Origin of the sequence: Sedimenticola selenatireducens DSM 17993, from assembly GCF_000428045.1 — a bacterium.
GTDB lineage: Bacteria > Pseudomonadota > Gammaproteobacteria > Chromatiales > Chromatiaceae > Sedimenticola > Sedimenticola selenatireducens.
Genome location: NZ_ATZE01000014.1, coordinates 1 through 57671, shown reverse-complemented (window position 1 = coordinate 57671; position 57671 = coordinate 1). Strand labels below are relative to the sequence as shown.

Annotated in this window: 57 protein-coding genes, 3 tRNA genes and 1 pseudogene; 12 read left to right on the top strand and 49 right to left on the bottom strand. The window is 57.5% G+C overall.

Features of this window, described 5'->3' with window-relative positions; all coding sequences use genetic code 11:
* Positions 1–329: 329 nt before the first annotated feature.
* The 6 genes from A3GO_RS0112890 to A3GO_RS0112865 all read right to left on the bottom strand — a co-directional run bounded on the left by A3GO_RS0112890 (position 330) and on the right by A3GO_RS0112865 (position 7595).
* Entirely contained in the window at positions 330–800 is a 471-nt protein-coding gene (locus tag A3GO_RS0112890; protein ID WP_084610060.1) for a phospholipase D-like domain-containing protein, read from the bottom strand.
* Between the two features lie 290 nt (positions 801–1090).
* Entirely contained in the window at positions 1091–3211 is a 2121-nt protein-coding gene (glgX, locus tag A3GO_RS0112885; protein WP_029133739.1) for a glycogen debranching protein GlgX, read from the bottom strand.
* A gap of 57 nt (positions 3212–3268) precedes the next feature.
* Positions 3269–4372, bottom strand: coding sequence for a hypothetical protein (locus A3GO_RS0112880; RefSeq protein WP_029133738.1), 1104 nt, complete (start codon positions 4370–4372; stop codon positions 3269–3271).
* A 129-nt stretch (positions 4373–4501) separates the two neighbouring features.
* A complete protein-coding gene (locus A3GO_RS23800) occupies positions 4502–5011 on the bottom strand; it encodes a YHS domain-containing protein (RefSeq protein ID WP_084610058.1) in 510 nt (169 codons plus the stop codon).
* Positions 4987–5961: a monovalent cation:proton antiporter-2 (CPA2) family protein gene (locus tag A3GO_RS23795; RefSeq protein WP_084610056.1), complete on the bottom strand. Its 975-nt coding sequence runs from the start codon at positions 5959–5961 to the stop codon at positions 4987–4989. Before A3GO_RS23795 ends, A3GO_RS23800 begins: the two co-directional genes overlap by 25 nt.
* A 293-nt stretch (positions 5962–6254) precedes the next feature.
* On the bottom strand, positions 6255–7595 hold the full coding sequence (locus A3GO_RS0112865; RefSeq protein WP_029133737.1) for an APC family permease: 1341 nt from the start codon (positions 7593–7595) through the stop codon (positions 6255–6257).
* 151 nt (positions 7596–7746) lie between these two features.
* Here A3GO_RS0112865 and A3GO_RS0112860 point away from each other — a divergent pair, with 151 nt between their 5' ends.
* A complete protein-coding gene (locus A3GO_RS0112860) occupies positions 7747–8124 on the top strand; it encodes a transposase (RefSeq protein WP_051302252.1) in 378 nt (125 codons plus the stop codon).
* 18 nt (positions 8125–8142) lie between these two features.
* Here the strand turns inward: A3GO_RS0112860 and A3GO_RS26580 are convergent, their stop codons facing one another.
* The 4 genes and pseudogenes from A3GO_RS26580 to A3GO_RS0112845 form a co-directional block, all read right to left on the bottom strand.
* A complete protein-coding gene (locus tag A3GO_RS26580; protein WP_245621734.1) occupies positions 8143–8439 on the bottom strand; it encodes a hypothetical protein in 297 nt (98 codons plus the stop codon).
* A gap of 88 nt (positions 8440–8527) precedes the next feature.
* A pseudogene (locus A3GO_RS26855) lies at positions 8528–8632 on the bottom strand (cation-transporting P-type ATPase); the annotation flags it as partial.
* A gap of 116 nt (positions 8633–8748) precedes the next feature.
* Positions 8749–8937 carry a Na+/H+ antiporter NhaA gene (locus A3GO_RS26165; RefSeq protein WP_281179386.1) on the bottom strand — a complete coding sequence of 63 codons (189 nt, stop codon included), beginning with the start codon at positions 8935–8937 and terminating at the stop codon, positions 8749–8751.
* Between the two features lie 231 nt (positions 8938–9168).
* Positions 9169–11583: a phosphoketolase family protein gene (locus tag A3GO_RS0112845; protein ID WP_029133734.1), complete on the bottom strand. Its 2415-nt coding sequence runs from the start codon at positions 11581–11583 to the stop codon at positions 9169–9171.
* A 32-nt stretch (positions 11584–11615) separates the two neighbouring features.
* Between A3GO_RS0112845 and A3GO_RS26375 the strand changes: the two genes are divergently transcribed.
* The gene (locus A3GO_RS26375) at positions 11616–11825 is read left to right on the top strand and encodes a hypothetical protein (protein WP_037375328.1); all 210 of its coding nucleotides are present in this window, start codon (positions 11616–11618) and stop codon (positions 11823–11825) included.
* 30 nt (positions 11826–11855) lie between these two features.
* On the opposite strand, the gene A3GO_RS0112835 is transcribed toward A3GO_RS26375, so the two are convergent.
* From A3GO_RS0112835 to A3GO_RS0112780, 12 genes are all read right to left on the bottom strand, one after another.
* The gene (locus tag A3GO_RS0112835) at positions 11856–13211 is read right to left on the bottom strand and encodes an MBL fold metallo-hydrolase (RefSeq protein ID WP_029133733.1); all 1356 of its coding nucleotides are present in this window, start codon (positions 13209–13211) and stop codon (positions 11856–11858) included.
* Positions 13208–13441, bottom strand: coding sequence for a hypothetical protein (locus A3GO_RS0112830; protein ID WP_029133732.1), 234 nt, complete (start codon positions 13439–13441; stop codon positions 13208–13210). The genes A3GO_RS0112835 and A3GO_RS0112830 overlap by 4 nt, the downstream gene beginning before the upstream one ends.
* Positions 13442–13495: 54 nt before the next feature.
* A complete protein-coding gene (locus A3GO_RS26575; RefSeq protein WP_245621737.1) occupies positions 13496–14014 on the bottom strand; it encodes a YHS domain-containing protein in 519 nt (172 codons plus the stop codon).
* Positions 14015–14045: 31 nt separating this feature from the next.
* The gene (locus A3GO_RS0112820) at positions 14046–15416 is read right to left on the bottom strand and encodes a class I SAM-dependent methyltransferase (protein WP_245621733.1); all 1371 of its coding nucleotides are present in this window, start codon (positions 15414–15416) and stop codon (positions 14046–14048) included.
* On the bottom strand, positions 15368–15574 hold the full coding sequence (locus A3GO_RS0112815) for a hypothetical protein (protein ID WP_029133729.1): 207 nt from the start codon (positions 15572–15574) through the stop codon (positions 15368–15370). The genes A3GO_RS0112820 and A3GO_RS0112815 overlap by 49 nt, the downstream gene beginning before the upstream one ends.
* A gap of 232 nt (positions 15575–15806) precedes the next feature.
* A complete protein-coding gene (gene glgP / locus A3GO_RS0112810) occupies positions 15807–17495 on the bottom strand; it encodes an alpha-glucan family phosphorylase (RefSeq protein WP_029133728.1) in 1689 nt (562 codons plus the stop codon).
* Positions 17496–17575: 80 nt separating this feature from the next.
* A complete protein-coding gene (locus A3GO_RS0112805) occupies positions 17576–18706 on the bottom strand; it encodes an NAD(P)/FAD-dependent oxidoreductase (RefSeq protein ID WP_029133727.1) in 1131 nt (376 codons plus the stop codon).
* A 2-nt stretch (positions 18707–18708) separates the two neighbouring features.
* The gene (locus A3GO_RS0112800) at positions 18709–18999 is read right to left on the bottom strand and encodes a DUF5676 family membrane protein (protein WP_029133726.1); all 291 of its coding nucleotides are present in this window, start codon (positions 18997–18999) and stop codon (positions 18709–18711) included.
* On the bottom strand, positions 18996–19295 hold the full coding sequence (locus tag A3GO_RS0112795; protein WP_037375323.1) for a YHS domain-containing protein: 300 nt from the start codon (positions 19293–19295) through the stop codon (positions 18996–18998). Before A3GO_RS0112795 ends, A3GO_RS0112800 begins: the two co-directional genes overlap by 4 nt.
* A gap of 11 nt (positions 19296–19306) precedes the next feature.
* Positions 19307–19954 (bottom strand): methyltransferase family protein, encoded by a 648-nt coding sequence (locus A3GO_RS23785; protein WP_037375320.1) that lies wholly within the window; start codon positions 19952–19954, stop codon positions 19307–19309.
* Positions 19951–20211, bottom strand: a complete 261-nt coding sequence (locus A3GO_RS0112785; protein WP_029133724.1) for a DUF2933 domain-containing protein — start codon at positions 20209–20211, stop codon at positions 19951–19953. Before A3GO_RS0112785 ends, A3GO_RS23785 begins: the two co-directional genes overlap by 4 nt.
* A gap of 69 nt (positions 20212–20280) precedes the next feature.
* On the bottom strand, positions 20281–20697 hold the full coding sequence (locus tag A3GO_RS0112780; protein ID WP_029133723.1) for a hypothetical protein: 417 nt from the start codon (positions 20695–20697) through the stop codon (positions 20281–20283).
* Positions 20698–21169: 472 nt separating this feature from the next.
* Between A3GO_RS0112780 and A3GO_RS0112775 the strand changes: the two genes are divergently transcribed.
* The 3 genes from A3GO_RS0112775 (at position 21170) to A3GO_RS0112765 (ending at position 24479) form a co-directional block, all read left to right on the top strand.
* Positions 21170–21853, top strand: a complete 684-nt coding sequence (locus A3GO_RS0112775) for a heavy metal response regulator transcription factor (RefSeq protein ID WP_029133722.1) — start codon at positions 21170–21172, stop codon at positions 21851–21853.
* 17 nt (positions 21854–21870) lie between these two features.
* Entirely contained in the window at positions 21871–23307 is a 1437-nt protein-coding gene (locus tag A3GO_RS23780) for a heavy metal sensor histidine kinase (RefSeq protein WP_051302250.1), read from the top strand.
* 620 nt (positions 23308–23927) lie between these two features.
* Positions 23928–24479, top strand: coding sequence for a DsbE family thiol:disulfide interchange protein (locus A3GO_RS0112765; protein ID WP_029133721.1), 552 nt, complete (start codon positions 23928–23930; stop codon positions 24477–24479).
* Between the two features lie 104 nt (positions 24480–24583).
* Here the strand turns inward: A3GO_RS0112765 and A3GO_RS25375 are convergent, their stop codons facing one another.
* The 13 genes from A3GO_RS25375 to A3GO_RS0112700 all read right to left on the bottom strand — a co-directional run bounded on the left by A3GO_RS25375 (position 24584) and on the right by A3GO_RS0112700 (position 37406).
* Complete coding sequence (locus tag A3GO_RS25375; RefSeq protein ID WP_051302248.1) at positions 24584–25000, bottom strand: hypothetical protein; 417 nt, start codon at positions 24998–25000, stop codon at positions 24584–24586.
* Positions 24997–25887 (bottom strand): c-type cytochrome biogenesis protein CcmI, encoded by an 891-nt coding sequence (gene ccmI / locus A3GO_RS0112755; RefSeq protein ID WP_037375317.1) that lies wholly within the window; start codon positions 25885–25887, stop codon positions 24997–24999. Before ccmI ends, A3GO_RS25375 begins: the two co-directional genes overlap by 4 nt.
* Positions 25884–26393: a cytochrome c-type biogenesis protein gene (locus A3GO_RS0112750; RefSeq protein ID WP_245621732.1), complete on the bottom strand. Its 510-nt coding sequence runs from the start codon at positions 26391–26393 to the stop codon at positions 25884–25886. The genes ccmI and A3GO_RS0112750 overlap by 4 nt, the downstream gene beginning before the upstream one ends.
* The gene (locus tag A3GO_RS0112745) at positions 26390–28384 is read right to left on the bottom strand and encodes a heme lyase CcmF/NrfE family subunit (protein ID WP_029133718.1); all 1995 of its coding nucleotides are present in this window, start codon (positions 28382–28384) and stop codon (positions 26390–26392) included. The genes A3GO_RS0112750 and A3GO_RS0112745 overlap by 4 nt, the downstream gene beginning before the upstream one ends.
* Complete coding sequence (locus A3GO_RS23770; RefSeq protein WP_051302246.1) at positions 28381–29505, bottom strand: YncE family protein; 1125 nt, start codon at positions 29503–29505, stop codon at positions 28381–28383. The genes A3GO_RS0112745 and A3GO_RS23770 overlap by 4 nt, the downstream gene beginning before the upstream one ends.
* 181 nt (positions 29506–29686) lie before the next feature.
* Complete coding sequence (locus A3GO_RS0112735) at positions 29687–30115, bottom strand: hypothetical protein (protein WP_157606807.1); 429 nt, start codon at positions 30113–30115, stop codon at positions 29687–29689.
* Between the two features lie 267 nt (positions 30116–30382).
* Complete coding sequence (locus A3GO_RS0112730; protein ID WP_029133716.1) at positions 30383–31213, bottom strand: hypothetical protein; 831 nt, start codon at positions 31211–31213, stop codon at positions 30383–30385.
* A 105-nt stretch (positions 31214–31318) separates the two neighbouring features.
* The gene (locus A3GO_RS0112725; RefSeq protein ID WP_029133715.1) at positions 31319–33040 is read right to left on the bottom strand and encodes a nickel-dependent hydrogenase large subunit; all 1722 of its coding nucleotides are present in this window, start codon (positions 33038–33040) and stop codon (positions 31319–31321) included.
* Between the two features lie 111 nt (positions 33041–33151).
* On the bottom strand, positions 33152–34438 hold the full coding sequence (locus tag A3GO_RS0112720; RefSeq protein ID WP_029133714.1) for a (Fe-S)-binding protein: 1287 nt from the start codon (positions 34436–34438) through the stop codon (positions 33152–33154).
* Positions 34435–35097 carry a hypothetical protein gene (locus A3GO_RS0112715; protein WP_029133713.1) on the bottom strand — a complete coding sequence of 221 codons (663 nt, stop codon included), beginning with the start codon at positions 35095–35097 and terminating at the stop codon, positions 34435–34437. The genes A3GO_RS0112720 and A3GO_RS0112715 overlap by 4 nt, the downstream gene beginning before the upstream one ends.
* A complete protein-coding gene (locus A3GO_RS0112710; RefSeq protein ID WP_029133712.1) occupies positions 35094–36185 on the bottom strand; it encodes a hydrogenase small subunit in 1092 nt (363 codons plus the stop codon). Before A3GO_RS0112710 ends, A3GO_RS0112715 begins: the two co-directional genes overlap by 4 nt.
* A 109-nt stretch (positions 36186–36294) precedes the next feature.
* Positions 36295–36678 (bottom strand): hydrogenase expression/formation protein, encoded by a 384-nt coding sequence (locus A3GO_RS23765; protein ID WP_245621731.1) that lies wholly within the window; start codon positions 36676–36678, stop codon positions 36295–36297.
* Positions 36679–36920: 242 nt separating this feature from the next.
* Positions 36921–37406, bottom strand: a complete 486-nt coding sequence (locus A3GO_RS0112700) for a HyaD/HybD family hydrogenase maturation endopeptidase (protein ID WP_029133711.1) — start codon at positions 37404–37406, stop codon at positions 36921–36923.
* A 987-nt stretch (positions 37407–38393) separates the two neighbouring features.
* Here A3GO_RS0112700 and A3GO_RS0112695 point away from each other — a divergent pair.
* From A3GO_RS0112695 to A3GO_RS0112665, 6 genes are all read left to right on the top strand, one after another.
* The gene (locus A3GO_RS0112695; protein WP_029133710.1) at positions 38394–40550 is read left to right on the top strand and encodes an adenosylcobalamin-dependent ribonucleoside-diphosphate reductase; all 2157 of its coding nucleotides are present in this window, start codon (positions 38394–38396) and stop codon (positions 40548–40550) included.
* A 90-nt stretch (positions 40551–40640) separates the two neighbouring features.
* Positions 40641–41330 (top strand): TSCPD domain-containing protein, encoded by a 690-nt coding sequence (locus tag A3GO_RS0112690; RefSeq protein WP_029133709.1) that lies wholly within the window; start codon positions 40641–40643, stop codon positions 41328–41330.
* Between the two features lie 1053 nt (positions 41331–42383).
* Complete coding sequence (locus A3GO_RS26850) at positions 42384–42587, top strand: PEP-CTERM sorting domain-containing protein (protein WP_418064558.1); 204 nt, start codon at positions 42384–42386, stop codon at positions 42585–42587.
* A 327-nt stretch (positions 42588–42914) separates the two neighbouring features.
* Entirely contained in the window at positions 42915–43787 is an 873-nt protein-coding gene (locus A3GO_RS23760; protein ID WP_037375314.1) for a 2-hydroxy-3-oxopropionate reductase, read from the top strand.
* A gap of 197 nt (positions 43788–43984) precedes the next feature.
* Positions 43985–44149, top strand: a complete 165-nt coding sequence (locus tag A3GO_RS26155; RefSeq protein ID WP_157606805.1) for an OsmC family protein — start codon at positions 43985–43987, stop codon at positions 44147–44149.
* Entirely contained in the window at positions 44146–44382 is a 237-nt protein-coding gene (locus A3GO_RS0112665; protein WP_029133706.1) for an OsmC family protein, read from the top strand. The genes A3GO_RS26155 and A3GO_RS0112665 overlap by 4 nt, the downstream gene beginning before the upstream one ends.
* A gap of 346 nt (positions 44383–44728) precedes the next feature.
* Here A3GO_RS0112665 and A3GO_RS26150 read toward each other — a convergent pair whose 3' ends face one another.
* The 6 genes from A3GO_RS26150 to A3GO_RS0112635 form a co-directional block, all read right to left on the bottom strand.
* On the bottom strand, positions 44729–44905 hold the full coding sequence (locus A3GO_RS26150) for a hypothetical protein (RefSeq protein ID WP_157606804.1): 177 nt from the start codon (positions 44903–44905) through the stop codon (positions 44729–44731).
* A 30-nt stretch (positions 44906–44935) separates the two neighbouring features.
* Positions 44936–46297 carry an amidase gene (locus A3GO_RS0112655; RefSeq protein ID WP_029133705.1) on the bottom strand — a complete coding sequence of 454 codons (1362 nt, stop codon included), beginning with the start codon at positions 46295–46297 and terminating at the stop codon, positions 44936–44938.
* Positions 46287–47711: a TRAP transporter large permease gene (locus tag A3GO_RS0112650; RefSeq protein WP_029133704.1), complete on the bottom strand. Its 1425-nt coding sequence runs from the start codon at positions 47709–47711 to the stop codon at positions 46287–46289. The genes A3GO_RS0112655 and A3GO_RS0112650 overlap by 11 nt, the downstream gene beginning before the upstream one ends.
* Before the next feature lie 3 nt (positions 47712–47714).
* Positions 47715–48401 (bottom strand): TRAP transporter small permease subunit, encoded by a 687-nt coding sequence (locus A3GO_RS23755; protein ID WP_084610046.1) that lies wholly within the window; start codon positions 48399–48401, stop codon positions 47715–47717.
* A 106-nt stretch (positions 48402–48507) separates the two neighbouring features.
* Positions 48508–49671, bottom strand: coding sequence for a TRAP transporter substrate-binding protein (locus A3GO_RS0112640; RefSeq protein ID WP_084610044.1), 1164 nt, complete (start codon positions 49669–49671; stop codon positions 48508–48510).
* Positions 49672–49805: 134 nt separating this feature from the next.
* Entirely contained in the window at positions 49806–50771 is a 966-nt protein-coding gene (locus tag A3GO_RS0112635) for a 2-hydroxyacid dehydrogenase (RefSeq protein WP_029133702.1), read from the bottom strand.
* 318 nt (positions 50772–51089) lie between these two features.
* Between A3GO_RS0112635 and A3GO_RS0112630 the strand changes: the two genes are divergently transcribed.
* On the top strand, positions 51090–51977 hold the full coding sequence (locus A3GO_RS0112630; RefSeq protein WP_029133701.1) for an NAD(P)-dependent oxidoreductase: 888 nt from the start codon (positions 51090–51092) through the stop codon (positions 51975–51977).
* 62 nt (positions 51978–52039) lie between these two features.
* On the opposite strand, the gene A3GO_RS0112625 is transcribed toward A3GO_RS0112630, so the two are convergent.
* From A3GO_RS0112625 to A3GO_RS0112590, 8 genes are all read right to left on the bottom strand, one after another.
* Positions 52040–52127, bottom strand: a tRNA-Leu gene (locus A3GO_RS0112625).
* A gap of 23 nt (positions 52128–52150) precedes the next feature.
* Positions 52151–52224: transfer RNA gene (locus A3GO_RS0112620), tRNA-Cys, on the bottom strand.
* Positions 52225–52323: 99 nt separating this feature from the next.
* A tRNA-Gly gene (locus A3GO_RS0112615) sits at positions 52324–52399 on the bottom strand.
* A gap of 64 nt (positions 52400–52463) precedes the next feature.
* Positions 52464–53048, bottom strand: a complete 585-nt coding sequence (gene pgsA, locus A3GO_RS0112610; protein ID WP_037375313.1) for a CDP-diacylglycerol--glycerol-3-phosphate 3-phosphatidyltransferase — start codon at positions 53046–53048, stop codon at positions 52464–52466.
* Between the two features lie 6 nt (positions 53049–53054).
* Positions 53055–54884: an excinuclease ABC subunit UvrC gene (gene uvrC / locus A3GO_RS0112605; protein WP_029133699.1), complete on the bottom strand. Its 1830-nt coding sequence runs from the start codon at positions 54882–54884 to the stop codon at positions 53055–53057.
* A 7-nt stretch (positions 54885–54891) separates the two neighbouring features.
* On the bottom strand, positions 54892–55521 hold the full coding sequence (locus tag A3GO_RS0112600; RefSeq protein WP_029133698.1) for a uracil-DNA glycosylase: 630 nt from the start codon (positions 55519–55521) through the stop codon (positions 54892–54894).
* Between the two features lie 3 nt (positions 55522–55524).
* Positions 55525–56169 carry a UvrY/SirA/GacA family response regulator transcription factor gene (gene uvrY, locus A3GO_RS0112595; RefSeq protein ID WP_029133697.1) on the bottom strand — a complete coding sequence of 215 codons (645 nt, stop codon included), beginning with the start codon at positions 56167–56169 and terminating at the stop codon, positions 55525–55527.
* Between the two features lie 219 nt (positions 56170–56388).
* On the bottom strand, positions 56389–57348 hold the full coding sequence (locus A3GO_RS0112590; protein ID WP_029133696.1) for a hypothetical protein: 960 nt from the start codon (positions 57346–57348) through the stop codon (positions 56389–56391).
* Positions 57349–57671: the final 323 nt, after the last annotated feature.

Genomic DNA, 57671 nt, shown 5'->3' with positions numbered 1-57671 from the left:
AGTGAAGGCTGCCATATAGGAACCAGGACCAGGGAAGGGTACGGTATAAACGTACTGCGCGTCCATCGGAAGCGATACAATCTACGCTTAGTAGCGACACCTTCATTGATACTGATCAACATAACTGTTGGAATGAAAACCCTGTCAAATATCGGATAGTTTTCGGCAGGTTCTTGATGTCCAACTGTACACCGCGCACCTTGCCTGACCATCAAGCCGACCAGACCGCCTGTCAACAACAACCCCGTCGTCATCCAGAGCGGCACCCGATCACAATACCAAGATCCTTCGCCGACCGGTTGCCTTCATCTGAACACTCCAGTCACCACCTACCCTATAGCCAGCGCCGCGCCATCCAAGCCACTGCCTCGGACAAACGCGCCAGCCAATCGCGTCTTTCCCCAGCGCGCAGGCTGAATGCGCACTGAATCATCCATATCTCCCAAAAACTGTTGCTCCAGCTTCGCTGACAATTCAGGGTCCCGCGTCACCAGGTTGAGCTCATAGTTAACAAACAGGCTGAGAGAATCCAGATTGGCGGTGCCGAGCATCGCCCATTCGCCATCCACTGCGAACGTCTTGGCGTGCAACACCTGTGGCAGATACGCATAGATGCGGACGCCGGCGGCGAAGGCATCCGCATAGATACAGCGCAGCCGATGGCGGCATGTCCGGGTATGGTTGTGTACCAGGATACTGTCGCTCGAAGCGCTATCCGGTAACCAACGCCGCTGCCCGCGCCAGAAGGCATCGAACAATTGCCCGCGCGCGCCCGATCGGCGAGCGCCTCGGCGAACCACCGACCGACTTCGTCGTCCGCGAAGATATAACTATCCAGCTCGACCGACCACCTTGTGCTGGCAATAGCAGTCAGCATTACCCGATACAGGTCATCGCCTTCCGTGAACAGCTCAAAGCCGTGGTGAGACGGCGCCAACGCAGGTACACAATCACCCCACTCGCCGGGCTGGCAACCAAGTGCGCCCGGGTTTCGATCACTGTCTTTGTCTTTTTCAAACATCACCACATACCCGCCCTCTTTATCCGGGACAAAACAACCCACATCCAAGTCGCTCATCACCGAACACATCTACCCACTGACCAGGATCACCAGGGAACGGCTTTCCATACGATACCATCCTGGCTCCTGCAGCAACGGCTCTCCACCCGGGGGGCTGATATCCTGCGGGGACGCCCGCGCGGTATCCACGGCAACCCGCCATGGACAGTCGCTGAGGGGCGGCGGCAACACGAACTCGGCCCGATCCGGTCCCGCATTGAACAGCAGACACAGTAACGACGCTGCGCGGTCCGATGCATCGATAACACAACCGAGTCTGCGGTCGCCCCTATTCCACTGAGGCGTGTCGCCATCTGGGCTGAACCAGCGAATGTCAGCGCTTGTAAAAAAGGTCTCCCGACGCAGCGCTTCATGGCGCTTGCGCAAGGCAATCATTTCGCGGGTGAAGCGAAAGATCTCCTGATGTCGCTGCAACAGGTCCCAGTCATACCAGGACGTTTCATTGTCCTGGCAATAGGCATTGTTGTTGCCGTCCTGGCTACGACGAAACTCGTCCCCGCCGAGCAACATGGGCACGCCACGGGAAACCAATAAGGTGGCGATGAAATTTTTGATCTGGCGCTGGCGCACTGCTTCGATGGCCGGATCGTCGGTGGTGCCCTCAATCCCATAGTTGTCGCTGTGGTTATGGTTATCGCCGTCGGCATTGTTGTCACCATTGCTCTCGTTGTGCTTGCCCCGGTAGCTGACCAGATCATTCAGGGTGAAACCGTCGTGACAGGTCACAAAATTGATACTGCTGACCGGCTGTTTGCCGCCGTACTGATAGATATCCGCGCTGTCGCACAGGCGGCTGGCCAGGGCGCCGGTCATGCCGGCGTCGCCGCGCCAGAAGCGGCGCACGTCATCGCGGAACCGCCCGTTCCACTCGGACCAGCGCTGTCCCGGGAAACTGCCCACCTGGTAAGCGCCACCGGCATCCCAGGCCTCGGCAATGAGCTTGACGTCACGCAGCACCGGGTCCTCGGCGATGCGTTCCAGCAAGGGCGGATTGGCCAGGAGATTGCCGTGCACGTCGCGGCCCAGCACCGAAGCCAGATCGAATCGAAAACCGCCCACCTGCATATCGATGACCCAATGGCGCAGGCAATCGAGAATGAAGTCGCGTACAACCGGATGATTGCAGTTGAGCGTGTTGCCAGTGCCGGAGTAGTTCTTGTAAAAATGCCGGTCCTCTTCGAGCAAGTAATAAATACGATTGTCCAGGCCGCGAAAGTTTAATGTGGGACCGATTTCGTTGCCCTCCGCCGTATGATTGAACACGATATCGAGGATGACCTCGATCCCGGCGCGATGCAGCGCCCTGACCATGGTCTTGAACTCGGTCAATTGACAGCCCGGCTCACGGCGACTGGAATAACTTTCCTTGGGGGCAAAGAAGGCCACCGTGCTGTAGCCCCAGTAGTTGCGCAGGCGTTCGCCGCTCCGCGGGTTGTCGCGCACCAGTTCGCCCTCAAAGAACTCCTGCACCGGTAGCAGCTCGACGGCGGTGATGCCCAGTTCCTGCAAATACGGGATCTGTTCGATGAGCCCCAGATAGGTCCCGGGATGCGCCACGCCGGCGGACGGGTGTACGGTGAAGCCGCGCACATGGGTTTCGTAGATGACGGTATCCGTCCACGCGTGACGGGGCCGCTGACCGCCCCGCCGGTCGAAGGCACCGTCGCAAACCAGGCATTTGGCCTGCCGGCGGGTGTTGTCTTCTTTGGAAAAAGACCGGTCGTCCACCTCCGACGCCGACTCATATCCGCAGGCGCAGGCGAAATCCCAACAATCCGTCCCCACCAGCGCAGCGGCGTAAGGATCGATTAGCACCTTGTGGTAATTGAAGCGATGCCCCTGCTCCGGCTGGTACGGGCCATCCACGCGCCACGCATAGATCGTGCCCTGGCCGAGGCCCTCGATCCAGGCATGCCAGATGTCGCCGGTGCGATGTAGCATCGGCTGCAGGTCCAACGTTCGGCAGGGCGCCTCGTCTGTCGGTGCATCGAACAACAGCAGCGTCACCTGCTCCGCATGGCGGCTGAACAGCGCGAAGTTCACCCCGCCGCAGCGTTCACAGGCGCCCAGCGGCAATGGCGCGCCGGGCTGTATCACGAAAGCATTCCCGGGGTTGGCAGTGTCAGTCATATGGTTGTGTCATGTAACATGTTCATCAGACTCCATTGTGCTGCGAGTCGCCGCCGATCAACCGACCGGCACGGCAAACAACAGGACAAAAGCCAACGCCGACGCCACCAGGAAGAAGCGCGCCCGTTCGCGGTGGTTGTTGCACACTGATAAGGCCACCAGGCACTGCAACAGGTAGTACAGGGCGAAGGCGCGCGACGCCAGTGCGATCACCGTAAAGGTCGAACCCGTCCAGGCCAGCACCATGGCGGCGGCGCCGACCAACAGATAGCCCCAGCGCTGAGTCATACGCCGGCGTGTGACCTCCTCCAGATTCGCCGCGGCTGCCAGGGTATCCGCCACCGCGGCGGAGAACTGCGACAGGCCGGCGGCCAGGATCAGCGGCATCGATAGCAGCACCGATACTGCCGCGGCCAGCCGGATCAGGCTGTTGTCGGCATAGTGCCCGCTCAGCACCGGCACGATAGGAAGTGCCAGAGCCACGAAGGCGACGTAGATCGCGAGAGACACATACTGCGACCAGCGCGAGGCCCGGATCCGGGTCCAGGTGTCGAAACGGCTGCCGAGATAACGCGGGGTTTCGAAACCCTGTACGACAATCAGGGTGCCGGCCACCATGGTCACCATTTCCCAGCCGGAACGTTGTGGCAGATTCGGCAGCGCGAACCGCCCCGTGTCCAGAAAGCTGTTGACGTCATGAACGGCGAACCCGCCCAGCAGCAGTGCCAGAATCAGGATGGTCAGGTACAGGGCCCAGCGTTCCAGGCGCTCCAACAGTTGCAAACCACCCGTCATCCCGACAACGGTTATCACTCCAATCACTAACGTGGTGAGCAGACTCTTGTTGAAACCCGAATCCAGCTCGAAAGCCCCGAGCACGAAGGCGCTCAGGATATGAATATAGAGGCATACGGACACCACGTAAGCCGCAACCAACGCCACGTCCGACAACCGTTCGAGCATGAGTGTCACAGGTTGATTGCCCGCTGCCAGCACCGGCTCGGCACAGAGAATATTGTGGCGCACAATAGCGCCAATATGGAACGCGACAAAGGCGACCGCCATCATCGCCCACACCGAGTACGGCCCCACACTGCTGGCCAGCACGGGAACAATCACCAGAAACCCGCTGCCAAAAATGGATGCCAGCGGGGTGCTCATCGCAGGCATTATTTGCGATGTCGAAACGGGGGCGTGTTCGACGGCGCAGCCTTGTGCAAGATTCTCTTGCTTTAGCGTCATGATCCTGGGACCCAAGCCCCATAGGACACGCCAGTCACAGCACATGTTTCAGTCACGGTGATGCCCGCCGTGCCCGTGAGGACCGGGTTGTACCTCCCGGTTCGCCACCTCGTTCTCTTCCAGGTAGTGGACGAAGGCGCGGCGCAGCCTCTCACTCCAGCCCTCGCCCAGACACGCGCCCGCCTGCTGCAGGGTCGCCTCGATCTGCTCGGCGGTCGCCTGCAGGAGATCGTAGGTGATGGTCAGTTCGCCCGCATCAATGTCTACCGAGTACACCCCCATCATCGCGAGGAGTTGCTCGGTGACCTGCTGCGCGTGGACGTCCGACAAGGGTGTTTCCAGGCGCAGCCGGCGGCGCTTGAACACCTCCTGCCCTTCCTGCTTCGGCGCCGGTGCGCCTGGCACACCGATATACAGGTGTGGATTGGCCAGGAAGCGGTCCTTGCACTGCTGCGAGCAGAACGCGAAGTCCATGCCCTGATAGCTAATCGCGAACTGCTCCGGCGCCACCCACATGTGGCACACCGGGTCTTTTACTTTTTCACTGCTAGGTCCCATGGTTGTGTCCTCCATTGGTTATTTGCCATGTGGTGCCGTTCAATCGCCAACGCCAGCAACACCCACGGCAACAGCGCTCCCACCGCGGCCAGGTCCAGCATCATGCCTATCACTACAAAAAAGAATCCCAGCAACACATCACGAAACGGTCGGATCTCTTCACTGAGACGATGCCTGTACTCGGTCTCGCTGAGCATCACGCCGGCGAGAAAAGCTCCCAGGGCCAATGACAATCCCGCGAACTCAGTCAACCATGACGCTGCGAGTGCAAACAACAGCGCCGTCAACGTGAACAGCTCTTCTGAACCGCGTTCGGCAATCCACCGAAATATCGGCCGTAACATCCACCGGCCCGCCGCCATCATCAGCGCGATGACAATGGCACCGGTCAACAGGGCCCATCCGATCGCGCCCCAAACACCATTCCCCGAGTCGTCGGCCAGTACCGGGATCAGGATCAGGAAAGGGACAACGGCCAGGTCTTGAAAGATCAACACCGCCACCGAAAGACGACCGTGCGGCTGTCCGAGTTCATCCCTGCGACTGAGCTCGCGTGACACCACCGCCGTCGAGGATAGCGCCAGCGCCCCACCCACCACGAAGGCCGCGCCCGGAGCGAGCCCCACTCCCCAGGCCAACAGAGCACCGAGCGCAGCAGTGACCACCACTTGGGCGCCACCGAGTCCGAACACATGTCTGCGCAAGGTCCAGAGCTTGCCCACAGAGAACTCCAGGCCGATGGTGAAAAGCAGCAGCACCACCCCGAACTCGGCGAGGAAATGCAGATCCTCGGTATGAGGTATCCAGGAAAGGCCAGCGGGGCCCAGAACTATCCCGACCAGCAAATAAGCCAGTAAAATCGGCAGCCCCATGCGCTCGAACAGGGCCAGCAACGCCACGGAGGCAGCTAGAAGACCGATGACACTGGTGAGTACTGGATGCTCCATCATGTAACCCTTTTTTGCATTTAACCCATTAACAGGTGATAGATAGTTGACTCTCAATCAGCAGTGAAACTGTCGTGCCGGCGCACCACCAAGCTGACCAGCTCGGTCGCGCTGCGATTTACAATGCGCTCTTTATCGACCCAAGCAAACTCGCCCCCATTTTCGCGCCGCCGGAAGCCGTGGGAACGTGCTGCCGGATAAGCCGCCAGAAAAAGAAAAACGCGGGAGTGAGCGTTTTATTACAGCCGATGCAAAACATTGATGAGGGCGATGGTGCGCGGAGAGAAGCGCTAACATCAATGGGTATGCTCATCGGAGGAGGAGCTCGATGAGCGCCTGCGGGAGAGAAAGACCCGTTCTAGCATAAAAACGACACTGATACCGATCACTGCGTAAGTGACAACGGCAGGATCGCTCTGCAATTTCGCCGCGGTGAATGCGGCGAGCACGACGGCGTCCGCGGCGAGAGCGGCGAGGAGCACCGAGGCCCGCGCACCAATTTCCTCACGCAGACCGTGGAAGACGCCCCAATGCACCAGCATGTCCATCACCAGATAGAAGAAGGCGCCGAGCGATGCGATACGCGAAAGATCGAACAGGACTGCCAGCGTGCCGGCAATAACTACCGTATAGAGCAGCATATGGCTGCGGATGCCGCCTTTCATGCCGAAATGGCTGTGCGGGATCATCTTCATTTCGGTCAGCATCGTGAGCATTCGAGAAACGGCGAAGACGCTCGCGATAACACCCGAGGTCGTTGCCGAAATCGCGATCGCAATGGTGAAATAAAAGCCAATGTCGCCAAGGGCAGGGCGCGCTGCTGCCGCCAGCGATGTGTCGCGCGCCTCGACGATTTCGGAGATATTGAGACTGGAGCCGACGGCGATCGCGACGAGCAAGTAGATCACGATGCAAATGGCGATAGAATAGAGGATAGTCCTCCCGACATTGCGATGCGGGTCGACAATTTCGCCGCCGCTATTGGTGATGGTCGTGAAGCCCTTGAAGGCAAGAATGGAGAACGCCACCGAAGCAAGCAGCGCGTCGGCCGTCGACAAAGAGATAGGTTCTGCGAACGCTCCCGAGGACAACCCGCTCGCCCAAATCGCGGCGATGGCGAAAATCGCGATGCCGCCGATCTTGATTGCGGACATGAAAAGCGAGAAGCCGCTGACCGATCGGTTGCCGGCCGCGTTCACGAAAAAGGCAAAGACGATGAGAGCGAGCGCGAGCGCTGAAATCAGGAGACCATTTTTCTCAAGATCGAAGGGCCGCAGGACATAGGTCGCGAATGTACGCGCGACCAGGCTTTCGTTGATCACCATCGAGAGCGCCATAAGCAGCGAAGCCGAGGCCGCTACGACACCAGGACCGTAAGCCTTTTGCAGGATCATGGCGATCCCGCCTGAGGACGGCCAAGCGTTGGACATTTTGATATAGCTGTAGGCGGCGAGCGCCGTCACCAGAGCGCCGGCGACGAAGGAAAGCGGAAAGAGCGGTCCTGCGAGCTCCGCTATCTGACCGGTGAGCGCAAAGATGCCCGCGCCGATCATGACGCCGGTGCCCATTGCAATCCCTCCGAGAAGGGAGATGCTGCCTTTCTTGATGTCGGCTTCGTGTGCTGAATGCTCATCCATGTGGACTCACTCCTGGAGGAAAATATACTGGTTTTAGGGAAATGCGTGAACGATCGGAGCCGGACAGCCAGGCTTCACTCGCTGAGAGACTGTAAATTAAATTGTGTAACTGCTCAAAGTCCCATGCCCTTGATAATAAAGAAAAAGACGCATGCGCAGAAGAACCAAAAAACAAGACTCTCTCTCGTCCCAGCTGGAAGAACTGGTCAAGGCGGTCAAGACGCCAGAACAGCTTGCCGAACTGACCCTGCAGCTCCAGCAAAATGCCTTTGAGCCCATGCTCGAAGGTGAGATGACCGACCATCTTGGCTATCCCCGGCACGCCACGGCAGGCCACAACACCGGCAACAGCTGTTATGGCTATAGCGCCAAAACTCTCAAAGGAGAACAGGGCGCGTTGACCCTGGATGTGCCCCGGGACCGTAACGGCAAGTTTGAGCCCCAAATGATTCCCAAGCGGCAGACGCGTCTGCCGATGTTCAACGATGGTGAGTACTGGATGCTCCATTGCAAATACCCTGTATCTTAATAAAGCTGCTATGAGCGATTAGTCGCCTGCACTTAGTTGATTGTTAGGGGGACGCGCAAGGCCAACCAACGCCCCAATCAACAACAACGCCGCCGCCGTCAACCAGAACGGCGCCTCGATGGCGATACCGTACAGCCAACCGGCCGCGCCCGAACCGAACCCCTGGCCCAGGCTGGCGGCGGTCTGCTTGCCCAGCACCGCTCCCTGGGGTGCGCCGGCGTTCAACGAAGCCCGGTACGCCAGCATCGGGACCAGGATCCCAGAGCCGGCAGCGAACAATCCGACCAGCAGCATAATCCAGTTCGGATCGGTCACGGCGGGCAACACCCCCCCCGCCATGGACAGAAAGGACGGCGCGATGATGTAGCGGAAGCCGGCGCGCCGGGCGAGTGGCGAGAAACTTGTGCCAGGGATTGACTCGTTTCGCTATGGTGTTTTCACCGTACTCGACCAGCCGTGCCCGGGTCTCGGCCGTCGTGAGCCCCGTTGCCTCTGTTCGCGTGTTCATGGCATGTTCCTCCTTGGCCCCGAGGTGCCCGGCCGCCGATCGGGAAAAGCTCGCGTGCATACGCTGCGGATCGTCATCTGCCCCTCCTCTTTACCTGGGAGCCGTAGGCCATGCGATTATCGTGGAAACGGCTCCACTTGCTTCGGCGCCGCCTTGAGCCACTGATGATGTGCCGACCACCGTACCGCGCCGCCACCGATGGCCGAGAAAATCGAACCGTCCATGTCGCTCAGCCGCGCGCGGTGGAAGGTTTCCGGATTGGAGTACGCCAGGCCGACGATAAACAGGCTCATGGTGAAACCGATCCCGTCACCACGGCCACCCCATATAGCTGACGCCAGTTAATGGCCGTCGGCACTGGTTAGCCCGCTGCATCGATCATCTCCTCGCAAAAGCATGAAGGATGCTTGTCGTGCGGCGAAGTGCAGGCATCCATGAGCCGGGGCATCAGGCGACGCGGATCCGCCAATTCGGGGTTGTAAATACCTGTTATTGCGCTCGCTCCTCATTATCAACCAACCTGAATAGTGCATGGTTCAGCCTTGGGTCTTGCCCCACTGCCATTGCGCCACCTCCGGCATATCCACGCCGTGCTCGGTGATGTATTGCCGGTGCTCGATATGTTTGTCGCGCAGCCACTGATTGAGATAGGCCGCGGTGGAACCCAATTGGGGCACGCGATCTATGACGTCCGCCACCAGGTGAAAACGATCCATGTCATTACGCACCACCATGTCGAATGGGGTGGTGGTGGTACCCTCCTCCTTGTAGCCGCGCACATGCAGGTTCTTGTGGTTGGTGCGCCGGTAGGTCAGGCGATGGATCAGCCAGGGATAGCCGTGATAGGCGAAGATGATTGGCCGGGCAGTGGTAAACAGGGTATCGAAATCCTTGTGTGAGAGCCCGTGAGGATGCTCTTCTTTGTCCTGCAACGTCATGAGATCCACCACGTTGATCACCCGCACCTTGAGTTCCGGCAGCTGGTGGCGCAGGATCTCTACCGCCGCAAGCGTCTCCAGAGTCGGCACATCGCCGGCACAGGCCATCACCACATCCGGTTCACTGCCCTGGTCATTACTGGCCCACTCCCAGATGCCGATACCGGCCGTGCAATGTCTGATCGCCGCATCCATGTCCAGCCACTGGGGTTGCAGCTGTTTACCGGCCACAATCACGTTAACGAAATTGCGCGAGCGCAGGCAGCAGTCGGTGACACACAGCAGCGTATTGGCGTCGGGCGGCAGATAGACGCGGATCACGTCAGCCTTCTTGTTCACCACGTGATCGATAAAGCCGGGATCCTGATGCGAGAAGCCATTGTGGTCCTGACGCCAGACGTGCGAGGTCAGCAAATAGTTGAGTGAGGCAATGGGACGGCGCCAGGGGATTTCGTCGTTGGTCACCTTGAGCCACTTGGCGTGCTGATTAAACATGGAGTCGATAATGTGGATAAAGGCCTCGTAACAGGAGAACAGGCCGTGGCGACCGGTGAGCAGATAGCCCTCCAGCCAGCCCTGGCAGGTGTGCTCGGAGAGGATCTCCATCACCCGCCCGTCAGGCGCGAGATGATCGTCCTCCGGTAGCCTCTCGGCCATCCAGGCACGATTGGTCACCTCGAACATGGCCCCGAGGCGGTTGGAGTTGGTCTCATCCGGTCCCATCACGCGAAAATTCCGCGCATCCAGGTTCAGCTTCATTACGTCGCGCAGCCAGCCGCCCATGACCCGGGTCGATTCCGCCTGTATCGCGCCGGGACTGGTCACCGCGACCGCATAGTCACGGAACTCCGGTAGCTGCAGATCCTTAAGCAACAGTCCGCCGTTGGCATGGGGATTGGCGCCCATGCGCCGCTCACCCTGCGGCGCCAACTCGGCCAGTTCCGGCCGCAATCCACCGTTCTCATCAAACAGTTCTTGGGGACGATAGCTCTTCATCCATTCATCGAGCAGGCGGAGGTGATCCGGTTTGTCGGCAAGTTCCGCAAAGGGTACCTGATGCGAGCGCCAGCTACCCTCGGTCTGCTTGCCATCGACTTCTTTCGGACCGGTCCAACCCTTGGGGGTACGCAGAATAATCATCGGCCAGCGCGGTCGTTCGGTTGTACCTTGATTGCGCGCGGCGTGCTGGATCGTTTGGATCTCGGCGATCACCGAATCCAGAGTCGCCGCCATGATCTGGTGCATATGCTCGGGTTCGGCGCCCTCGACCACATAGGGTTGGTAACCGTAACCGATAAACAGGCTCTCCAACTCCTCGCGACTGATGCGCGCCAACACGGTGGGGTTGGCGATCTTGTAACCGTTCAGGTGCAGGATGGGCAGCACCGCGCCATCCTGCGCGGGGTTGAGAAACTTGTTGGAGTGCCAAGCGGCAGCGAGTGGCCCGGTCTCGGCCTCGCCGTCGCCCACCACGCAGGCGGCAATCAGGTCCGGATTGTCGAACACCGCGCCATAGGCATGGGACAGTGCATAACCGAGCTCGCCGCCTTCATGAATGGACCCAGGGGTCTCCGGTGAAACGTGACTCGGCACGCCGCCCGGGAACGAGAACTGCCTGAACAGCCGCTGCATGCCCACCGCGTCCTGTGAAACATTGGGGTACAACTCGCTGTAACTGCCTTCCAGCCAGGTGTTGGCGACCAGCCCCGGACCGCCATGACCGGGCCCCGCCACATAGATGACGCTGAGATCGTGCGCCTTGATCACCCGGTTCAGGTGCGTGTAGATGAAATTCAACCCGGGTGTCGTCCCCCAGTGCCCCAGTAGCCGCGGCTTGACATGTGCAAGGGTGAGCGGCTTGGTAAGCAATGGATTATCCAGCAGGTAGATCTGTCCCACCGACAGGTAATTAGCCGCCCGCCAGTAGGCGTCCATACCGTGTAATTCGTCTGCGGCCAGCGGGCCCGCCATCACATCTGCATCGGCTTTCTCGGCTTGCTGTCTTTGCTCCATGATCATCTCCTCCCTTTGACGTGGGAAAGTGAATGTCCTGCACCAGCGCCGTGCTCAGACAGCGTCGGGTGCCCCCTGCAATGAGCGCCACCTCGTCGACCGGAATCACATGGGCCGCCAGGCTGGAATCGGCTGTGGATATTCGTTCCTCGATGCCCGGGACCCGCCACAAGCAGTTGAAACTTCCGGGTGGAACCGCCGCTGTTGAACAGCAGGATGTTACCGTCAACTTTCACATGTAAGCCGCCTCCATCAATTCAGAGCATTAACCATTACAGGCTCAAGATACTTTGGTAACTTGCCACTTCGACACCATAACGTGTCGTTCGTCGCAAATGATCGCGCATGGCCTCCAACGATTCCGGCTCACCGTGCACCAGCTTGATGGCCGTGTTCTCTGTCAGTTGTGAGCGCGCGAGCCAATGCTGGATCTCCACATAATCGGCATGTCCCGATAACCCGTGAATCACCTCAATACGGGCCTTGACGGGGACCCATTCACCGTGAATCTTTACGCTTTCCGCACCGGACAACATTTTCGCGCCGCGCGTACCGCCGGCCTGATAACCGGTAAACAGCACCAGGGTGCGATGGTCCCGCAACAACCGTTTGAGGTGATGCAGAATACGACCACCGGTGGCCATGCCGCTGCCGGCGATGATGATATGAGGAAAGCGCTGCCCGGCCAGTGCCTTGGATTCCTCCACGCCGCGCGTGTAGGTGGCCAGCTCGCACATGTGGTGGCACTGGTCATGACTCAGACGGTGTTGGGCGGAATACCGGCAATAAATGTCCGCCACGCTGACGGCCATGGGGCTGTCCAGATACACTGGCAAATCGGCAATACGGCCTGTCTGCTTCAGCGTGGCCAGCAGGTGCTGCAGGGCCTGCGCGCGTCCCACGGCAAAACTCGGTATCAGCAGAGCGCCGCCCTTTCCGACCGTTTCGTTAACGATGGTGGCGAGCTGATCGAGCGGATCGGTTTCCGCATGCCGGCGATTGCCATAGGTGGACTCCAGCAGCAACAAGTCCAGGTCGGGCAGCGGGTCGGGAGGATTCATCAGCACATCGTCCGGTCTGCCCACGTCGCCGGAAAACCCGACACGCTTGCCTTCGGCCTCGACGATCAGACTGCCCGCACCCAGGATATGCCCGGCCGCCTGCAAATGCAGCTTGATACTCCCTATCGAAAAGATTTCACCAAATTCCACCGGTTTGAACAGCTCCAGAGAGCGCCCGGCGGCGGCACGGTCGTACAAAGGCTGAGGGAACGCGTGTTTGCCCAGTCTGTGACGTGCATGGAATCTAGCGTCTTCCTCCTGAATGCGGCCGCTGTCCGGTAACAAAATACCGCACAGGGCTTTCGTGGCAGGATGGGTAAAAACCGGTTTCCGATAGCCCTGCTGACTCAGCCTCGGAATATAACCGGAGTGGTCCAGGTGTGCATGGGTCAAAACGATCCCATCGAGTTGGTTGAGATCCAGCGGCAGGGGTTGCCAGTTGCGTTCACGCAACCTCTTGTACCCCTGAAACAGGCCGCAATCCACCAGGATCCGCGTTGCACCGCTTTCCACTAAGTATTTGGAACCGGTAACCGTTTCAGTTCCGCCCAGAAAGGTGATTCTCATATGGGGTTCTCCTCCGTGTAGGCATAAAATGGATTCCACTGGGTGAGAAACCAGGCCAGGATATCGGCAGAGACCGCCACAAATGGCAGCGGCAGCGGCAGCGGCATGACTTTGAGCCAAGGTGACACGGCAGCAAAACGAAAGATGAAGCCGATGCCCATTAGCAACAGAAATGCCGTGTAGCGCAGCCTCTCGCTCAACAGACTATTGTAGAAACGACGTTGAGCCATCCTGTATCACCTCGTTCGCGGTGAACTCCCGCCTACTGATATCGCAGCCACCGCTTACTTCCGCTTCACCCCATGCTGGCGGTGATGCCGAAGGTGCTTCTCCGGCTCCGCCTCGAACACCTCTCGGCAGTGCCCTGAACAGAAGTAATAGGTCTTGCCCTGATAGTCGTACGCCTCGACCGCACTCAGGCGGCTGACCTCCATGCCGCAAACTGGGTCCTTGAAGGTTCTTTCACTGTCCTGGTGTTTCATCGCTGTCTCCTGGGGGGGTAGAGAAAAAAATGTCATCACGTTCTGCAACGCATCCGAGATCCTCATCTCGGGCGTAGAGGTCACTACCGGCGCCGTCATCACCTGTTCAGCCAACAGCACTGAAGAGTTTGTCGGCAACTGTTCGACCGCGTGGTAAGCCTGCGCGACTGAATATTGCCGGTCATGCTGTTCCGATGTGCCCTGGTGCCCCAATTCCTCGATGGGGCGTTCCATTGCAATCGCTTCGGTTTTTTCGACCATCCGCTCTTTGAATACCTTCTCCAATGGCATGCGCTCATGGCCGTTCAAGCTGAAAATCATAAATGTCACTGGCTATTCCTCTTGCGACCCGTCAGACATACAGATCCCGCCGCGTCAGCGGCACCCGCGCCGGCCCGCCGTCCCTATTGGCAGCAAGGATCTGGTACACGCCGATATCACCCTGCTCGAACTGCAGCGCACAGGCCGCCATGTACAGGCGCCAAATACGATAGATGGACTGCGGGACCTGCCGCAGTGCCTCGGCCCTGCCCCTCTCGAGCCGGCCGACCCAGTGCCGCAGCGTCAGGGCGTAATGCCGCCGCAGCCCTTCCACATCGAGGATCTCGAAGCCGGTCTGCTCCATGGCGCGTTGCACGTTGCCGACCGTATCCAGTTCGCCGTCCGGGAATACATACCGGTTGATGAAGCGCGTGCCCACGGTCCCGCCCCAGCCTTCCCGGTCCTGGGTGATACCGTGATTGAGGAACAGTCCACCCGGTTTCAACAGACTCCGGGCGATATCGAAATAGCACGGCAGGTTTCTGAGACCGACGTGCTCGAACATGCCGACACTGACGATCTTGTCGTAGTGGGCTTCCCCTTGCAGCTCACGATAGTCCCTGAGTTCCACGGTGACCCTGTCCTGCAAATTCTCATTCCCAATTTTTTTTCGAGCATGGTCATACTGATTTTGGCTCAGGGTAATGCCATGCGCCTGGACCCCGTAATGTTTCGCCGCCCAGCAGATCAGCGCACCCCAGCCGCAGCCAATATCAAGCAGGCGGTCACCGGGCTTGAGTCGCAGCTTGCGACAGATATACTCCAGCTTGTTGCGCTGTGCCTGGTCCAGACTGTCATCCGGGGTCTCGAAATAAGCACAGGAGTAGACCATCTGCGCGTCGAGCCACAGCCGGTAGAAGGCGTTGGAGACGTCGTAGTGGAAGGCGATGGCCTGGCGGCTCCCACCTTTCGAATGAACGCGCCACGGCCACAAGGCGAGGAAGTTACGCCGTGCCGATGCCGCATTGAGGGAAGCGGATGCACCACCGAGGAACAGCGCTGCACACAGAAAGCCCGCCTTCTCAAAGGCGGACAGGTTCAGGGTCTGAAGCCGGTCCTTCATTTCCAGGGCCGTGTAGAGGTCACCCTCGACGTCCAACCCACCCTGAAAGTACGCCTCGGCCAATCGTAACGGATCACGGAACAGAATCAGCTCACGCAACAGGCGGGGTTCACGAACAATCAGGGTGACGTCAGGCACCCCTGCCCCGAAGCTCAACGTACCCCCGTCCCACAGGCGCACCGCCAAGCTGCCCTGGTAATCGCGGAACACGCGTTGCACGATCTGCCAGGCGCGGGTCGTGCTGGAGGCTGGAACAAGAGAGAAGTCCATGGCCCGTTCGATTCCGTGCTTCAGCCCGCGTCTCCAGCCGCCGCCAGTGGCAGACAGTCGTCCCGCCACAGGCACGCCGACTGATCGCAATAGCCGTCATAGGCCTTCGCGAAGCAATCAAAATTTCCCTCTCGGCGCTGAATATTGCGAATCAAACCGACCTTGTCGAACTTGCTCGGATCAAGCTTGTGGGCCTTGGCGATCTTGTTTAGGGTCTGTTTGTTCATAGGATTGTGCTCCTTCTGGTTCGGTGTATTGATGGAATAACGATGATTGCTCCCCCGCCGGCGTCGGCTCCATCCCGATGGTCTGGTGAGCAGCGCTGCGGGACCGTACCTGTTGTGCCTGATGCCGCTTCATTGCCTCGCGCCGGTGCCTGCCGGGCACGCAGCGATACGGAGAGTTCCATTGACATTGCTTGTTGCTCATGCCCGGGCATAATCAAATCCTCCTCTGGGGTCAGCGCATATAGGCGTCGCTGGTGTAGCGACGGATCATGCGGTGGCTGTTGAAAAACGAGGCGTTCTTGGCAATGGCGCCCTTCATCACCGCAATCCAACCCGAACGGTTTTCGTAGTACAGGGGCAACACCACCTGCTCGAGCTTGTCATAGAGCGCGACCGCATCGTTCTCGCCCGGCCCGCCATCCCCGATACCCCACCCGGTAATCCCCTCGATCCGGCCCTCGGACCACCAGCCATCCAGCACGCTCAAGTTGGGCACGCCATTGAAGGCCGCCTTCATGCCGCTGGTGCCTGAGGCCTCCCAGGGTGGCAGGGGCGTGTTGAGCCAGACATCGACACCGGACACCATAGCCGCGGCGATTGCCATGTCATAGTTGGGCAGGAACACCACCGGCACGGTACCGGCCAGTTCGCGGATGTACCCGTGAATCGCCTCGATGGCGCGCTTGCCGCTCTGGTCATGGGGATGTGCCTTACCCGCCAGCAGGATCTGAAACGGCCGCTGGTGGGCGATTGCCCTGAGGCGATCCAGGTCGGAAAACAGGAGATCCGGGCGTTTGTAGGCGGTCATGCGCCGCGCGAATCCCAAGGTAAACACGCCGGGATCGAGGCTGGTGCCGGTCACCGTTTGCACCTGCTCGACCAGTGCCTGTTTGGCCTGCAGATGTGCCTCCCGGATGGCATCGTCGCTAATGCAGCAATCGGCCCGCACCAGCAGTTCCGGTTCATGGCACCAGCCCTGCAGATGCTCGTCGTAAAGCCTGGCGAACGCCGCATGCGTCCAGGCGAAGGGATGCACGCCGTTGGTGACGGCCCGTACCCGGTAGCCGGGAAACAGGCGCCGCGAGGTTTCCGCATGGCGTTTGGCGACACCATTGACATACTCGCTGCTGTTGAGCGCCAGCCGGGTCATGTTCAGCTGGTCCCCGCCTGCCAGTCGCTGTAATGTCGCCAGGTCCACAAAATCCCCCAGCACCCGCTGCACCAGCCCATAGGGAAACTTGTCATGGCCGGCTTCCACAGGGGTGTGGGTGGTGAAATTGCACCGCTCGCGCACACGCGGGATGTCATAGGGAATATCTTCCGGGCGCAACTCCTCGCTCGGGTAGGCATAACGGTTCAACAACTCCAGGCATAGGAGCGCGGAATGGCCTTCGTTCATGTGATATTGGCGCACTTTGAAGCCCAGGGCGTGGAGCATGCGTGCGCCGCCGATTCCAAGCACGATCTCCTGCTTCAGCCGGTAGGTCTCGTCGCCACCGTACAAATAGTGGGTCAGCTCGCGATCCGCCTGAGCATTCTCCACCAGATCTGTGTCCAGCATGATCACCGGCTGGCGGCCACCCATGTGGCCTTCCAGGACATAGAGCCAACCACCCACCCAGACATCCCGTCCCTCGATGGGTACGGCAACCCGCGCCTGCAGCGGCCGAGCCAGGATGGCCGGATCCCAGGGATCGGGCGCCTCACACTGGTGGCCGGCCTCATCGATGCGCTGGCGAAAATAACCGGCGCGGCTGGCAAGACTCACAGTGACCAGCGGCAGCTCCAGATCGGCAGCCGAGCGCACGGTGTCGCCGGCGAGCACACCCAGTCCCCCGCTGTAGGTGGGAATGTCCGCCCGCAGCGCAATCTCCATGGTGAAGTAGGCGATACGCTCCGAGTGGATGAACTCGCGGCTCATGATGCCCTCCTTACCCGCACATTGCGGGCCTGTGTGTATTGATCAGCAAGTCTGCTTTTAGTCCGCTCTTGGTCACGACATTATGTATGCAATTCGCGGCCATGGCGGCACCAGACACAACTGCAATCGACGTGGTTGCAACTCTCGTCCTTGCGTTGGCTCTGGAAACGCCGCCGCGCCAGCGGCGCGAGCAAGCGCTTGACGTACGACGGGTGGTAGTAGCGGTGCAATAGCTCGCGTGCGTCCGAGTGGTTTTCCCGGTGGCGTAGCAGCCAACGATAACCACGGTTACCCAACAGACCGTACAGGGCGCGGTTCAACACCGCCGTTGCCATCAGTTCGCCCAGCATCCGCTGCCATAGCCTGTCGTAGTCGCTCCCTTCCAGCAGACTGCGGGCAGCCAGCACCCCCGAGATGACGGCCGATCGCATCCCGAATCCCCACAGGGTGTCCTGGAAGCCGGCCTGTTCACCCACCACCGCATGCGCCCCCGAGCGCGCGGTGAGCGGGATGCGGAAATTCCCCACCCCGCCGTGCGGACGGGGATCAATCATCTCCAGTCCGACCAGGTGTTTGAATGCCTCGACAGTGCGCTGTACATAGTGCGCCTCTTGCTTGAAGCCGGTGAACATGCAGCTCTTCACCGTCCCTTTGCCGCCCATGACCAGCAAATAGGCATAGCCCTGCGGTGCAAGGGTATCGTCACAGATCGCCCAGAAACCATCCGGCATGCGGGTGTCGAAGTGGTATCCAACGGCGATGGCATCGGCCGCCTTCGGGCCGGTGTCGAAGATGGCCGGTCCCTGCACGTGCTGCACCCGGCTGTTGAAGCGCACCTCTGCACCCAGCGCAAGTGCCTGGTGAAACAACGCGGTATCCAGCGTGTCCGGGCCGTGACCGCGTTCCACCATGTAAAACAACGGCTCGTGGCTGTCGATGCCGTATGCCTGGCCCCAGGCGTCGAAGGCGGTACCATGGTGACAGGGAAGTCGCTTGAAGTCGGTGGTGATCCCCAGTTCCTGCAAAACCACCAAGGCATCCTGCCGGGTGGTCCAGTTCTCCAGTCCCTGCAGGTCGCACTTGAAGCGGCATCCCACTTCGGGCTGTGCCTCATGCACAATGACCGGGCGTCCCGCACGCGCCAGGGTAATGGCAGCCGCCAACCCGGCCGGCCCGGCGCCGGCGATCTCGACAGGGATGTTCTCCGTCACAACTATCCTCTCTCCTGGCGCAGGCGTTTCCCGGCAGCACTGCGCGTGGCAAACAGGTTGTAAATAGGCACCCAGACCAGGGTGAAATACCAGCCATAGCCGTAGCTTTCGATCAGGCCCAGGAAAAAGCTCTGCCAGCTGATCCACTCGAAACCCGGCAGCAGTCCCTGCCAGGTCTGGTACATGGCATTTGCAGGAAACAGCAGATCAAACGCCACACACAAGGCAAAGGTGATGGCCAGAAACAGGCTGGAGGCGTGACCCACCGCGATCAGGGAGATGCCCGGTTTCATGTCGCACCTCCCGTGTCGCCGGTGGGTTTCAGGTACTTGCCGGGATCGGCTTCGAACTTGTCCAGGCAGTTGCGGCTGCAAAAACGGTACAGCATGCCCTGGTGCATCTTGCCGTAACCCTGGTCCGCCGCCACCGTCATGCCGCAGACGGGATCGCTATGCTCGCCTTCGCCGTTGCCGTGGCCTGCATGCCCGCCACGTCCACCGTGACCGTGCACCATGTGCGCCCCGCAACCGAAACGCATCATGAAATAGAACAGTCCGCCGAGAATAAGAAACCACAGTAAACCTTCCATACATACCTCCTTTACTGACGCAATCCCGCCAACAGTTGCGTCAGACGTGGGACAAACGCCGGCGTCACCGCGGCGTAGCGGGTATACGCTCCACCAACATCCTTACCTGCCTCCTCCTCGCGTTTGGCCAGGCACACGTACATGTAGACCAGCACCGGGAACATGAGCAGCGTGAGAATCGTCGGCCACTGCAAGAGAAAGCCGAACATAATCAGGATGAAGGCGACATATTGCGGATGCCGTATCCACGCATAAGGCCCGCTCACCGCCAGCCTGTTGGTCTTCTGCGCTGCATAGAGCACTCGCCAGGCCACGGCCAGCAGCCAGAAGCCACCGCCGATGAAAACCATGCTCAGGACATGAAACGGCCCGAAGTGTGGATTGGCCTTCGAGCCGAACAGCATCTCCAGGATGTGTCCGGCGTCATGCGTCAGCCAGTCCACCTCGGGATAGCGGCTCTGCAGCCAGCCGGAGAGGAAATAGATAGTCAGCGGATAGCCGTACATCTCGGTGAACAGGGCCACCAGAAACGCCGAAAAGGCGCCGAAGGATCGCCAGTCGCGCTCGGTCTGCGGTTTGAAAAAGCTGAAGGCGAACAGGATGAAAATAGCCGAGTTGACGATCACCAGTATCCAAAGACCATAAGCGGGGGCGGTCACGGGCGGTCTCCGTCATCCGGGCCTTGGTCTCCGCCGCCACGGCCGCCGTGCCCCCCGTGCATGAAGAAATGTATGCCGACACAGAATGCGAGCAATACCAACAGCAGTCCGTTTCCGATCAAAAGATGGGCCCGGTGTTCGTAAGCCAGCAGCAGGCCTGCAATAACGGTGAAGACAATCAGCACTATCCCGGCCCGGGATCGCCAGAAGCTGCCGGTCGGCGGGGGGCTGTGCTGTACGTGGTCAGGTTCACTCATGGTGTTCACCCATGCGATGTGCTGGAACACGGGCGGCAGTCATACCGTCCGCATCCCAACAGACTCGACTCAACGATGTGGCATACGCTCGTATTCCTGCTGGTGCTCCATCATCTGATCCATCATCATCTGCATCATATCCATGCGTTGCTGCATCATGTCAGGCGACATACCCTTGCCGGCCCCTTCGCCGGCTTTACCCATCATGCCACCGCCCATCATGCCGCCACCCATCTGCTGCATCATCTGCTGGCGGCCACCCATCATCTCGTTCATCTGACCCATGGTCTCGCGCATCTCCTTCATGTGCTGCTGCATCAGTTCCATGTGCTTGCCTTGATCGTCGGTCTTGCCGGCCTGTTCCATCATGCGGTCCATATTCTGCATGCGGTCCTGCATGTTCATCATGCCGCCAACATGCTGTGCGGCCGATGTTGCCATGCTGGCCACCATAAGCGCACCGAACAGTAGAGTTGTGTATTTCATTGTCAATTACCTCCAGTTACCATTGATATACTTCGCTCATAGGGATGGCCAACATCACATGGCCATGGCCCGGGTGGATCAGATACTACTTGCTGGTCGGCCGACATTGACGTCATACCCATCATGCGACATGCCCTCCATATGCCGGGATTCCTGTTCCATGTCGCGCCCGCTATGCATGTAGGGAAGGTTGTAAACTTCGCTTCATCTCGGATTATCCTCCGGTCGCATATCCGATTGTCTCGTGTCATCGGCAGCGAATCTGTCCTACCCGACCACCTTATGGCACAGTAACGAAATACCCCTGTCCCCAGCGTGACGCGACCATTACAATGATGTAATGGTCACGTCATCTTCCAGACAGAGTGTCGGGGGTAATCTGATGTCCAAATCGCTGAAGCCACATAACTCAAGGCACCAGGATCGGGGAGCTACATTTTTTATATTTCACCGGACATAGCGAGGATCACGTATGAAAATACTGATCGTCGAGGACGAAGCCAAGATCAGCGAGTACCTCAGGCAAGGACTCACTGAGGCCGGCTTAATGGTGGACCTCGCCCGCAACGGACTGGATGGACACCACTTCGCCATGACCGGGTCCTACGATCTGGTCATCCTGGATGTCCTGCTGCCGGACGTTGACGGCTGGCGGATCTTGCAGGCGCTACGCGAGGCGGGCAACAAGGTCCCGGTGCTGTTTCTCACCGCACGCGACAGCGTGGACGACCGGGTCAAGGGGCTGGAGCTCGGCGCCGACGACTATCTCGTCAAGCCCTTTGCCTTCGCCGAATTGCTGGCCCGGGTGCGCACCCTGTTGCGGCGCGGCGCCGTCCCGGCAACCGAAACAATGCTGAGAGTGGCCGACCTAGAACTTGACCTGATGCGCCGGCGCGTCACCCGAGCAGGACAGCGCATCCAGCTCACCGCCAAGGAGTTCGCACTGCTGGAGCTCATGATACGCCACCACGACGAAGTGCTGCCCCGCTCCCTGATCGCCTCCCAGGTCTGGGACATGAACTTCGACAGCGATACCAACGTCATCGACGTCGCCATCCGGCGCCTGCGCTCCAAGATCGACGACCCGTTTGAACCCAAACTCATTCACACGGTACGCGGTATGGGCTACATGCTCGAAACCTCGGGCGAGGGTTGAGCGACCAGATGCGCCGAATGCGCCGTCCCCTGTCGCTCACGCTACGCCTGACATTGCTGTTCGGCGTCACAGCAGCCATCGTCTTTGCCGTGTTCGGTTGGATCATCAGTCAATCCACGGAACGCCATTTTGCGGCGGAAGATACCAGCGAACTTGAAATTATTGCCCGCGCCGCGCACGACATGCTGTCCGGCTTCCGTACGCCGGGCGATGTCACACAACTCAAACAACGCCTTGACGATATCCTGGTGGGCCATCACAACGCCTCACTGTATGTAGTCAACAAGGATGGACAGACGGTGTATGCCAGCCCGGGGCCAGATCTCTCCGCCATCGCAACGGCCGCGGGTCGGGAGACGGAAGGTAAGGTGGTGAACCAGTGGCAGGTTGCAAACCACACGTACACTGCATTGATTCAGCTCGTGCGCGAAGTCGCACCCGCGGCCAACGGGCCCTATACCCTCGTGATCGCGGCACCGATCGAAGCACACCTGCATTTTCTAGCCGCCTTTCGCCGCACCTTGTGGTTCATGATCGCCAGTTGTGTTGCTATTGTAAGCCTTTTGGGATGGGTCGCAGTACGGCAAAGCCATGCACCGCTACACGATATCGTCGCCCGGATTCGCCGCATCAGCGCCAATGAATTGAACACCCACTTGCCGCCCGAAACCGTGCCGTATGAACTCACGGAGCTTGCTGTCTCCTTCAACGAGATGCTGCAGCGCATGGACGCGGCGTTCCACCGGCTTTCGGACCTCAACTCCGATATCGCCCATGAGCTGCGCACACCCATCACCAACCTGATGACCCAGACCCAGGTGGCGCTCTCACGGGCGCGCACCATCGACGAGTACCGGGAAATACTCTATTCAAACATGGAAGAATATGAGCGCATGGCTCAGATGGTGGGCGACATGCTGCTTCTGGCGCAGACGGACAACCACCCACAGATCAAGAATATAGAGGAGGTGAATCTGGCCGATGAAGCGCATGCGTTGTTTGAATATTACGATGGCTGGGCGGAAGAGCGCGGGATCGCACTGACGCTGGAAGGTGTCGCTACGGTCTCGGGTGACCGGCTCATGCTGCGGCGTGCGCTGGGCAATCTCTTATCCAACGCCATCCGCCATACGCCGGTTGGTGGAACCGTGCGAGTGAAACTCGATACATCAACCGCCGGCAACAACAGTATCGTTGTCGAAAACCCCGGCCCGGAAATACCATCCGAGCATCTCCCGAAACTCTTTGACCGCTTCTATCGCATCGACCTATCCAGACAACGCGGCGGTGATGGTGTCGGGCTGGGGCTCGCCATCGTCAAGTCGATCGTCACCGCCCATGGGGGAAAGATTGACGTCGCCTCCGCAGAAGGGTGCACAAGATTCCAGATAGCGCTGCGCAAGCGGCCAGCGTCGATGAGAAGGCCACGGCAGGATCGGGCAGGTGACTCATGACCCCAAATCCAGAAATATGGATATATTAGTGTGACACTGGCTCTGTCCTGCACAACCCAGACATGAAAGTGCGCCTGTGTCTTCCGCGCGACGCCGTCCGAATGAACCATTACCACCACAGACGGTCTCAGCTTAAGCACGCGAGACTACCTCGTAAAAACCTGTTCTGTATCTGGGTCTGGAGAAGAACATTACATGGCATGCGCCGGCCATTCTGTAATCTGTCTGTACCGTCACATGACATTGATGTTGCTTATCCTGGCAGTCATCATTCTGCATGCGCCCATCGCCCAAGGTGGGGTCCTCTCTTCTGTCGATACCGGCATGCAAGCAACATCCATAACACCTGTCGCCACTGACTGCTGTCCCGGACATAGCGCCGGCGGGATAACCTGCTCGATCTGCGCTTCTACTCCCGGCGCACCGAAGTTAAACCACCTCGCCACAGTGGCAACCCGCGCCCTCTTCCCCCCGGCCGATCGCCACCCATCACAACGATTCAACCGACCGCCGCACCGACCTCCAATCATCCATTGATTTGCCGTCCCTATTCGCCCGGCAACCGGGCCTAATGGCGACAGTTCAGCTGTCGCCAATCAATTGACTATTGGAGATGTACCGTGACATACCGCCATCTGATACCACTTGGATTGTTCTTGCTACTGGTAATTCTGTTCGGACGAGGGCTGTTTCTGAACCCGCGTGAGATTCCATCCGCCCTGATCGACAAACCCGTACCCACATTTGATCTGCCAACGCTACGCGACCCGGAGAAACGTTTTACCAACGAGATATTCGACGGCAAGGTTTCACTCTATAACGTCTTTGCCAGCTGGTGTACCGCTTGCCGCGATGAACACCCCCTGTGGATGGAGTTTGCCCGTGAAGGCGAGTATCCCCTCTATGGTTTCAACTACAAGGACAAGCGTGAGGACGCGCTGGAGTGGCTGGCCGAACTGGGTGATCCCTACGTGGAGATTGCCCATGATTTTCCAGGACTCAGTGGCATAAACTGGGGTGTCTACGGTGTGCCTGAGACGTTCGTCATCGACAAGCAGGGAAACATCCGTTACAAGCAGATCGGACCTATCAATCGCGAGATTCTCGAACAGAAAATTCGCCCCCTGCTTACCCGGCTGGAGCAGGAACCGGCAAAGGAGTTGACGCAATGATGGTGGTTTATCAGCCTGCACTATCGAGATAGTGCAGGCTGATACCGGATCTTAGCGGAAAATAAGGAAGCAGGATGCCCGGGGAAGATCCCCGGGCGGTTTCCTCAGCTATCCTGGCCGGAAGATGGCCCTGATTTGTCCTTGTCACCCGAGCCGTGACAACCCCCCTTGCCGTCGCCCTTGTGCATGCACATGCCCATCAGGCACATCACCGCACAAGGTGCAAACGCGAGGATCAGGGGGGCCATGCCAGCTGCCACCAACCACTCCCAGTTAAACCAGGCCCCCAATCCCAGCAGCACCGCGCCCAGCGCCAGCTGAACGCGACGCTGCGACAACCAGTGACGCAACAACAGATAGAGATCACGTCGGAGGGGACGCCCCTGGTTCTGGCTGGCGATGGAATCATTCACGACACTCTTCTCCAGTATCAATATATCTTCTCCGGCGTCGCTATCCGTGGACACAACACCATCCGTCCCGTCATCGGTTTTACGCTGTCGGTATGCAGGGTTCGTCATTCGGAAGTCCTCCCGGTGGCCGGTGGTGTCTGCGACGTTTGTGACACTAGTGACTTTTCGGCAAGTTCGCGACGGATATCCACAATGGCTCCGTTCACCGTGTCAGCATTTTTGCTGTCAGCTGGCAACAGGGTGATCAGACGCTCCCAGGTCCCGACCGCTTCTTCCAGCGCACCGCGCTGATAGGCGCCGATCCCCGAGAGCCACAACGCCTTCGGCTGCTTCGGATCCAGGGATAATGCCGTATTGATAAATTCCATGGCGCGACCATTGATCCCCGCCTCATCGACCATCGACAGAGCTTCGGCGTAGCCGGCCAGCAGGTCAGGTTTATCGTTCACCAGTTCATAGGCACGGGAATAAGCATCGACCGCTTGACTGTAACGTTCCATCGCCAGGTATGACTGCCCAAGCAACTCCCATGCGGGCGCATCATCCGGTTGTTGGGTAACACGCCGGGCGAGCTGCTCGGCCAACTCATCCAGTGTCGGCATCTGGCGCATTTGCGTCGACTGTTGACCATCAATCAATGCGTAGTTTCCCAGCCGCCAATAACCGGCAGTCGCCAGTACAGGCACGATCAACGCAATAGCGGTGGCCGAATACCACCACGACCGTGAGCTGCGTGCAGGTATTGCGGGAACAGCCTGACCAAGATCATCAAGCAGTTCCCGTTCCAGTTCACGTTTAGCCGCGGTGTAGTAGGACTGATCCATGCGTCCTTCCCGCAAATCACTCTCCAACTCCTTGAGACGGTCCTCATGCATGGCAATATTAAGCGCCCCGCGGGACGTTATCGTCACTGCCTGTGATCGCAACAACGGTGTTAATACAAATGCGAGGGCCGTAATCACCATCGCTACGGCTGTAACCCAGAACAACATCATCTGGAAGTCCCCCTATGCGTATCGCTCATTAATGTTTTGAGCCGTGCGCGTTCCTCACGGGTCAGTTCATCAGTCTCTGGACGGCGGGCAATGCCGGCGACCAGATACCATAATCCACCAATCCCCAGCACACCGAGCAGGAAAGGCCCCACCCATAACAACAAGGTGGAGGCCCTCAGCGGTGGACGGAAAAGTACAAAATCGCCATATCGCGCCACCATGAACTCGATAACCTCTTCATCCGACGCTCCGGCACGGATCTGTTGATACAAGGTATCGCGAATGTCTTTGGCCAGATCAGCGTTGGACTCGGCGATATTCTGGTTCTGGCAGACCAGGCATCGCAACTGCGTGGTCAGTTCCCAGAAGCGCGCCTGTTGCTCCGGTTCTTCAAAAGGATAAAGATCCGCACCATGCGTTGATGCCATCACTATTCCAGAACCTGACAGCAGCAACAGCAGCAACGCCATTTTGCTAAATTCTCTAACACTTAATGATGGCATCATGAGCGTCCCTCCTTGATCAAAACCGAACCGACGTCCGTCGGCAGATCTTCAACGGCACGACGCCGGGAGAGTCGATAGCGACGATCGGTGGCGGCCAGGAATCCGCCCAACATCATCAGTAAGGCACCTAACCAGATCCAGCGAACAAAGGGTTTGTAATAGACACGTACCGCCCAGGCTCCACCCTCTAACGGCTCCCCCATAGCCACATAGAGATCGCGAAACAATCCGGGCAAGATGGCCGCTTCCGTCATCGGCTGGCGACCGGTACCGTAGTTACGTTTTTCGGCGCGTAACTGGGAAAATTCACTGCCGTCACGGCTGATGCGTACTGGAAAAACCACCGCGCTATAGTTCGGACCCTGACGCTCCTCCAACTGGTCGAACTGGAAGACATACTCTGCGACGGCAACCCGGTCACCCGGTACCACGCGCACATCCCGTTCGACACTATAGCCGCTGGCCAGTGTGATACCGACAACGCTTACCGCAAGCCCGAAATGAGCCGACAACATCCCGTAACGATGGCGTGGCAGACTACGCAAACCCTGCCAATAGCCGCCTCGGGATCCGGCATGCCGATGCAACTCCTGAATGGTGGTAAGCGCCAGCCACAAGGCCAACATCAGCCCGAAGGCGGTCCCGGGACGCAGGGTACCGGTTGCCAGAAAGGCAAGTATTACGCCGAGCACAACGGCAACCAGCAACAGCGGGCGCACGCGGCGGGCCACCTCAGCGGGGTTATCCTGTTTCCAGCGCACCAGCGGACCGATGCCGGTCAGAAAGACCAACGGCACCATCAGCGGAATGAACACACTGTTGAAATAGGGTGGTCCAACCGAAATTTTACCACCACCCAACGCATCCATTGCCAGCGGATAGAGGGTGCCGAGCAACACCGTGGCGGTCACCACGATCAGTACCAAGTTATTGGCCAGCAGGAAGGTTTCGCGGGAAAAAAGTTGAAACTTACCTGCACTTTTCATCTTTGGCGCACGCCAGGCATAGAGCATCAGCGAGCCGCCAACAGTCAGTGTCAGCAATGCCAGAACAAAGATACCCCGCCCCGGATCGCTGGCAAAGGCATGCACCGAGGTCAGCACGCCGGAGCGCACCAGGAAGGTGCCCAGCAGGCTGAGCGAAAAGGTAAGAATCGCCAGTAATACCGTCCAGCTCCTGAACATCCCCCGCTTCTCGGTCACCGCCAGTGAATGGATCAGCGCGGTACCCGCCAACCATGGCATGAACGAGGAGTTTTCCACCGGATCCCAGAACCACCATCCCCCCCAGCCGAGCTCATAGTATGCCCACCAGCTTCCGATCATGATGCCGGCGGTAAGGAAAACCCACGCCAGCGTGGTCCAGGGTCGTGACCAACGCGCCCAGACGGCATCCAGCTGTCCACTCAACAGCGCCGCCACGGCAAAGGAAAATGCAACTGAAAAACCGACATAGCCCATGTACAGCAGCGGTGGATGCAAAATCAGACCGGGGTCCTGCAACAGTGGATTCAGATCGCGCCCTTCAATGGGCGGCAGTGCCAGGCGGTCGAACGGGTTTGACGTGAATGCCAGAAACAGCAGGAAACCGCACCCCACCAGGCCCATCACACCCAACACTCTGGCCAGCATGTCGCGTGGCAAGCTGCGACTATAAAGGCTGACCGCCACCCCCCAGACACTCAGTATCCAGGCCCACAACAACAACGATCCCTCATGACCGCCCCAGACTGCGGTGATGCGATAGATCAACGGCAGTTGTGAGTTGGAATTGGATGCTACATAGATCACCGAGAAATCATTGGTGATGAATGACTGCGTCAATGCAGCCAACGAAATGGTTAAAAACAGGCATTGTCCCCAGGCCGCCGGCCGGGCCAGGGCAATCCAGCCCTGGTTTCCCGTCCGGGCACCCCACAACGGAAAGGTCCCCTGTAAGAGAGCCAGGGTCAGTGCCAGCAGCAGTGCAAATTGACCAGCCTCCGGAATCATGGCTTGTCACCTTGCGCCTCGCCTACTGCCACCCCTGATGCCTGGTTCAGCAGAGCCATCTGATGGCCGATACCGGTTATTGGAATCTCACTGAGAAGCTTTAGATCGCGCTGACTGACCACCCATAATTTGGAGTCCCTGCGACTGGAAACGTACAGCTTTCCCGTATCCTTCACCGTGACCAGGTGATAGGGCTCCGGGCCCAGGGGTAGTGTGCGAATGACTCCCGTCGACAGTTGAATGGCAGCCAGTTTGTTGTCACCTCTCACCGCCACATAGAGCTGGCTGCCGTCATCGGAGATATCGATACCGTGCAGATCCTGACCCACCGGATGGCGACGTACCACCTCACCGCTGGCAATATCCAGTTCGACCACCTGACCAACACCATTGGCAACGACATACAGGCTCGACTCATCCGGCGACAGCACCATGTGTTCCGGTGCCTTCTCAACAATCAGGTTACGTAGCACTATCCAGCGACTGGTATCGATTTCACTGATTGTGCTGTTGCCTGTATTACTCACCCAAAGCCTGCTGCCATCACGTTTCGTTACGATATAATTCGGCACCGCTCCGGTCGCGAGTTTCATCACCAACGCACCGGTTTCAAGGTCAACTATGCTGACCAGTCCGGTGACTGGATGGGTGGAGATACCGTAACGTCCATCCGTCGAAATGAGCGTGTGGTGAATCGATCCCGGCAGATCAATCTGGCGCAGGATACGCTTGTCAGCCACATCGATCTGATAGGCCGTGCCCACCATATCGGTGCCGACCGTCACCTCGGCCTTTGCCCCGTCATCAGCGGCATGATGTGAACGATGTTCATCCTCGGACATGCCTGCCGGTCTGGCCGGAGTTTGGTCACCGGTACGCACATTGAGACTGCCGGCATAAAGACGGGTGCCGTTCGGACCAGACGCCAGGCCATGGCTATTGGCAATACCGTCTATTTTCCCAACGATCTGGTCGATAGCGCTGTCGATGATGAGCACACGATTGGCCTCACCGGTGGGTACCGCAACTTGGGGGGCGGCGGACAGACCCAGCGGTGCCAAGGCCAGGGTGAGAGTGGCGGCAGCCTTCAGGCATCCGCGATGCAAGATACAACGAATCATGTTGCTTTCCTTCAATAGGGTGGAGCGACTGTGCTCCAATAATCAGCAGCGACCGACACCGGGCGAGACAGATGGCGGTCTCTAATTGAGTGTTGTATACGGGGGCCGTTCGCCTGACTGAAAGTGCCGGACGGGAGTTACCGTGGCAATCACAGGACAGCGAGAAAAGGTCTAACGGCCCCTAGGCCATGAAGGGAAGCAGTAGTTTCTGATAAAGCAGGTAGAGCGGAGGAGCGGGGATCGTGGAAGATTGCGGATGTACCTGGAGTACAGCCACCGCGAACCCTTGGGGCAGCTTAACGTCGGTCGCTGTAACCGCCGACAGACCTGGCGAACGGGAATCCTCATCATCCGCAAGGGGTTTTTTACTGGCCACCATCAGAGGCGGGTTCGCCGCCGCGTTCAGGCAGACGTTCTGATGATGTTCAATTGAATCCGTGGCGTACTGGCTGGCTTGATCCGGTTCCAGGTATTGCCAGTGGTTGTTTACATCCGCACACCAGGCGGCAAACAGAGTGTTCGACCACAGCCACAGCAACGCCAACATGACAGCCATCACCCCGTGCGATTGCCGGGGTAGCTCACCTGTTGTGTCGTTAGTTGGCCGCATTATTAAACCAGTATGATTACATCATTGGGGAGGCACACATTCTTAATCTGAACCTTTGCCTGTTACCGAACCCAGGATGATTGACCACTGACGAGCACCAGAGTTCAACCCCATATGCCAAATTCCCAGCTAAAAGGTGATCCTCGGGAATGGCATGCGTTCGCAGAATGGACAGCGTGGAATCGTGATCACCGTCCGGAATAGTCCCGCAGGCATTTTTACCGCCGTGGCGGCATCAGTCCGGTTATTGAACAGGAAGGCACCCGGTCATCGATCAAGCCACTTCAGACCCACCCAGGCATATAGTCCACCAGCAATCAGCCCGCCTGTTGTGCCACCCAGAATCGCCCCCATAATCTGCTTGAAACCGACGTGGTGAATCGACGACTCCGCCAGTTCGTAGCTTGCCAGCATCGCCTCATGCACGGACCAAACGCTACCCGCCACCACCACTGAGAGCGCAGCCGCTACAAGGGAACCAACCATTGACAGAGGCAATCGGCAATCCAGCCTGCTGATTATCTTAAATACCCCATAGATGTAGAAAGTTCCGGTAACCGGCACCAGTACGGCAGCGGTAAAGTAACTATTAAAAGCAGCGCCAGCCTGGACAAACGCCCAGAGCACGATGCCGGCAAGCGCACCTGCAACCAGTCCGGTCAGTGCCTTCATCAACGCTCCACTCACCTCACTGTGGGTATTTCCATAGGTGAAGCCGGCAACAACACCCGCCATCAGGGAAACCGCCGCCATTTCATTGAGTTGCAGATTCTCAGCGAGAATCAGGTAGGCAATACCGGAAGCGGAACCGGCGAGCGTACCAATGATCGCCACCTGGAAAGAGCCGTAGAATGCCGCGCCCACCGCACCGGCAAACGCCGCTGCCGGAATGATTGCCAGTTCACTGGCAATAAGCGGCGTTAACATACTGACAAAGCCAATATAGAGCCCGCCGAAGATACTGCCGACGAATCCCCAGATAATGGCCCGGATAAAGATATCGGCCTTTTGGCTGTGATAGCCGCTATTCCTGGGTTCTGACGATACCGGCGATTCTATGCCATCGCGCTTGATGGCGATACTGCTGGACTGTTTCATGAAATTGCTTTTAGGTTCTGTTCTAAACTGGGAAGGAGATGAACGGACAGCCGAAATGGTCCCTCCCCCGTCCCGGGAGAGGAGACCAGCCGACTCCCTGAGACGTCAGGTAACCTTTACCTGTACCATCTCTTCGCCATCTTCATCTGACAGATGTACCGCACAGGCAATACAGGGGTCAAAACTGTGGATAGTGCGTAGAATCTCGAGCGGTTGCTTCGGGTCATGCAACTGGTGATTGTCCTGCAGTGCCGCTTCATAGGCACCCGCCTTGCCTTCATTGTCTCTCGGGCCGGCATTCCAGGTGGATGGTACTACCGCCTGATAGTTTTTGATCTTGGTATCCTTGATCACAATCCAGTGACCCAACGCACCGCGCGGAGCCTCCATGTAACCCGCACCCTGGCACTCACTTGGCCAGGAAGATGGATCCCACAGTTTGTCATTGAAAGTCTTGCTGTCCCCAGCCTTGATGTTGGCAACCAGATCGTTATACCAACCCTGCATGCCATCAGCCAGAATCTTCGACTCCAGGGTACGGGCAGCGGTTCTACCCAGGGTTGAGAAGAGTGCCTCGATCGGTACATCCAACGTCTTCAAGGCAAAGGCGGCCAGCTCTTTGGTCGGCTCATGTCCCTTGGCATAGAGCAACAATACCCTGGCTAGCGGCCCCACTTCCATGGAGTTGTTCTTCCAGCGTGGTGATTTCAACCAGGAGTAGGCCTGCTCCACATCCAGATGCTTATAGGGTGGTTTGGGCCCGGTGTAATTCAGGTTTGTCTCGCCATCATAGGGATGCAGGCCCTTCTCCTTGCCTTCGTCATAATCGTACCAGGAGTGTTTGACGTACTCCTGGATCTGCGAGGCGTCATGGACATCGACTTCGTGAATGGTGCTCAGATCACGATTCAGAATCACCCCAGCCGGGAACAGGAAGCCGGACGGATCACTCATGCTGGTGGAAGGCAGATCGCCATAGCACATGAAATTGCCCAGACCCTCGCCCCGCTTGAACCAGTCCTTGTAGAAAGAAGCCACGGCCAGCGTGTCGGGCAGATACACCTGATCAACAAATGCACGCATCTGGGTAATGATGTCCTGCACCTGTGAGAGCTTCTTGGCATTGATGGCAGAATCGGAATTGAGATCGATCGGCGACGCAACGCCGCCGACCAGGAAGTTGGGGTGCGGATTCTTGCCGCCAAAAATAGTATGCAACTTGGCCACATCCCGCTGCCAGGTAAGCGCTTCCAGATAGTGCGAGACCGCCATCAGGTTGGCTTCAGGCGGCAGCTTATAGGCCGGATGGCCCCAGTAGGCCTTGGAAAAGATGCCCAGCTGGCCGCCATCGACAAAGCCCTTTAGCTTCTTCTTCATGTCCGAGAAGTAACCCGGCGAGGACTTTGGCCAGTTGCTGAGGGACTGAGCCAGTTCGGAGGTCGCCTTGGGATCGGCACTCAGGGCCGAAACCACATCCACCCAGTCCAGGGCGTGCAGATGATAGAAGTGCATCACGTGATCATGAATATACTGTGCACCGATCATCAGATTTCTGATCAGCTGGGCATTTTTGGGAATCTCATAATTCAGCGCATCCTCCACCGCGCGTATGGAGGCCATACCATGCACCAGCGTGCAGACACCGCAGATGCGCTGCACATAGGCCCAGGCATCGCGTGGATCACGCCCCTTCAAAATGGTTTCAATGCCGCGCACCATGGTGCCGGATGAGTAGGCCTGGCCGATATTGTTGCCATCCATCTGCGCTTCAATACGCAGGTGACCCTCAATACGTGTGATCGGGTCAACGACAATGCGTTCGCTCATATCTCTGTTCTCCCTTAGCCGTCCCGATTGACTGGACGGAGCTTCGCGCTCATGGCGCTGCTGCAATCTTTATGATCGGCCTTCCGCTCACTGGGAGCGGAAGGTCCCGCATTATTTTTTCGTTTCTGGTGGCGTCTCATCCACTACCAGGTGATCGGCAATCATCTCGGAAAGGCCGACAATCGGCATCTCGATATTGTACTCCTCGAGTCCCTCCTCAATGACCAGCCGGCAGTTGGCACAGGCGGTTACCAGTACATCGGCACCTGTCTCCGCGATCTGATCCCGCTTTTTCTTGAATGCCTTGATGCGCAGTTCATCCGCGTCTTCATTACTGGAGACGCCACCACCACCGCCACAGCACCAGGCCAGCGTGCCGCGGTCTTTCATATCGACAAAATTGCTGGTTACCATATCCATCAGGCGCCGTGGCTCATCAATCACGCCACCCTTTCTAACCAGGGAACAGGGATCATGGAAGGTATGGCGCTCCGTCTCAAGACCCTTGGTCTTGATCCGTCCCGCCGCTCGCAACTCGTCCAGCAGTTCCAGGATATGCACCACCCGGAACGGGAATGGTCGCCCGATCAGATTGGGGCCTTCCCAGCGAATGGCCGTGTAGGCGTGACCACACTCCGGGCTGATGACATTTTTCACTTTCAGCCGCTCCGCGCCATCGACAATGCGCTGCACCAGGGTGCGGGCAATATCGCTGGAACCGATTTGGATGCCGGAGTTGGTGGCCTCAAACGCCGTGGAACAGAGCGTCCAGCTGACACCGGCCTGCTTGAAGATTTTCGCCAGCCCTTCCAGGTACTCGGGAAAGTTCATGATCTCCATGGAGGAGAGCAACGCCAGGTAATCGGCACCCTCCACATCCATGGGAATCTTCAGGCCACTGTCCGCCTCGATATGCTTGATCTGCGCCTCCAGGGCGCTGAGCTTGACCCCCATGGGACTACCGATAGTGACTGCCCGGATGGATGCGCCCTTAACCCCTTCCGGTGCATTACCCGAGGCCACCATGCCTTCGCGGGTTTTGCGTATCATGTAGGCGATATCATTGCCGACCGGACAGATCATGGAGCAACGGGCGCACATGGTGCAGCTGTCATAGAGCAGTTCCTGCCACTCCTCCAGCATCTCATCGGTCACAGGTTTGTGCAGACCCAAGGCCTTTTTTACCTTGCCGATCAGGGTGTACTCGGATTCCCAGACCCTGCGTAGTGGCTCCAGCTTGTAGATCGGCGTGTATTTCGGATCTCCGGTTTCGGTATAGAAAAGGCACGCCTCTGCACACATGCCGCAACTGACACAACTGGAAAAGAAGGCGGCAACGGGTGCATCGATCTGTTCCTTCAGGGCGTTGATACCCCGTTCAAGTGTGGCTTCACTCATGATTCAACCCCCCGACGGCCGCTCATCGCACCGTTGTACCAGCGCGAAAGAAAAACAGTGAACGTGTGCATCAGCTTGGTGAACGGGAAGGCTATCATCAGCGCCTCTACACTCAGGATATGCAGACCAAGAATCACCGGGTATGGATTTACCATGCGGTGATACGCCAGATAGCCGGTAATGATTGGCAGGAACGTCAGTGCCCAGACCAGCCAGTCCTCCCAGGTGGTGATCTTCTGCATCACCGGGTTCATGATGCGGTGCCAAAGACCGGCCAGCAGCCCGACAATGGCAAGCACGGCAGCCGCATCCACGACCGGCGTCGGCAGGCCAGGCCAACCGAAGCCAAAGGTGGCCCGAAACAGTTCAATGTGGGGTACAAACAGAAACAGGCTGACAAACAGGCCGATATGGAACATGTAGCCGGTCACCACGGTAAGTGGCTGTCTTCTGAACGTACCCAGATCCGGAACGGATCTTGAGAAGATTGTTTTCATCCCAGGGCCAAATTCAGTGCCCTTCGCTTCGGCCAGGCTCTGCTTGCGACCCAGGGAGATAATCTCAAACAACCTCAGGATAACGCCGATGACGAAAATGGTAACGGCGATATCGAATGCCGTGCCCTTTGTCCAGATGAGAAAGTCCATCGATTCATTCATGATGATTTCTCCAGATCGTCAATCGTGACGGTACCGTGCGCCTTCCGTGCCTCATCCTTTTTCTTGTAGTTGAGGCCCGCGGCAGCGGCACCCAGTGCCAAGCCGGCGGCGGCGGCAAATGCCACTGTCTGTGAATTGTCGCTGATCGGGACCGAGAGCGCATTGTAGAAACCGCCCGCATCCCAGAAGCGGGGCTCGGAACAGCCCAGGCAACCGTGCCCGGACTCAACCGGCCAACTGGTTCCCTGATTCCACTTGGTGGTGGCGCAGGCGTTATAGGTCATCGGGCCTTTACAGCCAAGTTTGTAGAGACACCACCCGGCCTTTGCCCCTTCGTCATCAAAGGTCTCGGCAAACAGGCCTTTGTCATAGAAGGGACGGCGATAGCAGCGATCATGGATGCTCTGGCCATAGAACACCTTGGGACGGTTGTACTGATCCAGTTCAGGGATGCTGCCAAAGGTGAGAAAATGCGCCAACACGCCGGTGATCACGGTAGGAATCGGCGGGCATCCGGAGACGTTGATAATCGGTTTGTCCGTGATGATATCCGAAACAGAAACCGCACCGGTGGGATTGGGATTGGCCTGTGGCAAACCGCCAAAGGCCGCGCAGGTACCCACGGCGACAATGGCCGCCGCATCCTTTGCGGTCTCTTCCAGCATCTGCAGATTGCTGATACCGGCGATAGTGGAGTATCCCGGATCGCCCAAAGGAATAGAACCATCCACCACCAGGATGTACTTCCCCTTGTTCTCATGCATGGCCGCTTCCCGGGCCGCCTCAGCCGCCTCACCGGCCGCCGCCTGCAGGGTGTGGTGATAGTCCAGGGAGATATGATCGAATATCAGACTCTCAACTGATGGGGAGTGACTGCGGGTCAATGATTCCGTGCAGCCGGTGCACTCCTGGAAAGAGAGCCAGATGACCGACGGGCGTTTCGCCTTTTCCAGGGCCGCCGCAATGGCGGGGACCATGGTTGGCGGCAACGCCATGAGTGAGGCGGTTGCAGTACAAAACTTCAGAAAACCGCGTCTTGAAACCCCGTGACGCCTCAGGCTGTCACCCAGGGTGCTTTTTTCAGCCATGTTACCTCCCTTATCTAAATACCGATTTCTGTTGAGCCTCTGTTTTTCTTTTCATCACGATCGAATATCGTCCGCCGCGATCACCTGCTATGCGTTCTACACCTGCCTCTCACTCCGGTCTGTGCATCTCGACATCCAGCACTGTATCCAGTTTCTCGAGGCTTTCATACATGTCATCTGCCTGGGCGCGCAAGAGTTCCGGGATTTCAATCACTTCGATCTGAAACGCGATGCGCTCAGCTTCGCTATTGTAATGATCCACTATCCAGACGCCACTGAAGCGGGACTCCTTGACAGTCGTTTTACCCAAGGCGTCCAAGGTCGCCATCACCTCACCCTGACCCAACAGGTCAAGCAGATGCTCCTCATCACCCGGTCCAAACGGGATGGCGCGCAGGTCAATAATAGTGGATTCACCGGTCCGTACCAGCCGTTTCAACGCATGCCGTACCTCATTCAACAATGGCAGGGTATTGTGTGTCATGTGCGTCATGTAAGGCATCTCTGGACTTGGGATCGATTCAGAATCCGTTTGATCGAATACGCTCATATACTTATTTATCCTTTGTCTCAAGACTATCCCTATTGAGAAAAATCTATGATGACCCAGATCACGTTACCTTTTGCTTTCTTTAAAATTATTCTTTAATGCGTAATAACAGCAACTTAGTATACATAGCTGTTCGCACAGAAGTGCGCTGAGAAGTATGAGGAACAGACCGGAGACTGGTCCGATCAATCGCCATCGACTCCCCAACGGTCAATCAAATCGACCACCATGCGCACTGCTGATGGTATCGCCTTGGCAACCGGGTCCGAAGGCTTTTCCCCCCAGTCCAGGCTTCCCGGTTCAATCCCCACCAGCGCCCGTTTTTCCGGGTAATGGTCAGAGAGACGGGCAATATCCAACAAGTCAGTAAGACTCACCTCATGCACACTTTGCCGATTGCCCGTCAGGTAGCGATCCATATCACTGCCCTCATAGCAGACCACACTGCCAGGGCTGCCGCCTGTCCTGGCGGCATCCACCACAATCAACTGATCATGCTCAGCCAACAATCCGGCCAGTGAGAAACTCAATGTGCCGCCATCAACAAAGGTGACAGACTCTTTGTGCGGAAACTGTTCCTGTAACCGATTGATGACATGAATGCCCACCCCCTCATCCGTTAGCAGGTTATTGCCAACGCCCAGCACCAGGGTTGTTTTTATCTTGCTCACCTTGGGTCATCCTGATAAATATTAATTACATGTATATTAATTTATTATTTACTACTAACTATATGATCTCTATCAAAACCGCCTAAGACTAAAGCTATTATTCTAACGTTGCGACAATTCCTTTTCAGACGACCTAATCGGAGGGATGACATGATTAAGATAAGTCGAGTTCTTACTGCTGCACTCATAGCCACCTCTGCGGCTATGGCACCATTATCTGCAAACGCATTTTGGGGATGGGGTCCATGGGACGGCTGGGGTGGCCCGTGGTCCGGGGGACCGTGGGGCGGCTATCCGTACTACGGTGGCTATCCGTATTATGGTGGTTACCCGCCATATGGACATGGGTATGGTTATGCACCCTACGGCTACTACCCCTACTATGGCACTCCCTATTTACCCGCCGCTCCACAGCAGCCTGCTACAGCTAAACCCGAGGACGCAACTAAATAATCCTCGGCTCAACACTTCAGTAAGACCACCTGCGCCTGCCCATACAGGGTGCTGGCGCAGGTGGATACTCCGCGACACATCCGGCGATACCCACTAACTGTTGTGAATAAATTCAGCAAAAACACAATATATTGTGTTTTCTTGAATTTCCTTTTTTTTCCGTGACTTATCATGATCTTGAAGCCAAAAGCCAATCATAAGTTACTGTTTTTATTAATTATTAGATTTACCTTATACTCCATAAGCAGGCTTGACAGCGGTAGCGAGCAGCCCTAATCTTCACACACCAAAACACAACATATTGTGTTTTCATGCCAAACACGGAAAGTAAAGCTACAATATATAGGAGCGACCATGAGAACAGATTATTCTTTTACAAATGCCCGGTGCCTATGCATTGAGCGACACCCTACGAAGTAACCAAGTATTACACTTGAAGCAGTATGTGATTGCGCGCCCCGGTACCGAGAGGCTGGATTCAGGCGTACAGGACAATAAATCATATAAATATAAGAGCCGAAGGATTTATGTGACATGAAAAGCGCCCACCTCAAAGCTGTACCCACTGCCGCCGTGGAGATTCCCTTGCAACCCGCCTCACTCGATATCTGGAATACCAAGTACCGGTTGAAAACAAAGGACGGCACCCCCGTAGACCAGGACATAGATGGCACCTACCAGCGGGTCGCCAAGGCACTGGCCGATATAGAACTGACCCCCGAACTACAGCAAGAGTGGGGCGAGCGTTTTCTCTGGGCCCTGCGGCGTGGCGCCATCCCGGCTGGCCGTATCACCTCCAATGCCGGTGCCCTGGAACATAAACCGGCCACATCAACCATCAACTGCACCGTGTCCGGCACCATCTATGACTCCATGGACGAGATCCTCGGCAAGGTGCACGAGGCGGGACTGACCCTGAAAGCGGGTTGCGGCATCGGCTACGAATTCTCCACCCTGCGCCCACGAGGAGCCTATGTCAGCGGTGCCGGCGCCTACACCTCCGGTCCCCTCTCGTTCATGGATATCTACGACAAGATGTGCTTCACCGTCTCATCCGCCGGTGGACGCCGAGGTGCCCAGATGGCCACTTTCGATGTGGGGCACCCCGATGTCATGGATTTTATCCGCGCCAAGCGTGAAGCCGGACGCCTGCGTCAATTCAATCTCTCGCTGCTGATTACCGAAGAGTTTATGGAAGCAGTCAAGCAGGACGCCCAGTGGGACCTCGCCTTCCCTATCTCGGAAAAAGAATTGCAGGAAGACAATATCGATCTGACTGACAGTAAACAGATCATCTGGCGCGAATGGCCCTACAAGAACGGTTTCATTGTTGACGAAACCGGCACCCGGGTGGCCTGCAAGATTTACAAGACCATCCGCGCACAAAGGTTGTGGGATGTCATCATGTCCTCCACCTATGACTACGCCGAACCCGGTTTCATCCTGATTGACAAGGTCAATGAGATGAACAACAACTGGTTCTGCGAAAACGTGCGTGCCACAAATCCCTGTGGCGAACAGCCCCTGCCCCCCTATGGCGCCTGTCTGCTGGGTTCGGTCAATCTGACCAAGTTTGTCCGCAATGCCTTTACCAAGGAGGCCACCTTCGACTGGGCGGAATTCCGCGAGGTGGTGGCCGTGTTTACCCGCATGCTGGACAACGTGGTGGAGATCAATGGACTGCCGCTGGAAGAGCAGCGCAAAGAGATTGAACGCAAACGGCGTCATGGCATGGGCTATCTGGGGCTGGGTTCCGCCATGACCATGCTGGGCATGCAGTACGGCGACGCCGCCTCACTGCGCTTCACCGAGAAAGTGACCAAAGAGCTGGCGATGGTTGGCTGGCAGACCGGGCTCGATCTGGCCCGGGAAAAAGGCCCTGCTCCAATCATGGAGCAGGAGTTCACCATCACCAAGGAGATGCTGACCCAGCGCCCGGAAATGGCCGTGGATAACTGGAAAGTCGGCGATAAGATTAAGGGCAAGATCCTGCATGCCAGATACAGCCGCTACATGCAGCAGATTGCCGCCGAGAACCCCGCTCTGGTCGAGCAGATCGCCGAGGATGGCTGCCGCTTCACCCACCACAGCTCCATCGCCCCGACCGGCACCATCTCCCTGTCACTGGCCAACAACGCCAGTAACGGTATTGAACCGAGCTTTGCCCACCACTATGCGCGCAACATCATCCGCGAAGGCAAGAAGAGCAAGGAGAAGGTGGATGTGTTCAGCTTTGAACTGCTGGCCTATCGGGAACTGATCAACAAGGAGGCGATGCCCTACTCCGATGAAGCGGATAAACAGTTGCCGGAATACTTCATCACCGCGGACAAGATCACGCCCAAGCAGCATGTGGATGTACAGGCGGCGGCACAGAAATGGATCGACTCATCCATCTCCAAAACGGCCAACGTACCGACCGATTTCGATTACGATGCGTTCAAGGATATCTATCTCTACGCCTATGAGCAGGGACTGAAAGGCTGCACCACCTTCCGCTTCAATCCGGAGGCGTTCCAGGGCGTGCTGGTGAAGGAAGAGGACCTGGCCAACACCACCTATAAGTTCACCCTGGAAGACGGCACCGAAATCGAGGCCAAGGGTAATGAGGAGATCGAATATGACGGCGAGATACACACCGCCGCCAACCTGTTCGATGCCATGAAAGAGGGTTACTACGGTAAATTCTAGACCGGGGTAACAGACCAGACAGAAAGTACCAGACTCAGGTCTGACACAGAGGATTCAACCGCTCAGTATCCGCTGACAGGGTTAAGTAATATGGCAATCAAGATTGACAGTAAAATCGTAGGCTACAGTGTCGCCAAAGAGGAAGAGGCTCCAGCGCCCGTTGAGGCGAAGGCACCGGAAAGCAATATCATCCACATGCATGAGAAGGTGGCGCGTCCGGAGATGCTGTTCGGCTCCACCTACAAGATCAGCACGCCGCTTTCCGAACATGCGCTCTATGTCACCATCAATGACATTATCCTCAACCATGGTACCGAGCATGAGGTACGCCGTCCCTATGAGGTGTTCATCAACTCCAAGAACATGGACCACTTCCAGTGGATTGTTGCCCTGACCCGAATCATCTCAGCGGTGTTCCGCAAGGGTGGCGACGTCACCTTCCTGGTGGAAGAGCTGCGTTCGGTTTTCGATCCCAGCGGTGGCTATTTCAAGAAAGGCGGCAAATACATGCCCTCACTGGTGGCCGAGATCGGTGATGCCATTCACTGCCACCTGGTCATGATCGGCCTGCTCAAGGAAGAGGGTCCGGACGAGCACCAGCAGAAACTGATAGATGAAAAACGCGCCCAGTACGAAGAGTCGATTAACCTGCGCGACAAGGAGCACGCCAGTGACTTCCCAGAAGGCGCCCAACTCTGCAAAAAATGCAACACCAAGGCCGCCATCATGATGGACGGCTGCCTGACCTGCCTCAACTGTGGTGATTCCAAATGCGGATGATCTGAGCCAGGTAACGGAAACCCACAAGAAAAAAGGCGGGCTTAAGCTCGCCTTTTTTCTTGTGGGTGAGAGAACGCTTCCATGATTACTTTCGGCCAAGAAGGGTCATTGCGGGACCGAGCACCTCAACCGGCAGAATGCTCTAAACACTGGGGTCAACGAATAGGCGCTCCCGGCCATGAACAGTCCTAGCCGGTTAGGCTGAGATCGGTCTGCTTGATGCCCCATTTGGCAGTTCGCTTTTTTGCCAATGCATTCCGGATCGCGGGTTGGACTCATCACAAGAAGTGTCGGAAAATTTTACAGTCCGGGACGGACCTCAATGCCGGTCGTCGAAAAATGCTTTCCAATACAATGGCTTCAAGATTTTGGCTCAATTTATGCGCGCTATTCGACAGACGGCCGCTGCTCGTTGCGGTCCGGGGAATCTCGGAGGTGTTCTGTGCGGATAGTCCGACGAAGCCTTGTGTCTGTGGTGTTCGCGATTGCTTTACTGCCGGCCGGGAACGCGCTGGCAGTACCTGTTGAACTGGTTTACCAATCCGATCCCCAGTTCGGCAATACGACCTTCCTCCTGAGCTACGACTCGCTNGCCGATTTCGCCAATGCCAGTTCTGCGTCGAGCGTGCCCACTTTGAATAATTTCGCAACCGGTGGCTACCTGGCTGGATTTACCTACGACGGGAGCCAGTATCACTTGGTTTACCAATCCGAGCCCCAGTTCGGCAATACGACCTTCCTCCTGAGCTATGACTCGCTGGCCGATTTCACCAATGCAAGTTCTGCGTCGAGCGTGCCCACCTTGAATAATTTCGCAACCGGTGGCTATCTGGCTGGATTTACCTACGACGGGAGCCAGTATCACTTGGTTTACCAATCCGATCCCCAGTTCGGCAATACGACCTTCCTCCTGAGCTACGACTCGCTCGCCGATTTCNCGACGGGAGCCAGTATCACTTGGTTTACCAATCCGATCCCCAGTTCGGCAATACGACCTTCCTCCTGAGCTACGACTCGCTCGCCGATTTCACCAACGCCAGTTCTGCGTCGAGCGTGCCCACCTTGAATAATTTCGCAACCGGTGGCTACCTGGCTGGATTCAACGCTACCATCCCAGAGTCAACAGTTCCTGAACCGCACACACTGGCGATGCTGCTCCTAGGATTGTCCGGCATATTCATCGTTCGTCGTCAAGTTTCGGTGGTAAAGAACGCCGGTTTTGCACACATTATCCGCCGATCAGAAGGCACACCCTGATACGTCTGCTCAGAGTCTCCGGTCGTTCGCCTCGACCGGGCTGGCATGTGATTTTTCATCTGACCCCAATTACTCCCTGTGTTTTAACTGCCATGAGTTTCTATACCCCTTTGAAATAGAGAACCTCGGTAACGACAACCACGCGCTGCCGCAGCCTTGTTCCCCATAGCGGAAAATTTGGACTAACTTGATAGTAGCGCTGAGGACAATTCAGCGGGTAAGGCATGGTCAGGACGCCGCACCCCGGCGATTGTCGCGGATGCACCCGCCACAACAGGCGTAATCCACCATTTAAACCGATACAGACACAAGGGAGCAGAGGTCGATATGAGCAAAATCGGATTCATCGGAGTGGGCATCATGGGTAATCCCATGGCCGGGCACCTGCAGGCGGGAGGGCATCAGCTTTACCTAGTGAGACACCGGTCTCCCCTCCCCCAAGCGCTGCTGGACGGCGGCGCCGTGGCGTGTGACTCGGCCAAGGCTGTGGCGGAGCAGACCGAAATCGTGATCACCATGGTGCCCGATACCCCCCATGTGGATCAGGTGCTGTTTGGAGAGGATGGAGTGGCGTCCGGATTGAGCCCCGGAAAACTGGTCATCGACATGAGTTCCATCTCACCCAGCGAGACCAAATCCTTCGCATTGAGGATCAATCAGTTGGGCTGTGATTATCTGGATGCCCCGGTATCCGGCGGTGAGGTGGGCGCCAAGTCGGCATCTCTTACCATCATGGTGGGAGGACCGGGCAGCGCCTTCGAAAAGGCCAGGCCGCTGTTCGAACTGATGGGCAAGAACATCACCCTGGTCGGCGGTAACGGCGCCGGTCAGACCTGCAAGGTGGCGAACCAGATCGTCGTCGCCCTCACTATCGAGGCGGTGGGCGAAGCGCTTCTTTTCGCATCCCGGGCCGGTGTAGATCCCGCCGCTGTGAGAGAGGCACTGATGGGCGGTTTTGCCGGTTCAAAGATCCTCGAGGTACACGGCGAACGCATGATCAAGCGCACCTTCGACCCGGGATTCCGTATCGCCCTGCACCAGAAAGACCTCAACCTGGCGCTCACGGGCGCCCGCGAGCTGGGCCTGAGCCTGCCGAATACAGCCACCACCCAGGAACTGTTCAATGCCTGTGACGGAAATCTCGATCACTCCGCCCTGGTCCAGGCGCTGGAGGCGCTGGCGAGCCATGAGATCGCGTGAGACCAGCCATCAGTGGGACTAACTCCCACCGGGTATAGCTGTTTCGGTTTCGTAGGGTGGATAAGCCGGTAGGCGCATCCACCGCGGCAATGGTGGATGCGCTGTCGCTTATCCACCCTACAAAGTACTTTATCAACTTGAAGTACACCAACCACCTTCTCCCCGGAGGAGATTTATCAAACACGAGGAAATCAACCATGCCAACCGTTCACATCACTGTCGATCAAATGGATCACTCATCGTCCCGGGGACAGGCCGGTGATCACTCGCACATCATGGACCGTCCGGAAGCCAAGGGCGGACAGAATAAGGGCCCCATGGGAGGGCAGACACTACTGATGGGCCTCGGGGCTGTTTCATGAGTAATCTGCTGGCGGCCGCCAAGGCGCGGAATATCGAGATCAACAACGCCAGGGCCAAGATCGAAGGAGAGCTTGCCGATGCCCCGGCCCGCTATACCGATATTCACATGACAGTGACGGCGCAATGCTCCGCACCCGGGGAGCTGGAAAAACTGGTTACCATCGCCGAACGCGGTTGTATCGTTGCCAATACGCTCGCCAATGCGGTCAACCTGACTATTGAATGTGGATAGTCTGGCAGGCTGTTGGCAAGTGGCAGGCGGGTGGGACAGCATGAAGCGTCAGCGCATCCACCAAAGCAATGGTGAGCGGTGGTACAGAGGGAGTTGTACAGGGATGTATCGTTTATGGAGCCGAGGATGCAATGTACCGTTTACAGAGTCGAGGATGGCATGCACCTACCGGCTTATGCACTCTACAAAACTGACGCACGACATAGAAATGTTGCATGGTTTCTTGAAAGGCACCACTCGTAGAGTTCAGCACCACACCCCGTAGGAGGCCCGCCCCCGGGCCGATTTCGCGGCGAGGCGCCGCTCCTACAGGTGGATTTTTGCAAAAATCGGGTAAAGGGTAAGATTATTCGTTACTATTATTGCCCTTTTCACGCAGCGTGCGCCAGAAATCGTAGATTGCCAGCAGCGAAACCAATCCAATAACAATGATCAGATCGATATCCGGCACGAACCAGGCGACCACTCCGAGAAAGGCGATCATCGTGGACAGTGCCATGATGGCCATGATTTTGTCTGTCATATCACTCGACCTGTCTCAGACCTGACATGTTCAGGCTCCCAGGGTGTTGACCAGCCAACGCGCCGTACGCAACAGCCGCCCGTCGGCGTGGCGGCGGCCAACCAGTTGCACACCGATCGGCAATCCGTTGGCACCCGTCAGCAACGGCAGAGTCACTGCCGGCACGCCAACGAAAGACCACAGGACATTGAATGCCGCACTGCCGGTGCTGCCGAAGCCGGCCGGTGCCTCGCCTGCCACAGCCGGTGTAACGATCGCATCATAGCGTTCCAGAACCTCTTCCAGCCCGGCATAGAGCGGTTCGCGCCAGTCGTGAGCGGCGAGATAATCGACCGCACTGATGCTCCGGCCCTCCTCTATCGCACTGCGGGTCTCCTCCGCGAGACGCTCGGATCCACGGTCATAGTAGTGCCGCAGGTTGTGGGCAATCTCGGTCAGCATGATGCGGCGATGCGCCGCTGCCCCCTCACTGAAGATCCTGGGCAACTCAACTTCATCGCAATGGTCTCCAAGTGCCGCAACCAGTTCGGCGAAACCCTCGGCACAATCCGCCTCGATCCCGGTCCAGGCGGGTGTCTTGACGAATGCCAGCCGTGGCGTCACCGGCGGTTCGGATAGCGCGGTGTCGAGGATCCTTGGCGCGGCTGCGGGTGTCGTGTCCGGGTCAGCCGCATCATAACCGGCCAGCACATCGGCAAGCAGGGCGACGTCCGCAATTGTTCGGCCGAAGGTCCCTACGGTGTCGAGTCGTCGCGAGGTGCGCAAGACACCGCTGCGCGGGATCAGACCAAAGGTTGGCTTGAAGCCGACCACGCCACAATATGAGGCGGGCCGTATCACCGAACCGCCGGTCTGGGTACCGACCGCCAGTGGGACCATGCCACTGGCGACCGCCGCCGCCGAGCCCGAGGAAGAACCCCCAGGGGTATGTTCCAGGTTATGGGGATTACGGGTTTTGGCAGGGGCAAGGTAGGCACATTCAGTGGTGACTGTCTTGCCGAGAATCACGGCACCGGCGGCGCGCAGGCGGGCCACCAGCCAGGCATCCTCGTCGGGTCGACGCCCGGCATCGAGCGCACAGCCATTTTCGGTCGGCAGGTCCCGGGTATCGATAATGTCCTTGATGCCCACGGGCAGTCCGTGCAGCGGCCCGAGCGGCTGCCCGGTCCGGCGATAGGCATCAAGCCGCTCCGCCTGGCCCATGGCATAGCCTTCATCGATGCTGGACCAGGCCTGGATTGCCTCTTCGCCAGTGGCAATCCGGCGCAGGCAGGCGGCGGTCAGTTCAACAGCACTCAGCGCGCCGTCGGCAATCCGCCGGCGTGCCTCCAGCGCACTCAGGTCAACCAAACCGGGGGAATTCGTTACTATTTTTTGTTGCTCAACGGCCATAGATCAGATCCGGCAGCCAGAAGGTGATTCCGGGGAAGTTGTACAGGATTACCATGGCAAACAACACCATGGCGAGATAGGGATAGTTGCCCTTGAAGATCTGGTTCAACTGCACGTGCGGTGGCGCGATACCCTTCAGATAATAGGCCGACATCGCCATCGGGGGCGTCAGAAACGAGGTCTGCAGATTGAGCGCAACCAGGATGCCGAAGAACAGTGGATCGATGCCGAAGTGCGGCAGCAGCGGCAGGAATATCGGCACGAAGATGATGATGATCTCGGACCACTCCAGCGGCCAGCCGAGCAGGAAGATAATGATCTGCGCCATGATCAGGAACATCACGGGCGAAATGTCCAGGCTGGTGACGAATTCGCTGATGATCTGTTCGCCACCGAGATAGGAGAACACCGAGGAGAAGGTCCAGGAACCGACGAACAACCAGCACACCATTGCCGTTGTGCGCAGGGTCAGGTAGACCGATTCTCGCAGCCGCTGCCAGGTGAACGCCCGGTAGGCGAAGGTGAGCAGCAGGCCGCCGAGGGCGCCGACCGCGGCCGCCTCGGAGGGCGTTGCCAGGCCAAACAGGATTGCACCCAGAACCGCCATGATCAGAAAGGCGAGCGGAAAAAATGAGGTCAACAGCCGCACAATAATCTGGGCAACCGTGAATTCACCGACCTCCGCTCGGGTCGGCTTGGGTGCCAGATGCGGTTGTACCATCGAGCGACCGATTACGTAGACAACATACAGGCCCGCCAGCAGCAGACCGGGAAACAGCGCACCGGCATATAGTTTGACGATAGACACACCAGATGCCGCCGCATAGACGATCAGCATGATCGACGGCGGAATCAGGATACCCAGTGTGCCGCCGGCACAGATTACCCCGGATGCCAGGCTGGTGTCATAGCGCGCCTTGAGCATCGCCGGGAAGGCGAGTAGACCCATCAGGGTCACGACCGCGCCGACAATGCCGGTGGCCGTGGCGAACAGAGTGCAGGTGATCAGCGCGGCGACTGCCATCGAACCGGGTAGGTGGCGGGCGGCGATGTTCAGGGTATGAAAAAGTCGCGCGACGATGTTGGCGCGCTCAACGATGTAGCCCATGAACAGAAACAGCGGGACGGCGGTGAGCACATCGTTGGCCATCACCGAGTAGGTCTGGTTGACAAACAGGTCGAAGATCCGGTTGTTGAACAGCCCGTCGATCCACAACTGGATTTGAGTCCACTGGTCCGGATCACCTTTGGAGATGGCCCGATCGTAGGCCCGCCACATCCGGTCGGGGTCGAAATAGGCGTAGTAGCCGAACATGATGCCCATCGCCATCAGCGTGAAGGCGACCGGAAAGCCGAGCAGGATGATGAACAGGAAAATCGCCAGCATCGACAGTGCGATTATAGGATCGGACATGGCTCAGTTGCGCTCCGGGTCATTGTGTTTTCTTTTTGTTCGTTGCTGCCTTTCTTCCAGTTCCTGGTGCTGCTGTTCAAGATCGTGCGCGTCCTCGCGCGACACCTGAGAGGCGAAACTGCCGATCTCCTCGGCCCCCTCGCGGGCCAGTTGCACCTCCGTCTCCTCGATATCCTCGGCAGCCATGAGCCATTCACCGGTGCGGATACAGATGATGCAGCGGAAAACCTGGGCGATACCCTGAATGAATAACAGGATGCCGGCCGCGACGATCACAGTCTTGAACTGGAACACCGGGATGCCTGCCGGGCTGTTAACGCTGACCTCGAGGTAGCGCCAGGAGCGCTCAGCATATTTCCAGCCGGAGATAATCAGCGCGAGCACACCGGGGAAGAAGAACAGAAAATAGAGCACCAACTCGACGCGTGCCTGGGTTTTTGGTCTCCATAGCCGGTAGATAAAGTCGCCGCGCACATGCCCACCACGCGACAGCGTATAGGCGCCGCCCATCATGAACAGCGTTCCGTAGGTAATGTATGACAGATCGAATGCCCAACTGGTGGGTGCATTGAGACCGTATCGCACGACAACTTCATAGCCAACACCGATCGCCATGACCAGGATCAGCCAAGCGAACGCCTTGCCGAACCACGCCGACAAGCGGTCGGCAAACTGTATGTAGCCGAGCATTGTTATCCCTTTATCCTTGCGTAAAGACGGCTTGCAAAGGCCCGCCCCACCCTGTGGCGGCATCACACCGGTACCGCCACAGGGTGGGTTGCACAGTCACCGCCGGTCAGAGCTTCAATTTGCCCGGGAAGTAGTGATTGTATGCCAAAGCGTAGTCCGGCGAGTTCATCAACTCATAGAACACGACCCGGTCGACCCAGGCACGCTGGCTGTCCAACACCTTTTTCATGTAGGAATCCTTCTCCAGGTCGGGGATAATCTCATCCCAGGCCTTGAGTTCCGCGTCGAGGATCTCCTGAGAGGTGCGGTGCACCGTGACGCCCTTGTTCTGTATCTCCACAAGATCCTTGGAATAGTTGTCCAGCGCGCTGGCGGTATTCGCTGTGCTTGCCGCTTCCACGCCGTACTCCAGGATTGCCCGCAGGTCCTCGTCCAGGTCGTCGAAGAAGTCCTTGTTGAACAGGAACTCGAAGCTCTCGCTGGCCTGGTGATAGGACGACAGGAAGTAGTTCTTGGCAACGTCTGGCGATCCGAATCGCAGGTCCGACGAGGGGTTGTTGAACTCGAAGGCGTCAATCACACCGCGCTCCATTGCCGGCACAATCTCGCCGCCGGGCAATTGGGCGACGCTCATACCCATCTTCTGCATCAGGTCCGCTGCGAGACCCACGGTGCGGTACTTGAAACCCTTCACCTCCGATGCCTTGGTTATCGGCTTTTTGAACCAACCGAATGGCTGCGCCGGCATCGGGAAGCCCATAAAACCGTAAACGTTGAGACCCATGATTTCCTGGGTCAGCTCGCGGTAGAGATCCTTACCCCCACCGGCATTGAACCAGGCCAGCATGGTGGTGGCGCTGCCACCAAACACCGGACCGGTGCCGAACAGCGAGGCCGCCTTGTGCTTGCCGTACCAGTAGACCGGTACGGTGTGCGCCGCATCGAGCACGCCGTCGCTAACCGCGTCCATGACCTGGAAGGCGCCAACCACGGCTCCGGCAGGCAGCAGGTCGATCTTCAGGCGGTCGCCGGACATGCGCTCCACGCGCTCTGTATACTGGCGGGCAAAATCCATCCAGATATCGGAAGATGGCCAGGATGTCTGCATCTTGACAACCTTGGCGGCTCCCATGGAAATCATCGGGAAACCGACCGTAGCGGAACCGACCGCCGCGGCAAGACCACCTTTCAAGAACTTGCGCCGGCTGGTTGATGCCATGTTCTGTTCCGAACCGCCCGCCACGTCACCTTTCTTTGTTTCGTGTTTCATATAGCTCACCTCCTCAATGGGTACTACGTTTTAGTTTTTTTCTTACTGCATCAAAACGTACTCACACTCCTTCGCTTACCACATCTATCGAACTCTCTAAAACAGTATAGGCAATCGTTCTCCAACTATCCGAGCTAGGCCAGCCGGTCAGGCGGTTCCCGCCCGGCAGTAATCGCATCAAGGTTATCCAGTGCCCTGAAGCCCATGGCATCCCGGGTTTCCCGCGTGGCGCTGCCGATATGGGGCAGCAAGAACGTGTTATCCAACGCCTTGTAGCGAGGATCAATATCTGGTTCATTGTTGAAAACGTCGAGTCCGGCGGCAAAAAGCTTGCCTGAGCGCAACGCTTCAATCAGGGCGTCGTCATCCACTATGGCGCCACGAGCGGTATTCACCAGTATCGCCCCATCCGGCAGCAAGCCAAGGCGTTCAGCATTCATCAACCGCTCTGTTTCAGGAGTGGCAGGACAATGCAGCGAGAGAAAATCACACTGCGGCAGTAGTTGTTCCACGCTCCCGTGATAGATGGCACCCGCTTCAATATCCGGAGATAGCCTGCTGCGATTATGATAGTGGATCTGCATGTCGAAGCCGCGGGCCCGTTTTGCCAGGATCTGGCCCACCCTGCCCATACCCAGAATACCCAGACGTTTGCCCGTAACCTGAATACCAAGCCCACCGATTGCGCTCCAGTCACTCCAGGTCGCGGTACGAATCTGCTGTTCACCCTCATGGGCCCTTCGGGCCGCTCCGAGTATCAGCAGCATGGCAATCTCTGCGGTGGCGTCGCTGAGGACATCCGGCGTATTGGTGACTATGATGCCACGCGCCTTGGCCGCATCGAGATCGATGTGATCAAACCCCACCGAGAAACTGCAGATTGCCCGAACGCTGTCTGGCAGGCGTTCAATAACCGCTGCGGTAAGTTTCTCAGTGTGGCAGGGGATGATGGCGTCGGCACCGGCTGAGAACTCCACGAGTTCATCACTGGTATAGACCCTATCCGCGCTGTTGAAACGGGCATCGTAATCACGCTCCAGTCGGGCCTCGACCGCATCTGGAAGTTTTCGTGTCACCAATACAACGGCTTTTTTACTCATAGCCTGTCATTGCGAATTCTTGATACCACTTGTTATCCTCACCGAGACTGGAGCAAATCCCAAGGAGCAAATCCCAAGCTGAAATTCCCCATTTACGTCCGTTCTCCCCCTTTCATGGCCATTAATCCCGCCATGCCGGGTCGTTTTCATAACAGTGTAGGCGAAGATTTTGGAATTTCGAGAAAACGATTCTAAATAGTCTAAAATTGATCCAACCAGCAGGTTGGTCTGATATATCCGCAAACCTCTCTTTTACCCCGTTGATGGTGACGCCGTGCCTGTTTACCCCGAAACCTACTGCAAACGACTGCCCGGACCATGAACGGACTGAAAGATCACACCCTGGGTTTTATCGGACTGGGTCTGATGGGACGACCTATGTGTCTGAACCTTCATAAGGCCGGCGCCCGCCTGATCGTTCATAACCGTAGCCAGGAAGCCGCAAGGCAACTTGAAAGACCAGGCATCGTGCCCGCCGTATCACCTGCGGAGGTTGCCCGCTCCGCAAACATCATCCTGCTAATGGTCTCCGACACCCCCGCGGTTGAGCAGGTCCTGTTTGGACAATCGGGTATGATCGAGTGTCTGCAGGCGAACGCCCTGGTCATTGATATGGGGACAACCGCTGTCGCTCCCACTCGGGAGTTCGCCAGACGTTTGAACGCAATTGGCGTCGATTACATCGACGCACCGGTGTCAGGGGGCGAGATCGGTGCCATCAACGGCAGCCTGACCATTATGGCGGGGGGAACAGAAGAATCCATTCAGCGCGCCCTCCCCCTGTTCGAGGTGCTCGGCTCCAAGTTCACTCATGTCGGCGATGTTGGTGCCGGTCAAATCGCCAAAGCCGCCAACCAGGTCATTGTCGGCCTGAACATCGGCGCGGTTGCCGAAGCACTGGCGCTGGCAAAGCGGGCCGGTGCCGATCCGGCCAAGGTTCGTGAGGCTCTTATGGGCGGCTTTGCCGGCTCACGGATACTTGAAGTGCATGGTCAGCGGATGATCGAGGAGAATTTCAAACCGGGCGGGAAAATTGCCACTCAGTACAAAGACCTTGTTCAGGCACTTGAACTGGCCGCCCTGTTTGGCCTGGATTTACCTGCAACCAAACTCAACATGCAACTCTACAAGTCCCTGATCGACCAAGGCCTGGGCAATCTCGATCACAGTGCGTTGATCAAGGCGTTCAATAATCAGATTGAATAATGCCCCGGGTTCAATTTGTAAGGTAATTGTCCAGGATAAATAGAAGTGCAACTGCTGATATATGGTGCCCGGGGCCGGACTTGAACCGGCACGGTCGCAATGACCGGCGGATTTTAAGTCCGCTGCGTCTACCAATTTCGCCACCCGGGCAGCGGATTTTAAAGCGGATAAAATGGAGGCTGAGCCCGGAGTCGAACCGAGGTAGACGGTTTTGCAAACCGCTGCATAACCACTTTGCTACTCAGCCATTTATCTGTACAGGGGCGGAAGTATCCGGCATTTTTGAGATATTTTCCACCACCTGAAGAAGAAAACCCCGAGTCTTTGCCCGGGGTATTCCGAAACTTGGAGCGGGAAACGAGATTCGAACTCGCGACCCCAACCTTGGCAAGGTTGTGCTCTACCAGCTGAGCTATTCCCGCGTCTCCTGATGCGCGGGCTATTGTAGTCGCCCAGCCGATCGTGTCAAGCCGAAGATCACCCCGATCAGGCGTTTTCCTCTGTTTGTGGATCGGCCCGGTCATTCAGACTTGGCCAGGCCGCCCGCAGGTACACGAACATGGACCACAGGGTGAGGACAACCGCCACGTAAAGCAGCACGAAACCGATGGTGTATAGCGGCAGACCAAACAGATCATTGCGGAAGATCAGTAGAAATATGGCGGTCATCTGAAAAGCGGTCTTCACCTTGCCGATCGCCGAGACTGCAATCTGCGCCCGCGCGCCGATCTCCGCCATCCACTCACGCAGGGCTGAGATGGTGATCTCGCGCCCGATAATCACCAGCACCGGGATGGCCAACCCCGGGATAGGATCCTGCTGTACCAGCAAAATCAATGCTGCAGCCACCATCAGTTTATCCGCGACCGGGTCAAGGAATGCGCCGAGCGCCGACACCTGTTCCAGTTTTCTGGCAAGGTAGCCGTCAAACCAGTCAGTGACCGCCGCGAGGGCAAAAACGATGGCACATGCCTCCGCCGCATACTGCCACGGCAAATAGAACAGCACGACAAAAACCGGAATCAGGAGTATCCGCAGGAGTGTCAATATATTGGGTATATTCTGAAGCATGCTTCCCTATTTATCTTCATGAAAGGCCGCGTAGATCTGTTCAGCCAGCTTACGACTGATCCCTCCTACCCGTTCCAGATCAACAATGCCCGCCCGGGCAACGCCCTGCAGCCCACCGAACTGCTTCAACAAGCGTTGCCGCCGCTTCGCCCCGATCCCGGGAATCTGTTCCAGCACTGAGGTTTTTCTGCTTTTTTCCCGCCTTTGTCGATGGCCGGTAATGGCAAACCGGTGCGCCTCATCCCGAATCTGTTGGACCAGGTGCAAAGCGGGCGAGTCTGCTGGCAGTATAATGGGGCTATCCACGCCGAACAAGAACAGCTGTTCCATGCCCGGACGCCGATCCGGCCCCTTGGCAACACCCACCAGCTGCACACCGACGACTGCCAGCTCATCCAGCACATTTGCAGCAGCCCGCAGTTGCCCCTTGCCACCGTCAATAAACAGGATGTCAGGCAATACCCCTTCACCCGATTGAATGCGCGTGTAGCGCCTGGTTAGCGCCTGGGCCATCGCCGCATAGTCATCCCCACCCTGAATCCCGTCGATATTGAATCGCCGGTAATCTGCCTTGACCGGCCCCGTCGCATCGAATACCACGCAGGAGGCGACGGTCAGTTCGCCACTGGTATGGCTGATATCAAAGCACTCCATTCGATTGGGCATTTCATCCAGGGAGAGACTCTGTTGTAACGCCTCTACACGCTGCTGCATGCCAGCCTTGCTGGCCAGCTTCGCATCCAGTGCCAGTTGCGCGTTCTGCAGCGCCATGCGCAATCCCTGTGCCCGATTGCCGCGCACCTGCTGACGCAACCTCACCTGGTGACCGGCTTCCTGGGTCAGAACCTCTTCAAGCAGCGATTTATCATCGGGGGAGTGACTGAGGAGAATCTCCTGGGGGATCTGCTTACCGATGTAGTATTGGACGATAAAGGCCGTGAGTATCTCCCCTTCCCGCTCCACGCCGGCCGTGTTGGGGAAGAAACTCTTGTTCCCGAGGTTGCGCCCATTACGGATAAAAAACAGCTGTACGCAGGCGCCACCACCCTTGGCGGCGCAAGCGATAATATCCATATCGCCCCGCTCACCGGTTATGTACTGTTTCTCCTGCACCCGGCTCAATGCAGCAATCTGATCACGCAATCGGGCTGCCTGCTCAAACTCGAGGGCGGCTGAGGCCCTTTCCATGCGTTTCACCAGTCCGTCAATCACCTGGCTTGCCTTGCCCTCAAGAAACAGCACGGCATCCTTCACATCCTCCGCGTAGTCGGCTTCTGAAATCAGTCCGACACAGGGTGCGCCACAGCGCTTGATCTGGTACTGCAGGCAAGGCCTGGAACGATTGTTGTAGAAGGTGTTGTCACACTGCCTGACAGGAAACAGCTTCTGTAGCAACTGCAGTGTTTCACGCATCGACCCGGCATTCGGATAAGGGCCAAAGAAACGCCCTTTTGCCTTGCGCCTTCCCCGATGGTAGGCGAGCCGCGGAAAGCTGTCGGCAGACAGGTAGATATAGGGATAACTTTTATCATCCCGGAGCAGAATATTGTATTTGGGCTTGAGGCTCTTGATCAGATTATTTTCAAGAATCAGCGCCTCGGCCTCTGTATGAGTAACCGTGACTTCGATGGAGTGGATTCTGGCCACCATCAATTGAATGCGTCGGTTCAGTGCCCGGGAGAAATAGCTGCTGACCCGCCGCTTCAGGTCCTTGGCCTTGCCCACGTAGAGCACTGCTCCCTCGACATCGAGCATGCGATAGACGCCCGGCAGTCTGGTCAGATGCTTGAGAAAACTTTTATGATCGAAAGCCGGTGTAGGTTTGTTTGCCGCCATGGGGCGATTATAGAGCGTTCAGCACTGCCCTGGCATGCGCAAAAACGGCATGGAACATCTCGGGTGTCAGTCGCCGTGTCTGCGTGTTGTATCGACTACAGTGGTAGGAATCGATCAATTGCAGACCATTTGGCAGATGATGGTGGGCGGCATGAGCAAACTTACAGGCGCCCAGTTTGAGACCCGACGCCTTGAGTACTGCATTATGAGCCACCAGTCCCAGTGCCACGACAACGCCTGACTGAGGCACTGTTTTCAGCTCCTCAGCAAGATACTGGTTACAGGTGTTGATCTCACTGCCAATCGGTTTGTTCTGTGGTGGCAGGCACTTGACAGCATTGGTTATCCGGCAATCGCTAAGCCGCAGGCCATCGCCAGCCGATAGTGACTCGGGCTTACTGCCAAAACCGAATCGATGCAGCGTTTCATATAACAGGATACCCGCATAATCGCCGGTAAAGGGCCGCCCCGAGGCGTTCGCCCCATGCATACCTGGCGCCAGCCCCACTACAAGCAGCCGCGCCGCCGGATCACCGAATGGCGGAACCGGCCTGGCATAGTAGTCCGGATAATCGGCTTTAACCTGATCCAGGAACTCCGCCAGGCGCGGACATTGACGACAGTCAGGATCAAACACCAACTACTTTTCCGTTGTAATCAAGCCGTGGCGGATCGCCAGCAGCGTCAATTCCACGTCGGTTTCTACATCCAGCTTTTCAAACAGCCGATGACGATAGGTGCTGACGGTTTTGGGGCTGAGACAGAGGGAATCCGATATGAACTGGGTTTTCTGTCCCTGGGTGATCATTAGCAGCACCTGCATCTCCCGCTGGGAGAGCCTATTAAAGGGGGAGTCCGGATTAGTGCCGGTCAGCATGGCCAGGGTCAACTTCTGGGAAACTTCATTGGATATAAAGGGCCGTCCGGATGCAACCATCTTGATGGCCTGAAAAAGCTCATCAGCCGGGCAGCCCTTGGTGAGATAGCCAAGCGCACCTGCCTCGTGCAGCTGCTCCGGAAATGGCGCATCGGAAAGCACGGTTACCGCTATCACCTGGGTAGCCGGATTCTGTCGGCGAATGCGCCGGGTCGCCTCAATACCACCTATTCCCGGCATATTGACATCCATCAGCACCAGATCGGGCTTGGTCTGCTTGGCCTTGACAACGGCGTCCTCACCGCATTCTGCTTCCCCCACCACCTCGATACCCGAGGAGTCCTGGAGGATATGACGAAACCCCGTCCGCACGAGCTCATGATCGTCAACAAGCAGTACCTTGATCACTCATTCACTCCATAGGGTCCGATGCCTACCAAATCACAGCACAAAGATAGGAAATTAATAACTAGCCGCTCAACCGCAAAAGCTAACCGTAACACGGCCGACTGTCAAGACAGAGTCCATGGAAGTTTGGCAATTCATGATCTGCAACAAGTTCCGCATGTGTTGATTCCAGAAAGCCTTTCCGCAGAATGCCGCCCCCTCTCCTTACGGGGCCATACACTATTTATACCTCGCCTGAAAAGCGGCGACAAAATCGGTATACCGGTCGATTGGGAGATGATTAATTCCGGCCGCACCGCGCCGGCCCCCTCCGGATGGAAACTGGCTGCACAGCACATCCGCTCCCATCTTATTTAGCAGCGGAGCGCGTACGCTAACCTGGTAACCGCCCTGACGGTTAGCAGTGACGACCGCATGAGCCCTTGCCGGATCGGCATTGGCCAGCGCATTGCCAAAGACCCCGCTGACCCGCCGCGCCCATGCCTGATCAGGCAATATATAAACAGCAATCACATCCGTTTCATAATCAGGCCTGATGGCATGCGCCCGGGCCATATCCTCGTTATACCCGTCATGCAGCTGCGTGTAACACGAGCTGGGATCGGCGATAAAATCCTCTGGGTTCGGATAGGCGAGCAGCGAGCGAAACAGGGCATCCGGAGCGACATGCAGATCGTTCACGGCTTCACCATAGCCGTTGTAGTTAACACAGGTGCCCAGCACCCTTAGCCGCTCAAGCTGTGCCTGCGACAGACCGGCCCGTCGTCCTATAGTCTCCGCGGCAGTCACCAGGTTGTCACCAAAGGCCGCCGTCACAGCCCAGGGCGTGAAACGACCACTCAGATAGTGATCGACCAACAGGCTGGTACAGACATCCGGAGCAGTATCTATAATGGCATCCAGACCGGGGTGATCAGGAATCTCACCCGCCATGTGATGATCCACGTAGAACAGCTCTACCCCCGCATCCAGCAAGCGGAGCACATCATCCCTGTTCTGAGCCAGCGAGACATCCAGCACATTCACCCGGTCACCGGCAACCGCATCCACCCGTTGCAGCAATCTGATGTCCCTTTTCACGCCAGTGACCAGGATGCTCTCAAGCGGATTGGCCAGACGCAGTTGCAGAAGTGCGCAGATACCGTCGGCATCCCCGTTAAAGACATCAAATGTCGTCATTACAATACCCCATCACACTCATCGGCTATCGGAATTCCCATCCATTGTACCCCCGCAATAATCATGCGATCTGATCCGATAGCAGGTATTGTACAACGCTATTACAACCTATGGGTTCGGGGGCCGAAACGAGCGTTACCTGTGGCAACGTCCAGATCGGCTCCTGCCGATCTGTCGAACCGAGGGTTCTCACCAAATCCTGTGCACTTCACCAAATAAAAAGGCTCTGTCCCAGTTACCTGTGGCATGAGAAGTGGTCTTTTTGTAGAAGCAGGTTTATCCGCGATAATTCTCAGCTGAAGCCACTCCTGCCGCTACGTTTG

What these genes read in the sequence shown, in the direction of transcription:
- A3GO_RS0112830 (WP_029133732.1), bottom strand. Translation starts at nt 13,441, where the DNA reads ATGGCTCAACGTCGTTTCTACAATAGTCTGTTGAGCGAGAGGCTGCGC.
- A3GO_RS0112865 (WP_029133737.1), bottom strand. Translation starts at nt 7,595, where the DNA reads ATGGATGAGCATTCAGCACACGAAGCCGACATCAAGAAAGGCAGCATC.
- A3GO_RS0112800 (WP_029133726.1), bottom strand. Translation starts at nt 18,999, where the DNA reads ATGAAACCGGGCATCTCCCTGATCGCGGTGGGTCACGCCTCCAGCCTG.
- A3GO_RS0112745 (WP_029133718.1), bottom strand. Translation starts at nt 28,384, where the DNA reads ATGATTCCGGAGGCTGGTCAATTTGCACTGCTGCTGGCACTGACCCTG.
- A3GO_RS23780 (WP_051302250.1), top strand. Translation starts at nt 21,871, where the DNA reads ATGCGCCGTCCCCTGTCGCTCACGCTACGCCTGACATTGCTGTTCGGC.
- A3GO_RS25375 (WP_051302248.1), bottom strand. Translation starts at nt 25,000, where the DNA reads ATGACGAACCCTGCATACCGACAGCGTAAAACCGATGACGGGACGGAT.
- A3GO_RS0112720 (WP_029133714.1), bottom strand. Translation starts at nt 34,438, where the DNA reads ATGAGTGAAGCCACACTTGAACGGGGTATCAACGCCCTGAAGGAACAG.
- A3GO_RS0112590 (WP_029133696.1), bottom strand. Translation starts at nt 57,348, where the DNA reads ATGACGACATTTGATGTCTTTAACGGGGATGCCGACGGTATCTGCGCA.
- A3GO_RS23800 (WP_084610058.1), bottom strand. Translation starts at nt 5,011, where the DNA reads ATGGGACCTAGCAGTGAAAAAGTAAAAGACCCGGTGTGCCACATGTGG.
- A3GO_RS0112655 (WP_029133705.1), bottom strand. Translation starts at nt 46,297, where the DNA reads ATGGCCGTTGAGCAACAAAAAATAGTAACGAATTCCCCCGGTTTGGTT.
- A3GO_RS0112880 (WP_029133738.1), bottom strand. Translation starts at nt 4,372, where the DNA reads ATGAGCACCCCGCTGGCATCCATTTTTGGCAGCGGGTTTCTGGTGATT.
- A3GO_RS0112775 (WP_029133722.1), top strand. Translation starts at nt 21,170, where the DNA reads ATGAAAATACTGATCGTCGAGGACGAAGCCAAGATCAGCGAGTACCTC.
- A3GO_RS0112815 (WP_029133729.1), bottom strand. Translation starts at nt 15,574, where the DNA reads ATGAACAAACAGACCCTAAACAAGATCGCCAAGGCCCACAAGCTTGAT.
- glgX (WP_029133739.1), bottom strand. Translation starts at nt 3,211, where the DNA reads ATGACTGACACTGCCAACCCCGGGAATGCTTTCGTGATACAGCCCGGC.
- A3GO_RS0112640 (WP_084610044.1), bottom strand. Translation starts at nt 49,671, where the DNA reads ATGAAACACGAAACAAAGAAAGGTGACGTGGCGGGCGGTTCGGAACAG.
- A3GO_RS0112690 (WP_029133709.1), top strand. Translation starts at nt 40,641, where the DNA reads ATGGCAATCAAGATTGACAGTAAAATCGTAGGCTACAGTGTCGCCAAA.
- A3GO_RS23765 (WP_245621731.1), bottom strand. Translation starts at nt 36,678, where the DNA reads ATGACGCACATGACACACAATACCCTGCCATTGTTGAATGAGGTACGG.
- pgsA (WP_037375313.1), bottom strand. Translation starts at nt 53,048, where the DNA reads ATGCTTCAGAATATACCCAATATATTGACACTCCTGCGGATACTCCTG.
- A3GO_RS0112750 (WP_245621732.1), bottom strand. Translation starts at nt 26,393, where the DNA reads ATGATGCCATCATTAAGTGTTAGAGAATTTAGCAAAATGGCGTTGCTG.
- A3GO_RS0112710 (WP_029133712.1), bottom strand. Translation starts at nt 36,185, where the DNA reads ATGGCTGAAAAAAGCACCCTGGGTGACAGCCTGAGGCGTCACGGGGTT.
- A3GO_RS0112845 (WP_029133734.1), bottom strand. Translation starts at nt 11,583, where the DNA reads ATGGAGCAAAGACAGCAAGCCGAGAAAGCCGATGCAGATGTGATGGCG.
- glgP (WP_029133728.1), bottom strand. Translation starts at nt 17,495, where the DNA reads ATGAGCCGCGAGTTCATCCACTCGGAGCGTATCGCCTACTTCACCATG.
- A3GO_RS0112725 (WP_029133715.1), bottom strand. Translation starts at nt 33,040, where the DNA reads ATGAGCGAACGCATTGTCGTTGACCCGATCACACGTATTGAGGGTCAC.
- A3GO_RS0112860 (WP_051302252.1), top strand. Translation starts at nt 7,747, where the DNA reads ATGCGCAGAAGAACCAAAAAACAAGACTCTCTCTCGTCCCAGCTGGAA.
- A3GO_RS0112695 (WP_029133710.1), top strand. Translation starts at nt 38,394, where the DNA reads ATGAAAAGCGCCCACCTCAAAGCTGTACCCACTGCCGCCGTGGAGATT.
- A3GO_RS0112715 (WP_029133713.1), bottom strand. Translation starts at nt 35,097, where the DNA reads ATGAATGAATCGATGGACTTTCTCATCTGGACAAAGGGCACGGCATTC.
- A3GO_RS23760 (WP_037375314.1), top strand. Translation starts at nt 42,915, where the DNA reads ATGAGCAAAATCGGATTCATCGGAGTGGGCATCATGGGTAATCCCATG.
- A3GO_RS0112635 (WP_029133702.1), bottom strand. Translation starts at nt 50,771, where the DNA reads ATGAGTAAAAAAGCCGTTGTATTGGTGACACGAAAACTTCCAGATGCG.
- A3GO_RS0112780 (WP_029133723.1), bottom strand. Translation starts at nt 20,697, where the DNA reads ATGAAATACACAACTCTACTGTTCGGTGCGCTTATGGTGGCCAGCATG.
- A3GO_RS0112795 (WP_037375323.1), bottom strand. Translation starts at nt 19,295, where the DNA reads ATGGAAGGTTTACTGTGGTTTCTTATTCTCGGCGGACTGTTCTATTTC.
- A3GO_RS0112730 (WP_029133716.1), bottom strand. Translation starts at nt 31,213, where the DNA reads ATGAAACAGTCCAGCAGTATCGCCATCAAGCGCGATGGCATAGAATCG.
- A3GO_RS26575 (WP_245621737.1), bottom strand. Translation starts at nt 14,014, where the DNA reads ATGATTTTCAGCTTGAACGGCCATGAGCGCATGCCATTGGAGAAGGTA.
- ccmI (WP_037375317.1), bottom strand. Translation starts at nt 25,887, where the DNA reads ATGATGTTGTTCTGGGTTACAGCCGTAGCGATGGTGATTACGGCCCTC.
- A3GO_RS0112665 (WP_029133706.1), top strand. Translation starts at nt 44,146, where the DNA reads ATGAGTAATCTGCTGGCGGCCGCCAAGGCGCGGAATATCGAGATCAAC.
- uvrC (WP_029133699.1), bottom strand. Translation starts at nt 54,884, where the DNA reads ATGGCGGCAAACAAACCTACACCGGCTTTCGATCATAAAAGTTTTCTC.
- A3GO_RS26150 (WP_157606804.1), bottom strand. Translation starts at nt 44,905, where the DNA reads ATGACAGACAAAATCATGGCCATCATGGCACTGTCCACGATGATCGCC.
- A3GO_RS0112650 (WP_029133704.1), bottom strand. Translation starts at nt 47,711, where the DNA reads ATGTCCGATCCTATAATCGCACTGTCGATGCTGGCGATTTTCCTGTTC.
- A3GO_RS0112735 (WP_157606807.1), bottom strand. Translation starts at nt 30,115, where the DNA reads ATGCGGCCAACTAACGACACAACAGGTGAGCTACCCCGGCAATCGCAC.
- A3GO_RS23795 (WP_084610056.1), bottom strand. Translation starts at nt 5,961, where the DNA reads ATGATGGAGCATCCAGTACTCACCAGTGTCATCGGTCTTCTAGCTGCC.
- A3GO_RS23755 (WP_084610046.1), bottom strand. Translation starts at nt 48,401, where the DNA reads ATGCTCGGCTACATACAGTTTGCCGACCGCTTGTCGGCGTGGTTCGGC.
- A3GO_RS0112630 (WP_029133701.1), top strand. Translation starts at nt 51,090, where the DNA reads ATGAACGGACTGAAAGATCACACCCTGGGTTTTATCGGACTGGGTCTG.
- A3GO_RS0112785 (WP_029133724.1), bottom strand. Translation starts at nt 20,211, where the DNA reads ATGAGTGAACCTGACCACGTACAGCACAGCCCCCCGCCGACCGGCAGC.
- A3GO_RS23770 (WP_051302246.1), bottom strand. Translation starts at nt 29,505, where the DNA reads ATGATTCGTTGTATCTTGCATCGCGGATGCCTGAAGGCTGCCGCCACT.
- A3GO_RS26155 (WP_157606805.1), top strand. Translation starts at nt 43,985, where the DNA reads ATGCCAACCGTTCACATCACTGTCGATCAAATGGATCACTCATCGTCC.
- A3GO_RS26375 (WP_037375328.1), top strand. Translation starts at nt 11,616, where the DNA reads ATGTCCTGCACCAGCGCCGTGCTCAGACAGCGTCGGGTGCCCCCTGCA.
- A3GO_RS0112835 (WP_029133733.1), bottom strand. Translation starts at nt 13,211, where the DNA reads ATGAGAATCACCTTTCTGGGCGGAACTGAAACGGTTACCGGTTCCAAA.